The 49,425-nt window shown below is 47.8% G+C and carries 41 protein-coding genes (1 of these 41 cut by a window edge); 31 read left to right on the forward strand and 10 right to left on the reverse strand.

All coding sequences use genetic code 11. The features are described from left to right. The 3 genes in view from mmgD to prpB are tightly spaced (at most 25 nt apart) and all read left to right on the forward strand, a layout consistent with a single transcriptional unit that may run on beyond the window. Window positions 1–1,007: the 3' portion of a citrate synthase gene (gene mmgD / locus AC2CGA_RS14500; RefSeq protein ID WP_003153198.1), read on the forward strand. Its footprint begins 91 nt before the window's first position; the window shows 1,007 of its 1,098 coding nt (coding positions 92–1,098); its start codon lies off the left edge, out of view; its stop codon occupies window positions 1,005–1,007. Window positions 1,008–1,032: 25 nt separating this feature from the next. Further along, the gene (locus tag AC2CGA_RS14505; RefSeq protein WP_278269235.1) at window positions 1,033–2,460 is read left to right on the forward strand and encodes a bifunctional 2-methylcitrate dehydratase/aconitate hydratase; all 1,428 of its coding nucleotides are present in this window, start codon (window positions 1,033–1,035) and stop codon (window positions 2,458–2,460) included. A gap of 18 nt (window positions 2,461–2,478) precedes the next feature. After that, complete coding sequence (prpB, locus tag AC2CGA_RS14510) at window positions 2,479–3,384, forward strand: methylisocitrate lyase (protein WP_139885312.1); 906 nt, start codon at window positions 2,479–2,481, stop codon at window positions 3,382–3,384. A gap of 27 nt (window positions 3,385–3,411) precedes the next feature. Here the strand turns inward: prpB and AC2CGA_RS14515 are convergent, their stop codons facing one another. Continuing rightward, entirely contained in the window at window positions 3,412–3,654 is a 243-nt protein-coding gene (locus AC2CGA_RS14515) for a DUF2627 domain-containing protein (protein WP_007408378.1), read from the reverse strand. Between the two features lie 153 nt (window positions 3,655–3,807). Here AC2CGA_RS14515 and AC2CGA_RS14520 point away from each other — a divergent pair, with 153 nt between their 5' ends. The 8 genes from AC2CGA_RS14520 to AC2CGA_RS14555 all read left to right on the forward strand — a co-directional run bounded on the left by AC2CGA_RS14520 (window position 3,808) and on the right by AC2CGA_RS14555 (window position 13,840). Further along, window positions 3,808–5,877: a sigma-54 interaction domain-containing protein gene (locus AC2CGA_RS14520; protein ID WP_025852843.1), complete on the forward strand. Its 2,070-nt coding sequence runs from the start codon at window positions 3,808–3,810 to the stop codon at window positions 5,875–5,877. A 122-nt stretch (window positions 5,878–5,999) separates the two neighbouring features. After that, window positions 6,000–6,893 carry a phosphate butyryltransferase gene (gene yqiS, locus AC2CGA_RS14525; protein ID WP_003153207.1) on the forward strand — a complete coding sequence of 298 codons (894 nt, stop codon included), beginning with the start codon at window positions 6,000–6,002 and terminating at the stop codon, window positions 6,891–6,893. A 13-nt stretch (window positions 6,894–6,906) separates the two neighbouring features. After that, window positions 6,907–8,001, forward strand: coding sequence for a branched-chain amino acid dehydrogenase (bcd, locus tag AC2CGA_RS14530; RefSeq protein ID WP_003153209.1), 1,095 nt, complete (start codon window positions 6,907–6,909; stop codon window positions 7,999–8,001). 17 nt (window positions 8,002–8,018) lie between these two features. After that, window positions 8,019–9,134 (forward strand): butyrate kinase, encoded by a 1,116-nt coding sequence (gene buk / locus AC2CGA_RS14535; protein ID WP_088037403.1) that lies wholly within the window; start codon window positions 8,019–8,021, stop codon window positions 9,132–9,134. Then, the gene (gene lpdA, locus AC2CGA_RS14540) at window positions 9,124–10,545 is read left to right on the forward strand and encodes a dihydrolipoyl dehydrogenase (protein ID WP_139885311.1); all 1,422 of its coding nucleotides are present in this window, start codon (window positions 9,124–9,126) and stop codon (window positions 10,543–10,545) included. Before buk ends, lpdA begins: the two co-directional genes overlap by 11 nt. A 22-nt stretch (window positions 10,546–10,567) precedes the next feature. Beyond that, complete coding sequence (locus AC2CGA_RS14545) at window positions 10,568–11,560, forward strand: thiamine pyrophosphate-dependent dehydrogenase E1 component subunit alpha (protein WP_044053446.1); 993 nt, start codon at window positions 10,568–10,570, stop codon at window positions 11,558–11,560. A gap of 12 nt (window positions 11,561–11,572) precedes the next feature. Beyond that, entirely contained in the window at window positions 11,573–12,556 is a 984-nt protein-coding gene (bfmBAB, locus tag AC2CGA_RS14550; RefSeq protein ID WP_003153216.1) for a 3-methyl-2-oxobutanoate dehydrogenase subunit beta, read from the forward strand. Window positions 12,557–12,577: 21 nt separating this feature from the next. Next, a complete protein-coding gene (locus tag AC2CGA_RS14555; protein ID WP_017418110.1) occupies window positions 12,578–13,840 on the forward strand; it encodes a dihydrolipoamide acetyltransferase family protein in 1,263 nt (420 codons plus the stop codon). A gap of 43 nt (window positions 13,841–13,883) precedes the next feature. Here AC2CGA_RS14555 and AC2CGA_RS14560 read toward each other — a convergent pair whose 3' ends face one another. Further along, entirely contained in the window at window positions 13,884–14,780 is an 897-nt protein-coding gene (locus tag AC2CGA_RS14560; protein ID WP_058906173.1) for a YegS/Rv2252/BmrU family lipid kinase, read from the reverse strand. 179 nt (window positions 14,781–14,959) lie between these two features. Here AC2CGA_RS14560 and brxB point away from each other — a divergent pair, with 179 nt between their 5' ends. From brxB to AC2CGA_RS14590, 6 genes are all read left to right on the forward strand, one after another. Then, window positions 14,960–15,397 (forward strand): bacilliredoxin BrxB, encoded by a 438-nt coding sequence (brxB, locus tag AC2CGA_RS14565; RefSeq protein WP_003153223.1) that lies wholly within the window; start codon window positions 14,960–14,962, stop codon window positions 15,395–15,397. Window positions 15,398–15,641: 244 nt separating this feature from the next. After that, window positions 15,642–16,409: an arginine ABC transporter substrate-binding protein ArtP gene (gene artP, locus AC2CGA_RS14570; protein WP_003153224.1), complete on the forward strand. Its 768-nt coding sequence runs from the start codon at window positions 15,642–15,644 to the stop codon at window positions 16,407–16,409. A gap of 61 nt (window positions 16,410–16,470) precedes the next feature. Continuing rightward, window positions 16,471–17,130 carry an arginine ABC transporter permease ArtQ gene (gene artQ / locus AC2CGA_RS14575; protein ID WP_003153227.1) on the forward strand — a complete coding sequence of 220 codons (660 nt, stop codon included), beginning with the start codon at window positions 16,471–16,473 and terminating at the stop codon, window positions 17,128–17,130. Beyond that, the gene (gene artM / locus AC2CGA_RS14580) at window positions 17,123–17,845 is read left to right on the forward strand and encodes an arginine ABC transporter ATP-binding protein ArtM (protein WP_014305373.1); all 723 of its coding nucleotides are present in this window, start codon (window positions 17,123–17,125) and stop codon (window positions 17,843–17,845) included. The genes artQ and artM overlap by 8 nt, the downstream gene beginning before the upstream one ends. A 76-nt stretch (window positions 17,846–17,921) precedes the next feature. Beyond that, window positions 17,922–18,875 carry an aromatic acid exporter family protein gene (locus AC2CGA_RS14585; RefSeq protein WP_003153231.1) on the forward strand — a complete coding sequence of 318 codons (954 nt, stop codon included), beginning with the start codon at window positions 17,922–17,924 and terminating at the stop codon, window positions 18,873–18,875. A 69-nt stretch (window positions 18,876–18,944) separates the two neighbouring features. After that, complete coding sequence (locus AC2CGA_RS14590; RefSeq protein ID WP_014305372.1) at window positions 18,945–19,475, forward strand: L,D-transpeptidase; 531 nt, start codon at window positions 18,945–18,947, stop codon at window positions 19,473–19,475. A gap of 13 nt (window positions 19,476–19,488) precedes the next feature. On the opposite strand, the gene prli42 is transcribed toward AC2CGA_RS14590, so the two are convergent. After that, window positions 19,489–19,584, reverse strand: coding sequence for a stressosome-associated protein Prli42 (prli42, locus tag AC2CGA_RS14595; protein WP_021734205.1), 96 nt, complete (start codon window positions 19,582–19,584; stop codon window positions 19,489–19,491). Window positions 19,585–19,677: 93 nt separating this feature from the next. Between prli42 and mce the strand changes: the two genes are divergently transcribed. The 3 genes from mce to AC2CGA_RS14610 are packed head-to-tail and all read left to right on the forward strand — an operon-like array spanning window position 19,678 to window position 22,748. Continuing rightward, a complete protein-coding gene (gene mce / locus AC2CGA_RS14600) occupies window positions 19,678–20,106 on the forward strand; it encodes a methylmalonyl-CoA epimerase (protein ID WP_003153235.1) in 429 nt (142 codons plus the stop codon). After that, entirely contained in the window at window positions 20,093–21,616 is a 1,524-nt protein-coding gene (locus AC2CGA_RS14605; RefSeq protein WP_484480219.1) for an acyl-CoA carboxylase subunit beta, read from the forward strand. The genes mce and AC2CGA_RS14605 overlap by 14 nt, the downstream gene beginning before the upstream one ends. 16 nt (window positions 21,617–21,632) lie before the next feature. Continuing rightward, window positions 21,633–22,748: a tripeptidase T gene (locus tag AC2CGA_RS14610; RefSeq protein WP_003153237.1), complete on the forward strand. Its 1,116-nt coding sequence runs from the start codon at window positions 21,633–21,635 to the stop codon at window positions 22,746–22,748. Between the two features lie 113 nt (window positions 22,749–22,861). On the opposite strand, the gene AC2CGA_RS14615 is transcribed toward AC2CGA_RS14610, so the two are convergent. Both AC2CGA_RS14615 and AC2CGA_RS14620 read right to left on the reverse strand, forming a co-directional pair. Then, complete coding sequence (locus tag AC2CGA_RS14615; RefSeq protein WP_024085579.1) at window positions 22,862–23,698, reverse strand: membrane protein insertase YidC; 837 nt, start codon at window positions 23,696–23,698, stop codon at window positions 22,862–22,864. Between the two features lie 32 nt (window positions 23,699–23,730). Then, on the reverse strand, window positions 23,731–24,012 hold the full coding sequence (locus AC2CGA_RS14620) for a hypothetical protein (RefSeq protein ID WP_003153239.1): 282 nt from the start codon (window positions 24,010–24,012) through the stop codon (window positions 23,731–23,733). Window positions 24,013–24,087: 75 nt separating this feature from the next. Between AC2CGA_RS14620 and AC2CGA_RS14625 the strand changes: the two genes are divergently transcribed. Both AC2CGA_RS14625 and gndA read left to right on the forward strand, forming a co-directional pair. Next, complete coding sequence (locus tag AC2CGA_RS14625) at window positions 24,088–25,332, forward strand: DNA polymerase IV (protein ID WP_003153240.1); 1,245 nt, start codon at window positions 24,088–24,090, stop codon at window positions 25,330–25,332. Between the two features lie 108 nt (window positions 25,333–25,440). Next, window positions 25,441–26,850: an NADP-dependent phosphogluconate dehydrogenase gene (gene gndA / locus AC2CGA_RS14630; protein ID WP_003153241.1), complete on the forward strand. Its 1,410-nt coding sequence runs from the start codon at window positions 25,441–25,443 to the stop codon at window positions 26,848–26,850. Window positions 26,851–26,940: 90 nt separating this feature from the next. Here gndA and zwf read toward each other — a convergent pair whose 3' ends face one another. Then, window positions 26,941–28,410: a glucose-6-phosphate dehydrogenase gene (zwf, locus tag AC2CGA_RS14635; RefSeq protein WP_003153243.1), complete on the reverse strand. Its 1,470-nt coding sequence runs from the start codon at window positions 28,408–28,410 to the stop codon at window positions 26,941–26,943. Window positions 28,411–28,618: 208 nt separating this feature from the next. Here zwf and rnz point away from each other — a divergent pair, with 208 nt between their 5' ends. Continuing rightward, the gene (rnz, locus tag AC2CGA_RS14640; protein ID WP_024085577.1) at window positions 28,619–29,545 is read left to right on the forward strand and encodes a ribonuclease Z; all 927 of its coding nucleotides are present in this window, start codon (window positions 28,619–28,621) and stop codon (window positions 29,543–29,545) included. 77 nt (window positions 29,546–29,622) lie between these two features. Further along, on the forward strand, window positions 29,623–29,772 hold the full coding sequence (gene rpmG, locus AC2CGA_RS14645) for a 50S ribosomal protein L33 (RefSeq protein WP_003153246.1): 150 nt from the start codon (window positions 29,623–29,625) through the stop codon (window positions 29,770–29,772). Between the two features lie 49 nt (window positions 29,773–29,821). On the opposite strand, the gene AC2CGA_RS14650 is transcribed toward rpmG, so the two are convergent. From AC2CGA_RS14650 to AC2CGA_RS14660, 3 genes are all read right to left on the reverse strand, one after another. Next, a complete protein-coding gene (locus AC2CGA_RS14650) occupies window positions 29,822–30,595 on the reverse strand; it encodes an alpha/beta fold hydrolase (protein WP_025852822.1) in 774 nt (257 codons plus the stop codon). Between the two features lie 114 nt (window positions 30,596–30,709). Next, window positions 30,710–31,726 carry an NADPH dehydrogenase NamA gene (namA, locus tag AC2CGA_RS14655; protein WP_003153250.1) on the reverse strand — a complete coding sequence of 339 codons (1,017 nt, stop codon included), beginning with the start codon at window positions 31,724–31,726 and terminating at the stop codon, window positions 30,710–30,712. A gap of 139 nt (window positions 31,727–31,865) precedes the next feature. After that, entirely contained in the window at window positions 31,866–32,189 is a 324-nt protein-coding gene (locus AC2CGA_RS14660) for a GlpM family protein (RefSeq protein WP_003153252.1), read from the reverse strand. Between the two features lie 138 nt (window positions 32,190–32,327). Between AC2CGA_RS14660 and AC2CGA_RS14665 the strand changes: the two genes are divergently transcribed. Then, window positions 32,328–33,206 carry a LysR family transcriptional regulator gene (locus tag AC2CGA_RS14665; RefSeq protein WP_046341377.1) on the forward strand — a complete coding sequence of 293 codons (879 nt, stop codon included), beginning with the start codon at window positions 32,328–32,330 and terminating at the stop codon, window positions 33,204–33,206. A 336-nt stretch (window positions 33,207–33,542) separates the two neighbouring features. Here the strand turns inward: AC2CGA_RS14665 and loaP are convergent, their stop codons facing one another. After that, window positions 33,543–34,073 carry an antiterminator LoaP gene (gene loaP / locus AC2CGA_RS14670; RefSeq protein WP_003153257.1) on the reverse strand — a complete coding sequence of 177 codons (531 nt, stop codon included), beginning with the start codon at window positions 34,071–34,073 and terminating at the stop codon, window positions 33,543–33,545. 733 nt (window positions 34,074–34,806) lie between these two features. On the opposite strand from loaP, the gene fabD reads away from it, so the two are divergent. From fabD to AC2CGA_RS14700, 6 genes are all read left to right on the forward strand, one after another. Then, window positions 34,807–37,065, forward strand: coding sequence for an ACP S-malonyltransferase (gene fabD, locus AC2CGA_RS14675; RefSeq protein ID WP_139885308.1), 2,259 nt, complete (start codon window positions 34,807–34,809; stop codon window positions 37,063–37,065). 39 nt (window positions 37,066–37,104) lie between these two features. Next, window positions 37,105–38,085: an LnmK family bifunctional acyltransferase/decarboxylase gene (locus AC2CGA_RS14680; RefSeq protein ID WP_003153260.1), complete on the forward strand. Its 981-nt coding sequence runs from the start codon at window positions 37,105–37,107 to the stop codon at window positions 38,083–38,085. A gap of 24 nt (window positions 38,086–38,109) precedes the next feature. Then, window positions 38,110–38,382, forward strand: a complete 273-nt coding sequence (locus AC2CGA_RS14685; RefSeq protein ID WP_003153264.1) for an acyl carrier protein — start codon at window positions 38,110–38,112, stop codon at window positions 38,380–38,382. Beyond that, a complete protein-coding gene (locus AC2CGA_RS14690; RefSeq protein ID WP_003153266.1) occupies window positions 38,379–39,743 on the forward strand; it encodes a long-chain fatty acid--CoA ligase in 1,365 nt (454 codons plus the stop codon). The genes AC2CGA_RS14685 and AC2CGA_RS14690 overlap by 4 nt, the downstream gene beginning before the upstream one ends. Before the next feature lie 14 nt (window positions 39,744–39,757). Then, window positions 39,758–40,495, forward strand: coding sequence for an SDR family oxidoreductase (locus tag AC2CGA_RS14695; RefSeq protein WP_003153268.1), 738 nt, complete (start codon window positions 39,758–39,760; stop codon window positions 40,493–40,495). 39 nt (window positions 40,496–40,534) lie between these two features. Continuing rightward, window positions 40,535–49,425 (forward strand): SDR family NAD(P)-dependent oxidoreductase (locus AC2CGA_RS14700; RefSeq protein WP_484480220.1); only part of this gene is annotated, 8,891 nt, incomplete at its 3' end.

Below are 49,425 nucleotides of genomic sequence, written 5' to 3' on the forward strand. Positions count from 1 at the left end.
AAGGCCACGATCTGATTGAGCTTTCTAAAACGGCCGGCTATATGGACATTGTTCATCTCTTATTGGAAGACAGACTTCCTGATGCGAAAGAGAAGAAGGCGCTTGAAGAAGACGTTCGGCGCGGCGGACACCTTCCCGAGGAAATCTTGCGTATATGCCGTCTGCTGCCCGAACGTACTCACCCGATGGACGGACTGAGGACAGGTTTGTCCGCGCTTGGAGGCTTTGATAAGGATATTGATAACCGCACCTCTTCTGTAAATCGGCACCGTGTCCGCGGGCTGATAGGCAAAATGCCCAATCTGACCGTCAACAGCTATCGAGTCATCAACGGACTGGAGCCTTTAGCGCCTGTCGGAACCTTGTCGTACAGCGCAAACTTTTTATATATGATTACCGGAAAAACGCCGTCCTCCTTGGAAGAAGAAATATTCGACCGGTCGCTTCTTTTATACAGTGAGCATGAATTGCCGAACTCAACGTTTACGGCCCGTGTCATTGCTTCGACGCAATCGGATATTTACGGCGCTCTGACCGGAGCAGTCGCCTCGCTTAAGGGAAACCTTCACGGCGGAGCGAACGAAGCAGTTATGTACATGCTTGAGGAAGCGAAGGATACAGACGGGTTTACACAATTATTAACTCAAAAACTCGCAAACAAAGAAAAAATCATGGGCTTCGGCCACCGTGTCTACATGAAAAAAATGGACCCGAGGGCGCTCATGATGAAAGAAGCGTTGAAAAAACTGTCTGATCTTTCAGGTGATTTCCGTCTTTATCATATGTGTGAAGCAGGAGAAACCGTCATGCGGGAGAAAAAAGGCCTTTATCCGAACTTAGATTACTACGCAGCGCCGGTCTATTACATGCTCGGCATCCCGATCCCGCTGTATACGCCTATATTCTTCAGCGCACGGACGGTCGGGCTGTGCGCCCACGTCATTGAACAGCACAGCCGAAACCGGCTTTTCCGCCCGCGTGTCCGCTATACCGGAGCGCGTCTGTAAACAGATGAGAAAGGAAGATGAAAACATGACAGAACCCCGCCGAATGGACGCCGTAATCGAAGAGATTTCTGACTACGTGCTCCATCAGGAGATTGACAGTTCGGAAGCTTTCACTACGGCAGGACATGTGCTTCTTGATACGATAGGCTGCGGAATTTTGGCGCTCAGCTATCCCGAATGTACAAAGCTGCTCGGCCCGATTGTCCCGGGAACCTCCGTGCCCAACGGCAGCAGAGTCCCGGGCACGCCTTTTGTTTTAGACCCGGTCACGGCTGCCTTTAATATCGGCTGTATCAACAGGTGGCTCGATTATAATGATACGTGGCTTGCGGCCGAATGGGGGCATCCGTCTGACAATCTCGGAGGCATATTGGCTTGTGCGGATTATATATCCAGAGTGCGGATTTCAGAAGGGAAAGAACCGCTTACCGTGCGTGATGTGCTTTGCGCAATGATCAAAGCGCACGAAATTCAAGGAATTCTCGCTTTGGAAAACAGTTTAAACAGAGTCGGGCTTGACCATGTGCTGTTTGTGAAGGTGGCGACTGCGGCTGTTTGCGCACAAATGCTGGGCGGCTCAAGAGAGGAAATCAATAACGCCGTATCTCACGCTTGGATTGATAATTCAAGCCTCAGAACGTATCGTCATGCGCCGAACACCGGATCACGCAAATCATGGGCGGCCGGCGACGCGACGAGCAGAGGCGTATATTTGGCCCTTATGGCGCAAAAAGGTGAGATGGGGTACCCGATGGCTCTGACCGCATCTGGGTGGGGATTTCAAGACGTATTATTTAACCGGCAGGAAATGAAGCTTGCCCGCCCGCTTGGGTCCTATGTGATGGAGAATGTTTTGTTTAAAGTATCCTACCCGGCTGAATTCCACGCCCAGACAGCGGCGGAATGCGCGGTCCGGCTTCATCCGGAGGTGAAATACCGCATCGAAGACATTGACAGGATCACGATTATGACCCATGAGTCGGCTATCCGGATTATCGATAAAAAAGGGCCGCTTCACAATCCGGCTGACCGGGATCACTGCCTCCAGTATATTACGGCAATCGGGCTGCTTTTCGGAGATATCACGGCGGATCATTATGAAGAGGAAACGGCGTCTGACCCGCGAATTGATACATTGCGGAGCAAAATGGAGGTGACGGAACATAAAGCGTACTCAAAAGATTACTTAGACCCGAATAAGCGATCCATCTCAAATGCCGTACAGGTGCATTTTACAGACGGCACGGCTACGGGACGGATTGAATGTGAATATCCGCTCGGGCACCGGTTCCGCAGAAAAGAAGCTGTTCCGAAGATTCTTGCCAAGTTTTCAGCAAACATCAGCACTCATTTTTCATTGAAGCAGCAGCGGAAAATCGAAGAGGTCTGTAAAGATAGCGGCCGAATGCAGAAGCTTAGCGTTAGTGAATTTATGGACTTATTTCTCATATAAAATAGGAGGGTGACAAACATGACGTGGATCGTCAGCAAGCAGTCGTCTCAAGAGGAGCTTGCAGAGCGGTTCCGTGCGCTGATGGCAGCGCCGGATCTATTGCAGATTCCCGGCGCTCACGATGCGATGGCCGCTCTTATTGCCAAGAAAACGGGTTTTTCGGCTCTTTATTTATCAGGCGCGGCTTACACGGCGAGCAGAGGGCTGCCCGATTTAGGCATCATCACGTCGGCGGAAATGGCTGAACGGGTTAAAGATCTGGTCCGCTCGTCTGATCTGCCCGTCCTTGTCGATATTGACACGGGTTTCGGAGGCGTGCTGAATGCCGCCCGGACGGCGAAAGAAATGTATGAAGCGCGCGCGGCCGCCGTCCAAATGGAGGATCAGCGCCTGCCGAAAAAATGCGGACATCTGAATGGGAAGCAGCTCGTGCCGATTGAAGAAATGGCGCAAAAAATCCAAGCGGTCAAGCGGGCCGCGCCGACTCTTCTTGTTGTTGCGAGAACAGACGCCAGACAGCAGGAAGGGCTGGAGGGGGCATTAAAAAGGGCGTCCGCTTATATAAAAGCGGGTGCTGACGCTGTTTTTCCGGAAGCGCTCCAATCCGAAAGTGAATTCAGAGCGTTTTCCAAACAAATCAGTGTGCCGATTCTCGCAAATATGACTGAATTCGGACAAACGCCGTATTACAGTGCTGATGAATTTTCCGATATGGGCTGTCAGATGGTCATTTACCCGGTCACGTCACTCAGAACGGCTGCCAAGGCTTTTGAGCGTATTTTCCGCCTTCTGAAAGAAGAAGGCTCTCAAAAAGAGGGGCTTTCGGATATGCAGACGAGAAAAGAATTATATGAAACGATCGCTTACGATGACTATGAAGAACTGGATCATTCCATTGCCAAAACGATACTGCCGGACGACTGAAAAAGCCCTTTTTTGCAAGGGCTTTTTTTACAGCTTTTTTTTCCTGAACCGCGGGCTGACTTGATTGCGTTTCCGATCTCTGTACAAAATAAACCCGGCCAGAACATAAAGGCCGAACAAAAAAAACGCCAATCCGGCCGCCCCCTGAAGAAAAAGGGACGGAAACGGGGAAAACGCATGCCCGAATAATGCATCTCTCATCAGTTTAATGCCGAGCGCCGCGACAGCGCCGGGGAGGACCAGAATCAAAAGCGCAACAAGCCGGCTCATATTCAGAAAACCCCTTTACGATATGATTTCCTTTATTGTCCAATCGAAAAAATATTTTGTCAAGAGATCAAAACGTGGTAACATAGGGGTTGTGCAAATTATTGCAACGGGAAATACAGGTGTGCAAATTTTTTCATATAAAGGGGTATCGGGATGCAGAAGGTGCTGATTATAGGTGCTGGTAAAGGAGGCACGGCGCTCCTACAGATTTTGATGAAAACAAAACTGATCCGGATTATTGCGGTGGTTGATCAAGATCCGGAGGCGCAAGGGCTGCAAGAAGCCCGGAGATATGGAATTGCAACCTCATCAGATTGGAAACCCTACATAACTGAAGATATAGATATTATCATCCATACAACAGGCGATAAAGCGGTCATGGATGAGCTGCTCCATGAGAAAAAAGAACAAACCATCGTCATGCCGGGAAAATTGGCGTACATGGTGTTTCAGCTGATGGAGGAAAAACAGCAGCTTATCCAAATGCTGAAGTCGCAGACGTATAAGCATGACCGGATTTTTAATTCAACGCACGACGGCATGATTTTTATAGACGTCAACGAAACGATCATTTTATTTAATCAGATGGCAGAAAAAATGGTCGGCCGAAAACGGGAGGATGTCATCGGCCGCCAAATTAAAGATGTAGTGCCGAACACAAAGCTGCCGCGGATTCTGGAAACGAGAGAGCCGGAATATAACCAGAAGCAGCTTCTCGGCAAGCATCTGCAGATTGTCACGACAAGACTGCCGATCATTGATGAAGGCGGAAAACTTCTCGGCGCGTTATGCGTGTTTAAAGACATCACCGACGCAGTTGAACTGGCGGAAGAGGTCACGAACTTAAAACAAATCCGCACCATGCTTGAAGCGATTATTCAATCGTCAGACGAGGCCATTTCCGTCGTTGATGAAAACGGCATCGGAATGTTAATCAACAAAGCATATACAAAAATGACCGGGCTGTCAGAAAGCGAAGTCATCGGAAAACCCGCTTCCACCGATATCTCGGAAGGGGAAAGCATGCACCTGAAAGTATTGGGGACAAGGCGGCCCGTGCGGGGTGTGAGGATGAAGGTCGGCCCCAATAAAAAGGATGTCATCGTAAATGTTGCCCCCGTTATTGTGGACGGTATTTTAAAAGGCAGCGTCGGCGTCATCCACGACGTGTCAGAAATTAAAACGCTGACTGCTGAGCTGAATCGGGCGCGCCAGATCATCCGCACGCTTGAAGCGAAATACACGTTTGATGACATTATCGGCACGAGTGAACAAATGCTGGTCGCCCTTGAACAGGCGAAGCTCGGGGCGAAAACGCCGGCGACGATTCTGCTGCGGGGAGAATCCGGCACAGGGAAAGAACTTTTCGCCCACGCCATCCATAATGAAAGCGACCGAAAATACAATAAATTCATCCGGGTCAATTGTGCGGCCCTGTCTGAATCCCTGCTTGAATCCGAGCTTTTCGGCTATGAGGAAGGCGCGTTTACGGGCGCGAGGCGCGGGGGCAAAAAAGGACTTTTTGAGGAAGCGAATAACGGCAGCATTTTCTTAGATGAAATCGGAGAGCTGACCCAAAGCACCCAGGCAAAGCTGCTCAGAGTTCTGCAGGAAAAAGAAATTATCAGAGTCGGCGGCGCAAAAGCGATTTCTGTCAATGTCAGAATTATCGCAGCGACAAACGTCAACATCGAAAAGGCCATGGCGGAAGGCGCGTTCCGCGAAGACCTGTATTACCGGATTAACCGCTATCCGATCTCAATCCCGCCGCTTCGGCAGCGCAAAGAAGATATTGAAGCGCTGAGCATTCGGCTCATTGAAAAAATCAATCAGGATTACGGCCGCAATGTAAAGGGGCTCACGCCGAACGCGCTGCGAGCTTTATCAGCCTACAGCTGGCCGGGAAACGTACGGGAGCTTGAAAATGTTCTCGGACGGGCAATGATATTTTTAGAGCCGCATATGGAACGGATCGAACAGCAGCATCTGCCTGTTTTCGAATCAGAGCTGAATGACAAAAACGGCACCCAAAGTGATTTTCCGGATGTAGAAGGGGAAAAGCTGTCTCAGGCTGTTGAAAAATTTGAAGCGCACATCATTCAAAAAACGCTTGAAAAGCATAAATTCAACCGAACCAAAACGGCGAAAGCGCTTGGTGTCAGCATTCGGAATCTGTACTACAAAATGGACAAGTACGGCCTTGCAAATGACGGCATGCAATAAATTGCAGAGAAAGCGCAAACCGCTGCATGTTTTCTTGAAAAAAGCCGGAATAAACCCTTTCGCATATTTGGCACAGAACTTGCATTGTTAAAAGCGGATTCGCACAAGAAAGGTGGTACAAAATGAAGCTGAGAGACCTAGTTGAAAAAGCCGCGGCAAAAAACGCAAAAACCATTGCAGTGGCCCACGCAGCAGATAAAGAAGTGATCCACGCCGTCAAAATGGCGGCAGAACACTTGTCGGCACGATTTTTACTGACGGGTGACAGCGGAAAGCTGAAAGAGCTTCTGGCAAATGAGCCGAAGTTCAATGCTGACATCATCCACGCCGATTCACCAGAAGAATCTGCGGCAAAAGCAGTGCGCGCAGTGCGTGAACAAGAGGCGGACGTTTTAATGAAAGGGAATCTCCCGAGCTCAACTCTTCTGAAATCGGTTTTAAACCGCCAGGAAGGGCTTCGTTCAAAAAGGGTGTTATCACATGTAGCCGTTTTTGAAGTGCCGGACTATGACCGGCTGATGTATGTGACTGATTCAGCGCTGAACATTGCCCCGTCTCTTGAAGAACTCGGGCATATTCTGCAAAATGCGGTTCATGTCGCACATTCAGTAGGGAACCCTATGCCGAAAGCCGCAGTCCTTGCGGCTATTGAAACGGTTAATCCGAAAATGGAGGCGACGCTGAACGCGGCTGCGATCGTCCAGATGTGCAATAGAGGACAGATTACCGGCTGCATTGCGGACGGACCGCTTGCTTTGGATAATGCCGTATCCCAAGCGGCTGCGCTGCAAAAAGGGATTTCCGGAAGCGTAGCGGGCCAGGCGGATATTCTCTTGGTTCCTTCAATCGAGGCCGGAAATATGCTTTATAAGTCAATGATTTATTTTGCGAAAGCAAATGTTGCTGCCGTCATCGCCGGTGCAAAAGCGCCGATTGCATTAACGAGCAGAGCGGATACCGCAGAAAATAAACTGTATTCAATTGCGCTTGCGATTTGCGCATCACAAGAACAGTAGGAGGAACGAACCTATGGAAATTTTTAAATATATGGAGACTTATGATTACGAACAATTGGTATTCTGCCAAGATGAACAATCCGGATTAAAAGCGATCATCGCGATTCATGATACGACGCTCGGCCCTGCACTCGGCGGAACAAGAATGTGGACATATGACAGTGAAGAAGCGGCGATTGAAGATGCACTGAGACTCGCAAAAGGCATGACTTATAAAAATGCGGCTGCCGGTTTAAACTTAGGCGGCGGGAAAACCGTTATTATCGGAGACCCGCGCAAAGATAAAAATGAAGAAATGTTCCGCGCGTTCGGCCGCTACATCCAAGGCTTAAACGGAAGGTATATTACGGCGGAAGACGTCGGCACCACCGTTGAAGATATGGACATCATTCATGATGAAACAGACTATGTAACCGGAATTTCTCCGGCATTCGGTTCATCAGGAAATCCGTCTCCGGTTACGGCGTACGGCGTCTACAAAGGGATGAAAGCCGCAGCGAAAGCGGCGTTTGGCACTGATTCACTGGAAGGTAAAACAATTGCCGTGCAAGGCGTGGGAAATGTGGCTTACAATCTATGCCGCCACCTTCACGAAGAAGGCGCTTCTTTAATCGTAACCGATATCAATAAAGAATCTGTTAAACGTGCCGTTGAGGACTTCGGCGCCCGCGCCGTTGATCCCGGCGACATTTACTCACAGGCGTGCGATATTTATGCCCCGTGTGCTCTCGGCGCCGTCATTAACGATGACACGATTAAACAGCTGAAGGCGAAAGTCATTGCGGGGGCGGCCAATAACCAGCTGAAAGAAACACGTCACGGCGATACCATTCATGAAATGGGAATCGTGTACGCACCGGATTATGTCATCAATGCAGGCGGCGTCATCAATGTGGCCGATGAGCTTTACGGCTACAACGCTGAGCGTGCTTTGAAAAAGGTTGAGGGCATCTATGCAAACATTGAGCGGGTGCTCGATATTTCCGCGCGTGACGGCATTCCGACATACTTAGCGGCCGACCGTCTGGCTGAGGAACGAATTGAGCGCATGCGCCGTTCAAGAAGCCAGTTTCTGCAAAACGGCCAAAGTATATTAAGCAGACGATAGGAATTTGATCTGGAGGTATGAAAATGTTCGAACAGGAAAAACGCATTCTCATTCTGAATCCAGGCTCAACATCAACGAAAATCGGTGTCTTTCACAATGAACGCTGTATCTTTGAAAAGACGCTGCGGCATCCCGAAGAAGAGCTGAAAGCATTTAACGGCATTATCGACCAATACGAATTTCGAAAAATAAGCATTCTTGAGTCTTTGCACGAACAGGGCATCAACATTTCAAAGTTTGATGCCGTTTGTGCCAGGGGCGGCCTGCTCAGACCGATTGAGGGCGGCACATATGAAGTGAATGACGCCATGATCACTGATTTGAAAAACGGCTACAACGGCCAGCATGCTTCTAATCTGGGCGGAATTATTGCCAGGGAAATAGCAGACGGATTAAATATCCCCGCGTATATCGTCGATCCGGTCGTGGTGGATGAGATGACTCCGCTCGCTAAAGTATCAGGAATGCCTGAAATCAAGCGGAAAAGCATTTTTCATGCTTTGAACCAAAAAGCTGTTGCCCGTCATGCGGCGGCGTCCCTCGGCAAACGGTATGAACAGATGAAGATGATCGTCACTCATATGGGCGGCGGCATCACAGTCGGGATCCATGATTGCGGACGGGTGACGGATGTCAACAACGGGCTTCACGGAGAAGGGCCCTTCAGCCCGGAGCGTGCGGGAACCGTTCCTGCGGGTGATTTGGTGGAGATGTGTTTTTCCGGCAAGTATTCAAAAGCCGATATGATGAAAAAACTTGTCGGCACGGGCGGACTCTCCGGCTACCTGGGGACAACGGACGCGGTGAAGGTGGAAAAACGCATTCAGGCCGGAGATGAGCATGCGAGGCTCATTTATGACGCCATGGCTTATCAAGTAGCAAAAGAAATCGGGGCGGCAAGCGCCGTATTAAAAGGAAAAGTAGACATTATCGTCCTGACGGGCGGATTGGCGTACGGGAAAAGTTTCGTATCCGCCATCAGATCGTACATAGATTGGATTTCGGATGTACTGGTGTACCCGGGAGAAAATGAACTGCAATCTCTCGCGCAAGGCGCGCTTCGGGTTTTAGCCGGTGAGGAGCAGTCAAAGCAATATCAGATCGGCGAAGGAGTGAAAACAAATGGCGACTGAATATGATGTGGTCATTCTGGGCGGCGGCACAGGCGGTTATGTAGCCGCCATCAGAGCGGCCCAGCTCGGCTTAAAAACGGCCGTTGTAGAAAAAGAAAAGCTCGGCGGAACATGCCTGCATAAAGGATGTATCCCGAGTAAAGCGCTGTTAAGAAGCGCGGAAGTGTACCGAACCGCAAAGGAAGCGGCAGCATTCGGCATTGAAACGGAAGGTGTCTCCCTCCGCTTTGACAGCGTGCAAAAACGAAAGCAGGGAATCGTTGACCGGCTGGCCGGCGGTGTCGCCCACTTGATGAAAAAGGGGAAGATTGATGTATTCAACGGGTACGGACGTATGCTCGGCCCTTCCATCTTCTCACCTCTTCCCGGTACGGTTTCCGTCGAATACGCAAATGGTGAAGAAAACGACATGCTGATACCGAAACAATTGATTATCGCAACCGGTTCAAGGCCGAAAATGCTGCCGGGTTTAGAAGCAGACGGTACATATATTCTGACATCAGATGAAGCGCTTGAGCTTGAGCGTCTGCCCCAATCCATGATGATCGTCGGCGGCGGTGTCATCGGAATTGAATGGGCATCCATGCTGAACGATTTCGGCGTCAATATCACTGTGATTGAATATGCGGACCGCATTTTGCCGACTGAAGACCGTGATATTTCAAGCGAGATGGAAAAACTGTTAACGAAAAAAGGAATTAAGATTGTAACGGGTGCGAAAGTGCTTCCGGATACATTGGAAAAAGCGGATGGCGTTTCAATTGCCGCTGAAAAGAATGGAAAAAAAGAAACGTATCACGCCGAACAAATGCTTGTTTCCATCGGCCGCCAGCCGAACATTGAAGGGATCGGCCTTGAAAATACGGACATTGCAGCGGAAAACGGTTCTATCATAGTAAATGAAGCCGGACAGACGAAGGAATCGCATATTTATGCGATCGGTGATGTCGTCGGCGGTCTGCAGCTTGCGCATGTGGCCTCCCGTGAAGGCATCATTGCCGTTGAGCATATGGCGGGTCTTAATCCGGCTCCGCTTGATGCCGCTCTTGTGCCGAAATGCATTTATTCAAATCCGGAAGCGGCGAGTGTCGGGCTGACAGAAGAAGAAGCTGCCCGAAAAGGACATGAACTTAAGATCGGAAAGTTTCCGTTCATGGCGATCGGAAAGGCTCTTGTATACGGAGAAAGCGACGGCTTTGTCAAAATCGTCGCCGATCGGAATACAGATGATATTCTCGGTGTTCATATGATCGGCCCGCACGTCACCGATATGATCTCTGAAGCGGGGCTTGCCAAGGTGCTCGACGCGACGCCTTGGGAAATCGGCCAGTCCATACATCCGCATCCGTCGCTTTCAGAAGCGATTGGGGAAGCTGCGTTAGCCGCAGACGGAAACGCGATTCATTTTTAAAAGGAAAGAAGGAGGGGTTTGAATGACTACAAACCGCCATCAAGCATTAGGGCTTTCTGACGAAGAAGCCGTTGAAATGTATAGAACCATGCTGTTAGCCAGAAAAATCGACGAAAGAATGTGGCTCTTAAACCGCTCGGGCAAAATTCCGTTCGTTATTTCATGTCAAGGGCAGGAAGCGGCTCAAGTAGGCGCGGCCTATGCCCTAAACCGCGATACCGACTATGTGCTTCCGTACTACAGAGATATGGGGGTTGTGCTTGCATTCGGTATGACTGCTAAGGATTTGATGATGTCGGGTTTTGCGAAAGCGGCTGATCCGAACTCAGGCGGAAGGCAGATGCCGGGCCACTTCGGGCAAAAGGAAAACAGAATCGTAACGGGCTCATCCCCTGTGACGACGCAGGTTCCCCACGCGGTCGGAATCGCGCTTGCGGGACGCATGGATAAAAAGGATATCGTCTCTTTCGTTACCTTTGGAGAAGGATCTTCCAACCAGGGGGATTTTCACGAAGGGGCAAACTTTGCCGCCGTGTATAAATTGCCGGTCATTTTCATGTGTGAAAATAATAAGTATGCCATTTCCGTTCCGTATGACAAACAGGTGGCGTGCGAAAATATTTCCGACCGGGCGGCAGGCTACGGCATGCCGGGAGTCACAGTTGACGGAAACGACCTGCTGGAAGTTTACCGGGCCGTGAAAGAAGCGCGCGAACGGGCATCTAAAGGCGAAGGTCCTACATTAATAGAAACGGTTTCCTACCGGTTGACGCCGCATTCCAGTGATGACGACGACAGCAGCTACAGAGAACGCGAAGAAGTAGAAGAAGCAAAGAAACAGGATCCGCTTCTTTTATACAAAGCATACTTGCAAGAAGCCGGGCTTCTAGGTGAAGAAGAAGAAAAGGCCATGCTGGATGACATCATGGCTATCGTAAACGAAGCGACAGACGAAGCGGAGAAAGCGCCATACGCATCTCCTGAATCAACGCTTGATCACGTTTATGCGAAGTAGGGAGGAATACTTATGTCTGTAATGTCTTATATTGACAGTATTAATGCAGCTATGAAAGAAGAAATGGAAAGAGATCCGCGCGTTTTTGTCCTCGGGGAAGACGTCGGGAGAAAAGGCGGCGTATTTAAAGCCACGGCGGGTCTCTATGAACAGTTCGGAGAAGAGAGGGTGATGGATACGCCGCTTGCGGAATCAGCGATTGCGGGTGTCGGAATCGGCGCCGCGATGTACGGCATGCGCCCGATTGCCGAGATGCAGTTTGCCGATTTCATTCTGCCTGCGGTCAACCAAATCATTTCAGAAGCGGCCAAAATACGCTACCGTTCAAACAATGATTGGAGCTGTCCGATGGTCATCAGAGCGCCTTACGGGGGCGGCGTGCACGGCGCGTTGTATCATTCCCAATCTGTGGAGGCCATTTTTGCCAACCAGCCGGGTCTTAAAATTGTCATGCCTTCAACTCCTTATGACGCAAAAGGGCTGTTGAAAGCCGCAGTCCGTGACGAAGATCCCGTGCTGTTTTTCGAACATAAGAGGGCGTACCGCCTGATTAAAGGAGAAGTCCCTGCTGATGATTACGTCCTTCCGATCGGAAAGGCGGATGTAAAACGCGAAGGCAGCGACATTACTGTCATTACGTACGGATTATGCGTCCATTTCGCTCTGCAGGCTGCCGAGCGTCTTGAAAAAGACGGAATTTCCGCGCACGTATTAGACTTGCGTACGGTTTATCCGTTAGATAAAGAGGCTATCATTGAAGCCGCGTCTAAAACGGGAAAAGTATTGCTGATCACAGAAGATACGAAAGAAGGCGGCATTATGAGCGAGGTCGCCGCCATTATTTCTGAAAACTGCTTATTTGATTTAGACGCGCCGATCAAGCGGCTTGCAGGCCCTGATGTTCCGGCAATGCCTTATGCGCCGACAATGGAAAAATACTTCATGATGAATCCTGACAAAGCGGAAGCCGCGATGAGAGAATTAGCGGAGTTTTAAAGACGTAAGGAGGTTTTTGACATGGCGATTGAACAAATGGCTATGCCTCAGCTCGGAGAGAGCGTGACGGAAGGGACGATCAGCAAGTGGCTGGTGTCCCCCGGTGATCAAGTGAATAAATATGACCCCATCGCGGAGGTCATGACGGATAAAGTGAATGCGGAGGTGCCGTCTTCTTTTACCGGTACGATTACAGAACTTGTAGGAGAAGAAGGCCAGACTCTTACAGTCGGCGAGATCATCTGCAAAATTGAAACGGAAGAAACGGAAACCGAAGAGGCGCCGAAGCGGGAAGAAGAGCAGAATACCCCTTCAGACACCGATGCAAACCGTCAAGGTAAAGACCAGTCAAATAAAGCGCGTTATTCGCCGGCCGTGCTCAGATTAGCGGGAGAACACGGCATTCAGCTTGAAGAAGTTGAAGGAACGGGCGCAGGAGGAAGAATTACGCGAAAAGACATTCAAAAGATCATTGATTCGGGAATGCAGCAGAAGTCGGAAGCACCGGCGCCGGCTGCCGTTCAAACAACGCAACAAGCGCCGAAACAACAGCAAAAACAAGCGCCGGCGCCAGCTCTGTCAGCCGGTGATATTGAAATTCCGGTTACCGGCGTCAGAAAAGCCATCGCCGCCAATATGCATAAAAGCAAAACAGAAATTCCGCACGCCTGGACGATGATGGAAGTCGACGTCACGAACATGACGGCGTACAGAAACAGCATAAAAGACTCATTTAAACAAAAAGAAGGCTTCAATTTAACATTTTTCGCTTTCTTTGTAAAAGCGGCGGCGCAGGCTCTCAAAGAGTTCCCGCAGATGAACAGCATGTGGGCGGGAGACAAAATCGTCCAAAAGAAAGACATCAACATCTCCATTGCCGTTGCCACGGAAGATTCGCTGTTTGTTCCGGTTATTAAGCATGCTGATGAAAAAACGATTAAAGGCATAGCCAGAGAAATAACGGACCTTGCGAAAAAAGTGAGAAACGGAAAACTTACCGCGGAAGATATGCAGGGCGGCACATTTACCGTCAATAACACGGGATCTTTCGGGTCAGTTCAATCTATGGGCATTATCAACCATCCGCAGGCGGCGATTCTTCAGGTAGAATCTATCGTCAAACGTCCGGTTGTCATGAATAACGGGATGATCGCAGTGCGTGATATGGTTAATCTTTGCCTGTCTTTAGATCACAGAGTGCTCGACGGGCTCGTATGCGGCCGTTTCCTCGGACGCGTCAAAGAAATCTTAGAAAACATTGACGAAAATACTTCAGTCTATTAAAAAAACTCCTTTTGCCCGGGCGGCAAAAGGAGTTTTTTTATTTTCATTGTGAATCCTCGGGAACAAGCATAGTGAGATGATGTTTTTTCACTTCGATCGTACAAGGCGTTGTTCTGTATACCTCGCCATCTGTATCCGCGTCCATTTCACGTCCGGTTTCGATTTCAATCCTGGAGGCCTGAATATAGGACAGCTCCCCTTTGAAATCATCAAACGAACCCTGCTCCATCGTCATCAGCTCCCGCAACGCGGCAAGGCTTGTGTTGCGGCAGATTAACACATCGGCTAAGCCGTCCCGGAGGCTCGCATCAGGCAGGGGAACTCTGTTTGTCCCGATATAATGCCCGTTCATGACAAGCACCATTACGGCTTCGTCTTCTTTCACCTCGCCGTCAATTGTCAATTTGACAGGAAACGGGTTCGCGCTTGTCATCGTCCGCAAGGCGCTCGTGAAGTAGCTGATTTTACCAAGCCATGCTTTTTCAGTTTCATTGATATGGCTCGATGCTTCGGTGATCAATCCGATGCCCCAGAAGTTCAGAAAATAGCCGTCATCCGTTTTACAGACGTCAATCATCCGTTTATGTCCGGCCGCGAGCGCTTCAGCGGCCTTTTGAAGGTTTTGCGGGATGCCGAGCGCCCGTGAGAAATCGTTGCACGTTCCTCCCGGCAAAATGCCGACAGCGGGCCTGTTATCAAGCTTGCTGATGCTGTTGATGCATTGATGCACAGTGCCGTCTCCGCCTAAAATATATAAATGGTCAACTGAACTGTCGAGGTTTTCACAATACTGACGGGCATCGTCCTGATGTTTGGTCGGTTTAATCAAAAGTTCGTCAGCTGACTGGGCCAAAATGGGGACGACCGTGCCGAGCGTTTTATCAATCTGTTTTTGACCGGCGTTTCCGTTATAAATTAATACTGCTTTCCGTTGGCTCATACGACTGCTCCTTTATTTCAGACAATCTCTTTAACAAGTTTCCCGTTTTTAAAAGGTCATAAACTTACATCAGGTACATAAAAGGAACAAAAAACAATTTGGATATGAGCGGTGTCATTTGCCGATAGTGAGGTTCCTTGCTATCATAAGAAGAGATGATCAAAAAGGAGAGGTCCCAGTTGAATATGGATTTTAATTTATTTATGAATGATGTGGTGCGTCAAGCCCGCCAGGAAATCACGGCCGCCGGGTATACAGAGCTGAAAACCGCTGAGGAAGTGGACGAAGCGCTTTCGAAAAAAGGAACCACACTCGTCATGGTCAACTCTGTGTGCGGATGCGCAGGCGGTATTGCACGGCCTGCCGCATACCATTCTGTACATTACGATAAACGCCCGGATCAGCTTGTGACGGTATTTGCCGGACAGGATAAAGAAGCGACAGCCAAAGCGAGAGAATACTTTGAAGGCTATCCGCCGTCCTCTCCGTCATTTGCCATTTTAAAAGACGGGAAAATCATGAAAATGGTGGAACGCCATGAAATTGAAGGCCATGAGCCGATGGCCGTCGTCACAAAACTGCAGGAAGCATTTGAAGAATATTGTGAAGAAGTATAAGTGAAAGAAAAACCCCGGAGCCGAGCGCTTCCGGGGTTTTTTATATGGAATCTGTATAAATATAAATATTTATACACCGGCGTTCAGCTGTCACTAATCGGAAAAACAATGACTATAATAAACAGAGAAAGGAAAATATATTTTTCAAAAATAGTATTGCATCACAATTAAAAAGTGTTTAAAATACAAGTTAACGAATAAATATTCAATTTTAAGAGATCAGTAGATATGGGGGAAATGAATCATGAAGAAATGGCTGTTGGTATTAGCTGCCGCATGTATCACCTTTGCGCTGTCCGCCTGCGGATCAGGCAATTCAGGCTCAGAGGGCGGAAAGAATAAGCTGATTATGGGTACATCGGCTGACTATAAACCATTTGAATATAAAGACGGCGATCAGATCACCGGGTTTGACGTTGATCTGGCAAAAGCTCTGGGCAAAAAGACCGGCTATGACGTTGAGGTGCAGGACATGGACTTCAACAGCCTGATTACAGCCTTGAAGTCCAAGCAGGTAGATATGATTTTATCTGGAATGACACCTACGCCGGAACGGAAAAAGCAAGTTGATTTTTCTGATATTTATTATACTGCTAACAATATGATTGTTACGAAAAAGGGAAGTAGCATTAAATCCCTGAATGATCTGAAAGGCAAAACCGTCGGTGTTCAGCTCGGCTCCATTCAAGAGGAAAAAGGCAAGAAGCTCGCTTCGAAATACGGTTTTCAGCTCGAAGACCGCAACCGGATCTCAGACTTAACGGAAGAGATTAAATCCGGGCGTTTTGATGCCGCGATTATCGAAGACATCGTAGCACAAGGCTATTTCAGTTCAAATAACGATCTGCAGGGCTTTGCGTCAGCAGATGCGAAATCAGACGAATCGGGCTCCGCGATTGCGTTCCGCAAAGACAGTGATCTGACAGCGAAGTTTAACAAAGCGCTGAAAGAAATGGAGAAAAACGGAGAAATCGAAAAACTGAAGAAAAAATGGTTCACCAACGAGAAATAAAAGGAAGCTCAACTTTTCGTTGAGCTTTTTATCTTGAATAAAGACAAAGGAGATCACACGTATGAATTTGGATTTCTCAGCGACAATCCCCCAAATTCCTTTTATATTGGAAGGCCTTGCGGTCACATTAAAAATTGTGCTCGTTTCAGCGGTCATCGGTCTTGTATTAGGAATCGTGCTCAGCTTATTTAAAATCAGCACGATCAGTCCGCTGAAATGGATTGCGGATTTTTATACTTCGATATTCCGCGGCACGCCGCTTGTGCTGCAGCTGATGATCATCTATTTCGGTATGCCGCAGCTTCTCGGCTTTCAGATCGATCAATTTTGGGCGGCGGTCACCGCATTATCGCTCAATTCAGCCGCTTACGTCTCTGAAATTATCAGAGCGGGAATCAACGCAATTGACAAAGGACAAAAAGAGGCTGCCGTCGCTCTCGGCGTGCCGTACGGAAAAATGATGAAAGATCTGCTGCTGCCGCAGGCGTTTAAAAACATTTCTCCGGCTATTATTAACGAATTAATCACCTTGACGAAAGAATCGGCAATCGTCACGGTAATCGGTCTCGGCGATATTATGAGACGGGCCTACCAGTCCGGCGCCGCAACATACAACTATTTAGAACCTCTTATTGTGGCGGGCTTAATCTATTACGTGCTCGTTTTGATCTTAGCATTCATCGGAAAAGGCGTAGAAAGGAAGCTGAAAGCCAATGATTAAGGTCGACAACCTGTCAAAATCATTCGGGAAACATGAAGTACTGAAAAACATTTCAACACAGATCGAAGAAGGGGAAGTCGTCGCCGTCATCGGCCCTTCCGGTTCCGGCAAATCAACGTTTCTGCGCTGCTTAAATCTGCTGGAAACCCCGAGCGGCGGAACGATTGCCATTAAAGAAAACGAAATCACCGCAGCTAAAACGAATAAACTGAAAGTGCGGGAAAATATCGGCATGGTATTTCAGCATTTTCATCTGTTTCCTCATAAAACGGTGCTTGAAAATATCACATACGCGCCGGTCAGCGTGAAGAAAGAGTCTAAAAAGGATGCGGAGGAAAAGGCGTGCGCTCTCCTTGAAAAAGTCGGGCTGCTTGACAAACGGAACGACTATCCGAACCGTTTGTCAGGCGGACAGAAGCAGCGGGTCGCCATCGCGCGGGCGCTTGCCATGAATCCTGACATCATGCTGTTTGATGAACCGACCTCGGCTCTTGACCCGGAAATGGTCAAAGAAGTTCTTGAGGTGATGAAAGAGCTCGCGCAGACGGGCATGACAATGGTGATCGTAACGCACGAAATGGGATTTGCCAAAGAAGTCGCAGACCGCGTATTATTTATGGATGAAGGGACGATCGTGGAAGACGGTCAGCCGGAAGAATTTTTTCTTTCTCCGAAGTCAAAAAGAGCACAGGACTTTTTAGAAAAAATATTATAAAATATAACTGTAAGAAAAGAAGAAGAATGCTCTTCTTCTTTTTTTTGAGAAAGAAACAAACAGAATGGAGCAAGCAATGTTTAAAATCGGTTACCGGACACTAAAGACCGCACTTGGAACGGCGCTGGCCATTTATTTAGCCCAGCTGTTGCATCTGCAAAACTTCGCATCCGCAGGAATCATCACCATATTGTGCATCCAGATTACACAAAAGCGGTCGCTTCAGGCCTCGTGGGCCCGATTTGCCGCCTGTTTATTGGCGATCGTCTTTTCATATGTCTTTTTCGGACTGATCGGCTATTATCCGTTTGCGATCGGAATATTGCTGGTGCTGTTCATTCCGACTACAGTCGTTTTAAAAATAAATGAAGGGATCGTCACCAGCTCAGTAATCATTCTTCATTTATATATGTCCGGCGGCATTACGATGGCGTTTATCTGGAATGAGTTCCAGCTGATCACCGTAGGTATCGGCGTCGCGCTGTTAATGAATCTGTATATGCCGAGCCTCGACAGAAAACTCGCAGCGTACAGGAAAAAAATCGAGGACAACTTTTCCGTCATCTTCGCCGAAATCGAACGGTATTTGTTAACTGGTGAGCAAGATTGGACAGGGAAGGAAATACCGGAGACGCATCAGATGATTCAAGAGGCGAAAAACCTCGCCTATCGGGACGTGCAGAATCATATTTTGCGCCATGAAAATCTCTACTATCATTATTTTAAGATGAGGCAGAAACAATTTGAAATCATTGAACGGCTGCTGCCGAAGATTACCTCTATTTCAATAACGGTGGAGCAGGGAAAAATAATCGCCCATTTCATCCATGAATTAAGGGAAGCCATTCATCCCGGCAATACCGCTCATAAATTTTTAAAAAGACTTGCAGAAATGAGAACGGAATTTGAAGAAATGCCGCTCCCGGCAACGCGTGAGGAGTTTGAAGCGCGGGCGGCTTTGTTCCACCTCCTCGGTGAGATGGAACAATATCTCGTGATTAAAAGTTATTTCAAAGGCATCAAGCTGTAAAAAACATATGGATCAATCGCATGAGTCCTCCTTTCATTGGTCATTCTAATGAAAAAAGGAGGGGAGCCCATGCGATTTTTTTTATTGTCAGCCGTCCTGCTGCTGTCTCCGCTTTGGCCGCTTGGCGCGAACCCTTTGCCGGGTGACCCTTATATTATCGTCAATAAAGCCACAAATGCGCTTGCTGTTGTAAAGGATAACCGAATAGAAGGCATTTATCAGGTGGCGACGGGAAAAACGGATGATTTGACGCCTGAAGGAGAATTTACGGTAACGGTCAAAGCCGTCAATCCGTATTACCGGAAGAAAAATGTAGAGGGAGGCGCGCCGGAAAACCCGCTCGGCGTCCGCTGGATCGGTTTTGATGCGAAAGGCACCGACGGCAGAATATACGGCATTCACGGAACAAACAGAGAAGAGCTGATCGGGGGGTTTGTATCAAACGGCTGCATCCGTATGAAAAACCGGGATGTCATCCGTATTTTCCGGATTATCCCTCCCGGAACGAAAGTATTGATTACAAAAGAAAACCGCTCATTCGAGGACATTGCAATAGAGCGGAAAGCCCTCATAAAAAAGCAGGAAACCCCCTTGCAATGAGGCGCCTGCTTTTTTACTGCAAATACATCATAATGCCTGAGAGGAGGGTTGAAAGTATAAATACGCCCAAAATGACGATGACGGCGCTTTTCATAAATTTTTGAGACATTGTTTCACTCCTTAAGATTACTGTCTACCATTTTAACGTGTTTTGCTTATATGAACAAGCCATATCCTATGGAGGAAAGCAGGTGGCCGCGCTATGAAAAAACTTGATCATGTCGGCATTGCCGTCAGCTCTATTGAAGCCGCGAGAGGATTTTACGAACGGATGCTCGGGCTTACGTATATGGGAGACGAGCTGGTAAACGGCCAAAATGTGAGAGTTGCTTTTTTAGAAGCGGGAGGCACAAAGCTTGAGCTGATTGAGCCGCTGTCGGACGCGTCTCCCGTCAGCTCTTTTTTACAGAAAAGAGGCGAAGGGCTGCATCATTTGGCATTCCGCTGCGCCGATATGAAGGAAACGATCAAGGAGCTTGAATCATGCCGCATGACCTTGCTTCATCATGAACCGCAAAACGGAGCGGGCGGGAAGAAGATCGCATTTCTCTCTCCAAAAGAGGCGAACGGCGTCCTGATTGAGCTTTGTGAAACAATTGAAAAAGGAGAAACTCAAGATGAACATGAGTGATCATATCAGACACTTAAACGAAAGACGTTCCTTTTTAACAAACGGCGGCGGAGCGGAAAAAAATAAAAAACAGCACAAAAAAGGCAAGCTGACGGCAAGAGAAAGAATTGACTATCTATTGGACGAAGACAGTTTTTCAGAGCTGCAGCCGTTTGCCAAAAGCCGCACGCCCGGGTGCCAGAATGCTCCGGGAGACGGCGTTGTTACCGGATACGGCACAATTGACGGACGGCCCGTGTATTTGTTTGCCCATGACTTTACCGTACTCGGCGGGACGCTCGGCGAGACGCATGCGGAAAAAATCGCGGCGGTAATGGATCTGGCGGCGAAAAACAAAAACCCGATCATCGGGCTGAACGACTCAGGTGGTGCGAGAATTCAAGAGGGTGTGGTATCATTAAATGGATACGGTCATATCTTTAGGCGCAACGTCCTTTACTCGGGAGTGATTCCGCAAATTTCTGTCATTCTTGGGCCGTGTGCCGGCGGTGCTGTTTATTCACCCGCTTTGACGGATTTTGTGATTATGGCGGAACATACGTCGCACATGTTTATTACAGGTCCGAAAGTCATTGAACAGGTGACGGGTGAACAGATTGACGCGGAAAGTTTAGGCGGTGCGGGAATACATAATGTGATAAGCGGAAATGCCCACTATTCCGCACGAACGGAAAAAGAGGCACTTTCGGCTGTGAAAACCCTGCTTTCTTATCTCCCGCACGGCGGACAGACGGCACTACCCGTTAAAAAGGAAGACGCCAGACCGTTATTAAACACCCTCGTTCCCGCGGACAGTTTGAAACCTTACGATGTGTTACAGGTAATAAAAGAGCTGGCGGATGACGGAACGTTTTTTGACATTCAGCCGTATTTTGCCAAAAACATTGCTGTCGGTTTTCTGAAACTCGGACGGCGTACAGTCGGTGTTGTCGCAAACCAGCCGAAACACTTGGCGGGGAGCCTCACGATTGATGCCGCTGACAAAGCGTCGAGATTCATCCGTTTTTGCGACGCGTTTCATATTCCGCTATTGACGATCGCTGATGTTCCGGGATTTCTTCCGGGCCTTCAGCAGGAACATGCGGGAATCATCCGTCACGGAGCAAAATTGCTGTATGCTTTTGCCGAAGCGGCGGTGCCGAAAGTGACGCTCATCATCAGAAAAGCTTACGGAGGCGCTTATGTCGCCATGAATTCGAAAGGGCTCGGAGCAGATCTTGTATTCGCCTGGCCCAATGCGGAAATCGCCGTGATGGGAGCGGAAGGCGCGGCGTCGATTTTATACAGCAGAGACATACAGGCTTCTGGGGACCCGGAGAAAACGAAGCGCGAAAAAAAAGCCATATACGAAAAGGAAAACGCCGGTCCGTATAAAGCGGCTGCCTGCGGTATGGTGGATGATATCATCCGGCCGGAAGACTCGAGGAAAAAATTGATTCAGGCATTTGACATGCTTGCGCATAAGGAAGAGGAAAGACCGAAAAAAAAGCACGGTAATATACCGCTTTAAACGGAGGGAACTGAAAATGGTAAACGAAAAACGTCTGCTTGAAGAATTTCTTGAACTCGTTCAAATTGATTCAGAGACAAAACATGAAGCGGAAATCAGCAAGGTGCTCAAACAAAAATTCACTGATTTAGGATTGAGCGTAAAAGAAGATGATACAAAAGAAGTGACGGGGCATGGAGCCGGCAACTTAATCTGTACGTTAAAGGGCACAAAAGATGCGGATACGATTTATTTTACATCCCACATGGACACGGTTGTTCCGGGCAAAGGCGTTAAGCCGATTGTGGAAGACGGCTATGTAAAATCCGACGGCACGACGATTCTCGGCGCTGATGATAAGACGGGTCTTGCCGCAATGTTTGAAGCCATTAAAGTGCTGAAAGAACAAAACATCGAGCACGGCACCATTGAATTCATTATCACGGCCGGAGAAGAATCGGGATTAGTCGGGGCAAAAGCAATGGATCGTTCAGACATTACCGCGAAATACGGTTTTGCGCTTGATTCAGACGGAAAAGTCGGCAACATTATTGTAGCCGCGCCGACACAAGCGAAAGTGAGAGCAACCATTTTCGGGAAAACGGCTCATGCGGGAGTAGAACCGGAAAAAGGCATCTCCGCGATTACAATCGCATCAAAAGCAATCTCTAAAATGCCGCTCGGCCGTATTGATAAAGAAACAACGGCTAATATCGGCCGTTTCGAAGGCGGCACGCAAACCAATATCGTCTGCGACCAGGTTGATATTCTGGCTGAAGCGCGTTCATTAGTGCCTGAAAAAATGGAAGCGCAAGTGCAGAAAATGAAAGAAGCTTTCGAATCTGCTGCAGCTGAGATGGGAGGCCGCGCGGAAGTGGACATCGCGGTCATGTATCCGGGTTTCAAATATCAGGACGGCGATCAGGTTGTGGAAGTCGCGAAAAAAGCGGCGGCAAAAATCGGCCGTCCGAGCGAACTTCAGACAAGCGGCGGCGGAAGTGACGCAAACGTCATTGCCGGCCACGGCATTCCGACAGTCAACCTGTCAGTAGGCTATGAACAAATCCATACGAAAAATGAAAAAATGCCGATTGAAGAGCTCGTCAAAACGGCAGAAATGGTCGTTGCCATTATCGAAACAGCGGCCAACTAAAAACGAAGCACCCAGTTGATTGGGTGCTTTTTTCATTCTTCATGATATTAGGCTTAAAGCTTTGCAGATACAAGAAAAAACCCTGCCGGATAGGTTCCGGCAGGGTTTCAGTATTATGATTTGGCGGGCTCCGCCTGAGCCGCAGCCTGTTTCTTTTTATGATGCGTCTGCTGTAAAAGTACGTTCTGCACTGTCAAAAACAGTCCGCTTGTAAACCAGTAAAGCGGCAGCGCAGCCGGTACGTTAAGCGAAAAAACGGTCATCATGACAGGGAAAATAAAGACCATGATTTTTGCTGACTGCATCGCGGCCGGATTTTGAGCAGCCGGTGAATATTTCTCGTTTAATTTTTGGGAAATATAAGCCTGTAAGAAATACATGGCCCCCGCGCACAGTGATACAAGAATATCAGAATGCCCTAAGCTGAACCACAGAAATGAGTGTGAAGCAATTTCCGGCGTTGAGCGGATGGCGTAATAAAAACCGATCAAAATCGGGAATTGCACCAGCATCGGAAGACATCCCATTGCCATCGGATTCAGATTGTGCTCACGGTAAAGCTTCATCATTTCCATTTGCAGTTCTTTTTGTTTTTCCGCATCTTTCGTTTGTTTCATTTTAGCCTGAATGCTGTCGACCTGCGGTTTGATCACAGCCATTTTTTCCTGGAACACCCGCTGTTTCTTAAATTGGTTCACAAACAAAGGCAATACAACGATCCGGACGATAATCGTCACCAGAATAATCGACAGTCCGTACTCACCGTGGAACAGGCCCGCCACCCCTTTTAAAAGTGCCGAAAACGGCTCGATCAGGTAATCGTGGAAAAAACCGATATTCCCGAGGCCTCCCGTCTGAGTCTGAGATGTCGCCGCAAAAGCCGAGCGGCCTGTGCACAGTACGATAAAAAATAATCCCAATACGATCCACTTTTGATATGTTTTAGACAATTATGTTTCCTCCTTTATATCTTCACTTGCCGTTATAAAAGGAGGAAGCTGACATCTTCATCATCATTCGCCGGTGAATTCATGCGGATGACTTTACGTATCCAAGTTGTAATGCGATGATATATAATAATAAGAAAGTCTGTTCGGTTCAGCTGAACGACTGCTTGATGTTCATCTATTCGTTTCGTTCTCCAATGCTCGCCTGCGCGGCGCTCACGCAAAAGAAAAGCGATGCCGATCGCGGTCAGAGCGGGAAGAATAATTGTGAAAAAATCGACTAAAAATAAAAAGTCATTCATTGACTCAAGAATCATTTTATCACATCCATTCAGCTCTTATTTTACTACATATATATAAGGTTGTCTATGAAAGGAAAGGAGGCGCCGGGAGTGGCCGGAAAAGGGAGAATTATATTTCATATCGATATGAACAGTTTTTATGCCTCCGTAGAAATGGCGTATGATCCGTCTTTAAGAGGAAAACCTATCGCCGTTGCCGGAAACGTGAAGGAACGGAAAGGAATCATCGTCACCTGCAGCTACGAAGCGAGAGCGCGGGGCGTAAAGACCACCATGCCGGTGTGGCGGGCAAAACGCCTCTGTCCGGAACTCATCGTCGTGCCTCCGAATTTTGACCGCTATCGGAGTTCGTCAAAAGAAATGTTCAGCATTCTGAGGGAGTATACGGATTTAGTCGAGCCTGTTTCTATTGATGAAGGATACATGGATATTACGGACACACCGCACAGACACAGGGCGTATGAGACAGCCGCAGACATTCAGGCGAGACTGCAAAAAGAGCTTTTGCTCCCGTCAAGCATCGGCATCGCCCCGAATAAATTTCTCGCTAAAATGGCGTCTGACATGAAAAAACCGCTCGGCATCACCATTTTAAGAAAAAGAGAGCTGCCGGACGTCTTATGGCCTCTTCCGATAGAAGAGATGCACGGTATAGGAACGAAAACTGCGGAAAAAATAAAAACGCTCGGCATCAAAACGATCGGTGATTTGGCAAAAGGAGATGAACATGCGCTGAAAACGCTTCTCGGCATAAACGGCCCGAGGCTGAAGGATAAAGCGAACGGCATCCATCCTGCAGAAGTCAATCCCGAGCGGATTTATGAATTTAAAAGCGTCGGCAACTCATCCACCCTGTCGCATGATTCGGCTGACTGGGATGAATTAACGGGCGTGTTTGACCGGCTTGCGCTGTCTGTGAGCGAACGGCTCCAGCGTAAGGAGGTCATGGCCTGCCGGCTGTTCATCATGATTCGGTATGCGGATTGGAAAACGGTCACAAGAAGCATGACCCTCAGCAATCCGGCTGATCAGAAAAAAGACATCATGGAAGCGGCGATGGAACTGTTTGACAAGCACTGGAACCAAAACCCGGTAAGGCTTCTCGGCATCACCGGGACGGAACTGGTTGAAAAACAGCAGGCGTATAAACAGCTTGATCTGTTTTCATTCAAGGAGGACGCAAAGGATGAGCCGATTTTTCAGATGATGAACGAGCTGAATGAAAAGTACGGCCAAAACCTGATCAGAAAAGGCGCCGTTATAAAAAAAGAAGAAAGCAAAACAAGGGGCACGAGCTTTAACAGAGACTTTTTTCAGGATGAAAAGAAAAGGTGAATAACTTGAAAAAAGGGGTTATGTATGATAATTTCTTTAGTATAAATATCATTTTATTTTAATTTAAATTTTAAAATGGTTAAACGTTTGAAGAAGGGACGTTAGAATATGTCAAAACAACAAATCGGAGTTATCGGTCTTGCGGTAATGGGTAAAAATCTGGCTCTTAACATCGAAAGCCGGGGATTTTCTGTGTCTGTATACAACAGATCAAGCAGCAAAACGGAAGAGTTTTTAGAAGAGGCAAAAGGTAAAAATGTTGTCGGTACATACAGCATTGAGGAGTTTGTCCAGTCTCTTGAAACACCCCGTAAAATTTTATTAATGGTTAAAGCGGGAACTGCAACGGATGCGACGATTCAATCTCTTCTTCCTCATCTGGAAAAAGACGATATTTTGATTGACGGCGGAAATACATACTATAAAGATACACAGCGCCGGAACAAAGAGCTTGCCGAAAGCGGCATTCACTTTATCGGAACGGGTGTATCAGGCGGTGAAGAGGGAGCGCTGAAAGGGCCTTCTATTATGCCGGGCGGCCAAAAGGAAGCGCACGAACTCGTAAAACCGATTTTAGAAGCCATTTCTGCTAAAGTGGACGGGGAAGCTTGTACGACATACATCGGCCCGGACGGAGCGGGGCACTATGTGAAAATGGTGCACAACGGTATCGAATACGGTGATATGCAGCTGATCTCTGAGTCATATTTCATTTTGAAACAGGTGCTCGGATTGTCTGCCGAAGAGCTTCACGAAGTATTCGCTGAGTGGAACAAAGGAGAGCTTGACAGCTATCTGATCGAAATCACGGCTGATATTTTCACTAAAAAAGATGAAGAAACGGGCAAACCGCTAGTTGACGTCATCCTTGATAAAGCAGGCCAAAAAGGAACGGGTAAATGGACAAGCCAAAGCGCTCTTGACTTAGGCGTGCCGCTTCCGATTATCACTGAATCTGTTTTTGCGCGTTTCATTTCCGCAATGAAAGAAGAGCGTGTGAAAGCAAGCGGCCTTCTGTCCGGACCAGACGTTAAGCCGGTCACTGAAAATAAAGAAGAGCTGATTGAAGCGGTCAGAAAAGCGCTCTTCATGAGTAAAATCTGTTCTTACGCACAAGGCTTCGCTCAAATGAAAGCCGCGTCTGAAGAATATAACTGGGATCTGAAATACGGTGAAATCGCGATGATCTTCCGCGGCGGCTGTATCATCCGCGCGGCGTTCCTGCAAAAGATCAAAGACGCATATGACCGTGAACCGGAGCTTGACAACCTGCTGTTAGACAGCTACTTCAAAAACATTGCAGAAAGCTACCAAGGCGCTCTTCGCCAAGTGATTTCACTTGCCGTAGCCCAAGGCGTGCCGGTACCTTCGTTCTCAAGCGCACTTGCGTATTACGACAGCTACCGTACGGCAGTGCTTCCTGCAAACTTGATTCAAGCGCAGCGTGATTACTTCGGCGCGCATACGTATGAACGCACAGATAAAGAAGGCATTTTCCATACTGAATGGATGAAGTAATGAAGAAGCCCCCGCATTGATTGCGGGGGCTTTTCTGATATTAAAAACCGCGGGCCGTCATGAACGGCGCCGCGGTTTTTAAATTTTTTCTTATATATTCCACCAGTGGAGACCGTCTTTTTCAAGAAGATCGTCCGAAGCTTTCGGTCCCATTGACCCTGCTTCATAATTCGGAGAAAGGGTTTTGTCGGCTGCCCACGTTTCGGAAATCGCATCGACGAAATTCCAGGAAAGCGCCACTTCGTCCCAATGGGCAAAGTTTGTCGCATCACCGAGCAGACAGTCATGGATTAATTTTTCATAGGCTTCCGGTGTGTTCATTTCATCACTGCAGTTGCTGCAGTAGTCCAGCTTAATCGGCTGAGCATGAGCGGCTCCGCCTAATTTTTTAGCGTTCAGATATAGTGTGATGCCTTCATCCGGCTGAATATGGATGACAAGCAGGTTCGGATTTACATTCGTTTCATTGCCGTAATAAAGGTTCATCGGAATGTCTTTAAATTGAACGACGATTTTCGTTGATTTTTCTTTCATCCGTTTCCCTGTTCGGATATAAAACGGAACGCCGGCCCAGCGGAAGTTATCGATTAACAGCTTTCCGGACACGAATGTTTCCGTATTGGAATCCGGTGCTACATTATGCTCATCTGTATAGCTCGGTACAGAGTTTCCGTCAATCGTTCCCGCTTGGTATTGTCCGCGGACGAAGTAGTCACTCACTTCGTTTGGAGCGACAGGGCGGAGAGCTCTCAGCACCTTCACTTTTTCGCTGCGGATTTCTTCCGTGTTCAGTTTAATCGGCGGTTCCATCGCCAAGAGAGCGACCATTTGCAAAATATGGTTTTGGACCATATCACGGAGTGCGCCTGATTTTTCATAATATCTCGCGCGGTCTTCAACGCCGAGATCCTCGCTTGACGTAATCTGGATGTTTGAGATGTAGCGGTTATTCCACAGCGGCTCAAACAGCGCATTCGCAAACCGGATGACTTCGATATTTTGAACCATTTGTTTGCCTAAATAATGGTCGATCCGGTAAATTTGATCTTCCGTGAAAGCTTCGCGTATTTCTTTGTTAAGCTCTTTCGCACTCGGCAGGTCATGGCCGAACGGTTTTTCAATGACGAGACGGGACCAGCCATTTGTCGCTGTGACACCTTCGTTTTTAAGTGATTTTGCGATCGTGCCGAAAAACTCAGGAGCCATCGCCAAGTAAAACATTCTGTTGTTCGGGATTTCATATGTATGTTCAAGCTGATCAAGCAGGACATTCAGCTCCTGATAGGAACCCGGATTCGTTACATCAAACGGATGGTAATAAAAATGAGATGTGAAATCGTCTATGTCTTTTTGCCCGGCAGAAGAAACAGACGTTTTAACCGTTTCCCGGAGGTCCTCGTTTGACCAAGGTCTTCTTCCAACACCTACAACTGCAAACTCTTCACCAATTTGACCATTTTTATATAAACGGTGAATGGATGGGTAAAGTTTTCGTTTTGCCAAATCCCCTGTGGCACCAAATATTACAATTACTGCTTTTGGTTTGTCGTTTGTTTTCACTTAGAGTACCTCACTTTATCTGAAGCATGGTTTAAAACCCCGCATATTTCCTTCATTTTAAATCTAAAATTCATTGAAAGCAAACATTTCAGCCTGTTTTTTGCGGTTTGCGGAAAAAAATTAATCAGGCCGGAGAAGGCCCGGGTGAATTCACATTTTCAGTCTGATCCTGTATCCTTAGTAGTACAAAGATCTAGGAGGAAGCATTGTGGAATTATTATTTTTAGGGACGGGGGCCGGCATGCCGGCAAAGACGAGAAACGTAACGTCCGTCGCGCTGAAGCTTCTTGAAGAAAGGCGTTCCGTATGGCTGTTTGATTGCGGAGAAGCCACTCAGCATCAGATATTACATACAACAATCAAACCGAGGAAAATAGAAAAGATTTTCATCACCCACCTTCATGGCGACCATGTTTACGGTCTTCCGGGTCTGTTGGGGAGCCGTTCATTTCAGGGCGGTGAAGAAGAGCTGACGATTTACGGGCCAAAAGGCATTAAAGCCTTTATCGAAACAAGCCTGAACGTGACGGCGACTCATCTGACGTATCCTCTTACCGTACATGAAATCGAAGAGGGGACGGTTTTTGAAGATGAGCACTTCATTGTTACCGCAGCATCCGTCATTCACGGTGTGGAAGCGTTCGGCTACCGGGTTCAGGAAAAGGATATTCCCGGCGCATTGCAGGCCGGCAGATTGAAAGAAATGAATATCCCGCCCGGACCTGTCTATCAGAAACTCAAAAAAGGCGAAACGGTCACACTTGACGATGGCAGAATCATTAATGGGCGGGAGTTTCTGGAATCCCCGAAAAAAGGGAGAATCGTCGCTTTTTCCGGGGATACGAGGGCATCAGAGCGGGTAACGGAGCTTGCGCGCAATGCGGATGTGCTTGTTCATGAAGCGACGTTTGCCAAGGAAGATGCAAAGCTCGCACATAATTATTATCACGCGACGACAGAACAGGCTGCGCAAACGGCAAAAAAAGCAGGCGCCAAACAGCTGATCTTAACTCATATCAGCGCAAGGTATCAGGGAGAATCGCCGATAGAGCGTCTCGAACATGAGGCGAAAGCGGTATTTGAAAACAGTAAGATCGCATTTGACTTCATGGAGGTCACTGTGGAGCGGTCTTAAAAAATAGACGCTTGACATTTTTTTCTGATGATATATAATAAAACGTAATAATTACGATTAAAAAAAGGGTGAAAATGATGCGTGTGAATGTTACATTGGCCTGTACAGAGACAGGGGACAGAAATTATATCACGACGAAGAACAAACGGACGAATCCGGACCGGTTAGAAATGAAAAAGTATTCACCCCGGTTGAAAAAGTATACTTTGCATCGTGAGACCAAATAGATCACGATAACAAAAGCCATTGTGCCGTTGCACAATGGCTTTTGTTTTATCAGTTTACCGCCTGATAGGCAGGAGCATTCATTTGCTGGCGCACCGCGCACCAAACATCATAAATGGCAAGGTGGACGATGTGCGGTTCATCGTGGTGAATGGCATGAGAACTGTTTTTGGCCTGAATCCATCCGCTTTGATAAGAGACATCAAGCATGCTTCTGTGCAGTTTCACCCATTGTTCATGAGCGTGCTTTAAGCGCTCATCCCGCTCTCCCGATGATAAAATCAACAGCGGCATATCGCCGAAATGAATCTGCTGATGCTGGATCTGCCTAAGGCTCGTTAAAAATTCTGCGTGTGATCCTTCCAATTTGAACTGTTTCAAATAGGCGGCCTTCATTTCTTCAGGAAGAAGCGGAAGCACTTTCGTCTCCTGATCCTCAGAAACCGGATCAAGCAGCACCATCCCGAGAATATCCCGGCGGTTCCGGCTCGCCCAAAGTCTGCTGATAATCGTGCCGTATGAATGCGAGACGACAAGGTAAGGAGGCTTGACGCCGGCCTTCAGAAGAAGAGCGCTTAATTCCTGTACCATATGGTCCGCCGTTCTCTTGTTTCGGCTTCGTCCGCTTTTGCCGATTCCGGCTCTGTCATATGTGAAAACCCCAAATTCTTCATCTATGTCAGCGAGTAATGATGTCCATGTTTCAGAAGAAGTGCCGTAGCCGGCTTCAAAGACGATCGTCACTTCGCCGGCGCCTTTACGGTGTTTCGTATAAAACGGACACCCGTCAATCAGATATGTCCTTTCCATCCATGCTGCTTTCATTGGAGTCATCTCCTCTAATTGGTTCTATAGGGAAGACGGAGAAGCTTCGGCAATCGTTTCTCGAAAAATAAAAAAAGAGACAGCCGGGATCGAAAAACTCCGGCTGTCACTTCATCACCATGCTCTGTCGTATTGGACCGGTGACGGTATTTCAGTATTCAGCTGCTTCGCTGCACTCCTTGCAAAGTGCGGATCGCGGAGAAGTTCTCTCGCGACAAAAATAAGGTCAGCGCGGTTGTTTTGCAGAATTTCTTCGGCCATTGTTCCCGTCGTTATCAAACCGACGGCGCCTGTTGCGATTTCGGCCTGTTCACGGATTTTCTCCGCGAAGCTCACTTGGTAGCCGGGGAAGACGTTAATATCAGCTTGAACGAGTGCGCCTGAGCTGCAATCAATGAGGTCGACTCCCTGTTCTTTCATCCACTTCGCAAAACCGATATGATCCGCAATGTCCAGCCCTTTGTCTGTATAATCCGATGCAGAAATACGGACAAATAACGGGCCGTCCCAGACTTCCTTGACGGCTTCAATGGTCTCGCCTAAGAAGCGGTAGCGATTTTCATGTGAGCCTCCGTATTCGTCTGTACGGTGATTGGACAGAGGGGACAAAAATTCGTGCATTAAGTAGCCGTGTGCGGCATGAAGTTCAATGATGTCAAAGCCGGCTTCTTTCGCGCGCGCCGCTGCCTGTTTGAATTCCTGAATGGTTTCTTTAATTTGTTCTGTCGTCATTTCAGCCGGTGTTTTGGACTGCTCATCGAACGGAATGGCTGACGGAGCGTAAATGTCTCCCTCAAGCTCAGCTTTACGTCCGGCGTGCGCAAGCTGAATGCCGATTTTAGATCCTTGCGCTTTCACTTGTTCCGTCAGTTTGGCAAAACCTTCGATATGATCATCGCTCCAGATGCCCAAATCCTGATCGGAAATGCGCCCCTGAGGATTAACGGCTGTCGCTTCCACGATAATCAGGCCGACCTGTCCGATTGCACGCGATATGTAGTGCGCCATATGAAAAGGCTGCAGTTTTCCGTCCTTCTCATGTGAGGAATACATACACATCGGTGCCATAACAATACGGTTTTTGATCGTTACATCTTTAACGGTCCATGGTGTGAATAATTTTCTCGCCATTTATTTCGCCTCCCGGAATGTTTTTAGACATTGATTATAACAACTCATGATCATTCAGTCATATAAACTGCTCACAACTGAACAGATCGTTCTTATTGTTCTGGACGGGCATTTTTTTATACGCAGCGTGGCCGTATCTTCATAACAGGCATTTACAGCCGATCATATAGCAAATATAGATGAGAAACGCACCGATGACTGCGTGGCCTCCTTTGATCCAGTTTGTCAGGATGAAAATACTGCTGATGAAGATCACTGCGCCGAAGGCACCGAATATTCCGTTTTTTTGAGCGGCTCTGAAATCGTCGGGGCTCATATTTTTCAGCTGCAAGTGAATATTCAGTAACGTCATGATCGGCAGCAATGTGATAACGCCTGATAAAAATAAGTATTTCGACTTGCTTAAATACGCGGCGGCCACCATAACGGTGCCGCCGATAAAAAATTGAATGAGAAAACTCATGCTGAAACGCTCACCTTCTGTTTGTTATCAAGTATAATGATGGAGACATTGCCATTTTATTTTTGATTGATGTATAAGTAAACTAAATATAACTAATGCATTGGATAATAAAGAATGATATCTGGGAGATGAAGCCGGTTGGATTTAAAGAAGCATTTAGCCTTTATTAAAACGGTAGAAAGCGGCAGCCTGACCCAAGCCGCTGCCATATTGAATTACACACAGCCGAACATCAGCCAAATGATCAGTAAATTAGAGGAAGAGTACGGTTTTCCGCTTTTGATCAGACAGCGGCATGGAGTGAGGCCCACCGCAAATGGCTTGAAAGTGTTACATATTATGAAGGAAATTCAAAAAAACTATGAAAAACTGTCTCAAACCGTTGATAATATTAATGGGTTAGAAAGAGGGGAAGTCCGGCTCGGCACTGTTACGAGCGTGGCGGTAAAATGGCTGCCGAAAATTTTGAGGGAATTTAATGAGCTGTATCCTTCTATTAAGGTGCATTTATTTGATGGAAATTCTACTGAGCTGGAACAATGGCTGAAAGATGACCGGATTGATGCGGCGATTGGGACATCCCACAGCGAGAAGTGGCATTTTTACCCGTTGGCCGAGGACCCGATTGTAGCGGTGATGAGCCCGCAGCATGAATTGGCGCAATATGAAACGGTTCCGTTACATGTCATGGAGTCCGTCAAATGTATCGTGCCTTATCCGGAGACACATTTTGATGTGCTGAAAGTGTTAAAGGAAGAAAAGATCACTCCGCGGGTCGCTTATCAAATCAGAGGGGATGAAGCGATTATTGCAATGGTGCGGAATAATCTGGGGATTAGCATCTTGCCGCAGCTTTTGGTGAATGATGGTGATGTGCTCATCAAACGGTTCGACCGGTATGTCTCCAGGCAGCTCGGCATTTTGACAGCTCATGCAAAGGAGACGCAGACACCTTCTGTCCAGAAACTGATTCAATGCATACAAGAATGGGTTGCGGTCCATCAGGCTTCTGCCTGAAGAAGCCTGATATGCGTTTAAGCCGGTTCAGGATAATAGACCAGCAATAAATATGTCATTGGTTCCGAGGAATGAAAATAACTGTGCGGCATCGCCCGAAGTCAGCACATGCTTTTCGTCATGAAGCTCAACCGTCAATTCACCGCTCTTGATTAAAATGATTCCTCTAAATGTGATTTTGTCTCATAGGCGCAGCCCGGCTTCAGGTCAACTATGCCTTGAAAACAAAAATTTGACCGTGACGGTGGTGAGCGGGGTTATTTTGATGTCGGGCTTTCGTCTGTTTATATAAAAAGGGCATCAACGGCACATGCTGTTGATGCTTTTTTTGAAATGCTAGGGTTTGGAGAGCACTTCAATTCCGACGTTGACCATTTTGTCCAGCCCCATAAAAGACAGGCAGATTTTGGCGCGTCTTTTTCTTTTATCGATTTTTTTAATAATGCCTTCCATTCCTTTAAGAGGCCCTGAGGCAACGGTTACTTTTGAATTTTCAATATAGACTTTTGAATAATCTACAGTGTCTCCTTCTCCGATCAGCCTGATAATAGGGAGGATTTCTTCATCCTTAATTGTCGTGAAATAGGTTTTGCGCTCTTTGGAATAATATGCTCCGTTATTCACGATTCTGCATGAAATGGGGAGTTCTTTGATTTTATGAAATGTCCGCTCTGTCATCTTTGTTTTAAACAGAACATATCCCGGAAACATCTTTTTGAGTGCCTCGTATTTAATTCCGGCTTTTCGTTCTGTGACTTTTTTCTTGGGTATGATTGAGTAGAGAGCCTGCTCATCAAACTGCAGACGCAGAAATTTTTGAACTGCTTCTTCTTTTCCCGACTCTACAAAAAGTGCGTACCATTTCATGACTGGATCCTCCTTAGAATAATAAGAAATTATTATACAAAGAAAGTATTTAATGGATAGTATTTAAAGTGATTAAAAATTTTTCTAATTCGTCTTTTTTTTACATAATATATGAAAATGAAAAATAAGTATAGACCCAATTGACAGAGAGGCGATGAATTTTCTTTGACATGAAAAGGGTTCAGGGAATTATCTGACATTTATCCCGAAACAATTATGCCGACTGTCCACCGAATATAAAACTGTGGAATAAATGTCAGAAAATAACGAAATAAAGCCTTGACATTATTATCTATAAATTGATATTATTCTCTTTAAATAGCAACTATTTGTTAAATTTATTAAATTAAAGTAAAGCACCTATTAAATTTCAATCGCTGTTTCGGCACGTTGAAGAGGAAATAGGGATTATAAAAATGATTGCAGTGTATATATCTACATATACATGATAAGGGAGAAGTGTGCCGTCATGGCTGTTTTCGGGCATATTGGCACTGCAGCTTGTCATGCGAAACATTCAGTAAACAAGCAAGATGTTTTAATATAAATTATGTTAGAAAAGGAAAACACAATGCGTTTGCGATTTTTAAACCTGTGCTGAATCGCAAACGCGTTTGTGTTTTTATTTTTATGGCGGTGTTTACACCAGTCAATATATGAAATAAGAGACGTTTTTGTATGGAGAACCACATGTGATGTACAAAATTGGCGATGGGGAAAGGATGAGGATAAGATGCTTACGTTTGTGTTCCCGGGGCAGGGTTCTCAATTTAAAGGAATGGGAGCTGGGCTGTTTGATGAATTTCAAGATCTGACACGTCAGGCTGATGACATATTAGGCTACTCTATAGAAGAATTGTGCCTGGAGGATCCGAATCATCAGCTGGGGAAAACGCAATTTACCCAGCCGGCGTTATATACGGTAAGTGCACTCAGTTATTTAAAGAAGATTAAAGAGTCCGGCAGAGAGCCCGATTACGCCGCAGGGCACAGTTTAGGAGAATATAATGCGTTATTTGCGGCCGGCTGCTTTGATTTTAAGACCGGTTTGCAGCTTGTGAAAAAAAGAGGGGAGCTCATGAGCAAGGCAGCTCCCGGAGGCATGGCGGCGGTTTTGGGGTTTACGGCTGAACAAGTAAAAGAGGTTCTATCCGATTATCATCTGACCGGCATTGATATCGCTAACCACAATTCACCTTCGCAAATTGTGATCGCCGGAACGAAACAAGACATTGAAAAAGCGGGCCCCGCCTTTGAAAAAGCCGGCGTGAGAATGTATCTTCCTTTAAATGTGAGCGGCGCCTTCCATTCCCGCTATATGAAAGATGCTGAAAAAGAGTTCGCGGATTATTTAGAAGAAACGGCGTTTTTGCCTCTTCGTTTTCCGGTGATCTCAAATCTTCATGCCGCACCTTATAAGAATGATGAAATCAAAACAAATCTGATTTTGCAAATGACCAATCAGGTAAAGTGGACGGACACGATACGCCGTCTGATGGGACTTGAAAATAATGAAATTGCAGAAGTCGGGCCCGGGGAAGTGCTGACAAAACTGACGCGGCAGATTAAAAAAGATGCCGTCCCATTACCAATGCCGAAAGAAGAGTCTGATACTGCTGATGTTAAAGCATCGGCAGCTGATTCCCAAAAAACGGCGGGAATGAGATTAGGGAACGAAGATTTTAAAAAAGATTATAACATCCAATATGCTTACATGACGGGCTCCATGTACAGGGGAATTGCTTCGGAACAGATGGTCATTAAAGCGGCAAAAGCGGGAATGCTGGGCTTTTTCGGAACGGGCGGATTGAGTATCGAACGGATCGGACAGGCCATCGGAACCATCCGGTCTGCACTGCGGCAAGGGGAAACATTCGGAATGAATCTTCTTCATCATATGATGTCACCTGACAAGGAAGTCAGAATGATAGATTTATATTTGAAAAACGGCATACATCTTATTGAAGCATCGGCATTTATGGGCATAACCCCGGCTCTCGTGATATACAGGGCAAAGGGATTAAGCAGGAATCATGACGGATCGGTGTCAGTCCAAAACAGAATCATCGCGAAAGTATCCCGGCCTGAAGTCGCTGAGGCCTTTCTGAATCCGGCTCCGGCTCATGTGCTGGAAAGACTTGTGTCTGACAATCGGCTGACAGCCGGGGAAGCGGCGCTTGCAAAAGAAATTCCGATGGCTGATGACATTTGCGTTGAAGCGGATTCAGGAGGGCATACCGACCAAGGGATTCCGTATACATTAATGCCTGCCATGATCAGACTCAGAGACCGCATGATGGAGAAGCACGGTTATGTGAAAAAAGTAAGAATCGGCGCAGCGGGCGGCATCGGCACTCCGGAAGCGGCTGCTGCCGCGTTTCTGCTCGGCGCCGAATTTATCGGAACCGGTTCTATTAATCAATGCACGGTCGAAGCCGGGACAAGTGATTCAGTGAAAGATCTGCTTCAGGAAGCGAACGTGCAGGATACGTCATACGCTCCCGCGGGAGATATGTTTGAAGCGGGAGCAAGGGTGCAGGTGCTGAAAAAAGGCCTGTTTTTCCCGGCAAGAGCCAATAAACTCTTTGACTTGTACAGACAATACAATTCTTTAGATGAAATAGATGAAAAAACGAAAACATTAATTGAAGATAAGTATTTCCAGCGCAGTTTTGAGGAAGTGTATGAGCAGTTGAAACGTGATAAATCTCCTGAACAGATCGCCAAAGCCGAACAGAATCCGAAACACAAAATGGCGATGGTATTTAAATGGTATTTTTCCCATACGACGAGGCTCGCTCTGGAAGGAAAAAGCGAAAGTAAAATAGATTACCAAATTCATTGCGGCCCTGCGCTCGGCGCGTTTAATCAATGGGTGAAAGGAACCCCTCTTGAAAATTGGAGAAACAGGCATGTCGACTTGATCGGCAAACAGCTCATGGAAGAAACAGCCGGCCTTCTTGCGCAAAGGCTGGTATCGATTACAGGCTGAGTATGACCAGACATTACATTTTTTCTGCGGAGGACTACCATGCTGATTGAAAATCATGAATTAACGATGAGCCATGTCGGATTAGGGAATTTGAATGAGTACGCGCTGCTGCTGTTATTCGGCAATGCACACAGTCACCATTTAACGGACGGAACGGGATTCCGGCCTGATCAGATGGCCGATCACCAAGGGCTGATTTTGTATCCGGCTTATTTTATGACACATCTCAAAGTTCCTTCAGATAAGCCTCTTGATCAGTACCGATTATGGGACGAGGTTTCCGTCGGAGTCGATATCTCCCGGTTTGGAGAAACCATATTAGAATCTGATTATTTGTTCGGGCCGAAAGGAGCGGTCAGCTCTGATAAAAGCGAGTGGGACCGGGGACGGTTTCCTTCTATGAAAGCCAATAGTTTAATTGTCGTTGACGTCACACAAACAGAAGGTTCGACGCGCAAAGTCTCAGCGCCGAAGGCTGAATGTATTGCGGAACTTTCTAAGCTAGCCAAGCCGCCTTACGCGCTGATGCGGTCAAAGAAAGTCAGAACGGACGCTTTCGGTATGAAGCCGGGAAACCTCAAAACAGCGGACCCCGTTTCATATCGGGTTCCTGTTGATCAGGATGCTGCGCCGGGGCATGCCATGGTGTTTGCGAAATTCAGCAAGATAATGGATGCGGCGGAATTTGAATGGATGACGCGCCGGTCGAAGCCGGGTTTTCCGGTTTCAATCGCGCGGCATTTATTTTTGCTTGAAAGAGAGACGTATTATTACGGAAATTGTTTTGCAGATGAAGAGCTTGATATTTATATGACGGGACACATTGAAGAATGCGATCCCGACTTTCACGGTGAGTCCCTCGGTATGATCTCAGTGGCGAAAATCAGCTATCAGATTGAAGTCTATATGAAAAGGAATCATACATTGCTGGCCATTTCCAAGGTGGATAAGCTGCTGGCGGTGCCGACCTCTTCACAAGATCATATTCCGGATTATAAACGGGTCATCAGAAGTTTATAAAATGAAGAATGGAGCTGAAAGCAAATGGAACAAACCAAGGAAATGAAGCAGATCATCGCTCAAATTATTCAGGATATTCAAGAACAGCAGTCATATCGGGCCGTCGAAGCGGGAGATGATGTGAGAGTCATAGAGGATCTGGGCTTCTCATCACTGGATATCGCTCAATTAGTCGCACAGATGGAGATGGAAACCGGAGTGGATCCTTTTTCCCAAGGAGAAACGATTTCCAGCATTACAACCGTCGGCAGCATTTGTGATATTTATCAAAAATACATGGACAGTGCTCAATCATGAAAACAGAAAGCAGGGGAGATATCAGCTGGGTGACTGATAAGCTTAGGGAAACGCAGGACAGTGAGTTTCTCATTTTTAAAGGGCAGACTTTTACGTATGATGATTTGCTGACACGAATCAGCTTTTTTCAGAAAGAACTTGAACAAAACGGAATACGTGAAGGAGAATGTGTGGCGCTTATCGGGGATTATTCCCCGAACGCCATTTTTTTGCTGATGGCGCTTTTGTTAAACCGAAATATCGTTGTCCCTCTCAGCAATGAATCAAGGGAAAAGCATCTCGATATGTTTGAAGACGCGAAAGTGAATCAAATCATTGAAATAAATGAAAATGACAGCTGGACGCTTCGTGAAGGTTCTGAAAGCGCCTCTCACCCTCTGCTTGATGACCTGCGCGAGAAAGGGGAGTCAGGCATTATTATTTTCACATCGGGAACCTCCGGCAAAAGCAAAGCATCCGTGTTAAGCGCCGGCCGGCTGCTTGAAAAATACAAAACGGCGAAGAGAAAACCGCTGCGTACGCTCATTTTTCTGAAATTGGATCATATAGGCGGCATTAATACGCTGTTTGCGATTCTGTTTAACGGGGGAACGATCGTCACATCAGACAGCAGAACGCCGGAGTCCGTTTATCAGGCGGTCGACAAATATGCTGTCCAAGTGCTCCCCGCCACCCCTACTTTTTTAAACATGCTGCTGATGTCCAAGGCGGATGCCGGCTATAACCTGTCTTCACTCCAGCTGATCACTTACGGCACAGAACCGATGCCCCAATCAACGCTGCGCGGCATTCACCGGCTGTTTCCGGATGTACGGCTGAAACAAACATACGGATTAACTGAACTGGGTATATTCTCAACGAAATCAAAAGACAGCCAATCCACTTGGATGAAAGTAGGCGGTGCCGGAACAGAGACCAAAATTACCGGAGGCACGCTTTGGGTCCGTTCTGAGTCGGCGATGCTCGGCTATTTAAACGCACCCTCACCTTTCGATGAAGACGGCTGGTACGACACCGGTGACCAGGTGGAAACAGACGGCGAATATATAAGAATTCTCGGAAGAAAGAGTGAAATCATTAATGTGGGCGGAGAGAAAGTGTTTCCGGCAGAGGTGGAAAGCGTCTTTCTGGAGATACCGAATGTCCGGGATGTTCTCATAACGGGCCGAAAAAATCCGATTACGGGCGAGATTGTCGCGGCAGAGGCCGTACTTGAAAAAGAGGAAGATATCAAATCTTTCAGAAAGCGGGCCGTAGCTCATTGCAGACAGAAGCTGCAGCCATATCAGATACCGCAGATCATCTCTGTTACAGATCGGAAACTGTCTAATGACCGATTTAAAAAAATAAGAAACGTGTAAAACAGGAGGCAAATATGAATAACGGAAAAGTAGCGGTCGTCAGCGGAGGTAGCCGGGGGCTCGGAAAAGCGATTGTACAGGCGCTTTTGGATGAGAATTACAAAGTAGCCGCTTTCAGCCGCAGTGAATCTGATTTTATTAACACATTGAGAGAGAGTGAAAAGTACCGTGACCGCTTTTATTGGGAAGCGGCGGATGCGGCGGATGATGCCGCCATGAAACAGTTTGTTCTTCAAGTATACCGCAAGTTTTCCAGAATAGACGGCTTGGTCAATAACGCCGGTTTGAACCTTGATCAGCTGCTGCCCCTGACCAATGATGAAGACATTGACCGCATCCTCAATCTGAATATCGGTTCAGTCATCAAGCTGACCCGAAACGTTTCCCGGGTCATGCTGAAACAAAATTCCGGATCAATCGTTAACATAAGCTCCATTATCGGTTCAAGAGGATTTAAAGGCACTTCAGTCTACAGCGCATCCAAAGCGGCTCTTGACGGCTTGACGCGAAGCCTGGCCAGGGAGCTCGGGTCCAAAGGAATCCGTGTCAATTCACTTGCGCCCGGTTTTGTGGACACCGATATGACGAAAAATATGCCGGAAAAACAAAAATCGCAGATTATCAGAAGGACGCCGATGGGGCGTTTAGGCGAAACAGACGATATGACCGGACTCGTTCGTTTTCTGCTTTCTCCTGAATCGTCCTTTATGACCGGACAGACAATGGCAATAGACGGCGGATTAACTTGTTAAAGCACAGAAAAATTCTTTTGTACAAGGGATGGTATCCTCATGAAATGTATTAACGAATTTTTAAGAACGGTAATAGCGGAAAAGCTGGGTGCCGAGGTGACCGAAGCAGAAGATAAAACCGCTTTTTTTACTCTTGGCGTGACGTCTCTCATCAGTGAAGAAATCATGACCATATTGCATAAAGAATTTACCGGCCTTTCTGAAACGCTGCTGTTTGAATATCCGAACATTGAGAAATTGAGTGAGTATTTAAGTGCGCAGAAACGAAATCCCGAAAGCGTTCTTGAATTCAAAGAAACGGAGCCTGATACGGGAAGCCGGCAGGAAGAAGAAGTGCTTCCTGTACAGGCGGCTGAAAAGGTGCCTGAACCGGGAACGGACAGGAGTTCTGATATTGCGGTTATCGGAATGAGCGGGATGTTTCCGAAAGCGGAAAACCAGCATGATTTTTGGGACAATTTAATGGAAAATAAAGATTGTGTCTCCGAAATCCCTGAGGACAGATGGGACAGCTCTTATTACTCGGAAGAGAAAACGGCAGAATACGCGTCATACAGTAAATGGGGAGGTTTTATTGATCGTCCGGATCGATTTGACCCGCTGTTTTTTTCTGTTTCCCCGTGGGAAGCTGATTTAATGGACCCTCAGCAAAAATTGTATGTTACGTGCTGCTGGGAAGCGATGGAGGATGCCGGTTACGGGAACCCGGCGGCGAGGCCGACGGATCAAATCGGTGTATTCGCCGGAGTGACCTGGAATGAATATTCATTAATTGCACACGAAGAAGGTTTCCTCAAAGATCAGTATAAAGGCCCCGGCTCCTTATATTGGGGCATTCCGAACCGGGTTTCTTATTTTCTTGATCTCCATGGGCCGAGCATCGCTGTTGATACGGCGTGTTCTTCATCGCTTGTCGCCGTCCATCAGGCTTGTCAGGCCATTATGTCGGGCGACTGTGAAATGGCGCTTGCCGGAGGCGTCAACCTCAGCTTACATCCGCAAAAATACATGTTTTTAAGCCAATCGCATTTTCTGTCTTCTGAAGGAAAATGCCGCAGCTTCGGTGAAGGCGGAGACGGTTACGTGCCCGGTGAAGGCGCGGGAGCCGTTTTGTTAAAACCATTGAAAAAAGCGATTGCGGACAACGACCACATCTACGGTGTCATTAAGGGGTCCGCCACTAATCACGGCGGCAAAACGACCGGGTATACGGTGCCGAATCCGGAAGCGCACCGGGACCTGATTTTATCCGCTATAAACAGAGCCGCGGTAAGTCCGGCGGATATCAGCTACATTGAAGCTCACGGTACCGGCACGGCACTCGGCGATCCGATTGAGATACGCGGTCTGTCTATGGCATTTGAGAAACAGACCGATGAGAAAAATGACTGCGGAATCGGCTCGGTGAAATCCAATATCGGACATTTGGAAGCGGCTGCAGGGATCGCCGGTTTAATCAAGGTGCTTTTAAGCATGAAACATGAAACGCTTCCCGCCAGTCTGCACGCCGAGGAACTGAACCGCAAGATTTCTTTTTCTGATTCGCCATTTTATGTCGTCCGAAACAATCGGCCGTGGCCGGCTGAAGGAGATAAACCGAGAATCGCCGCAATCAGTTCATTCGGCGCAGGAGGCTCTAATGCCCATCTGATCGTAGGTGCTTATCAGCCAAAACGGCAAGCGGACGGGAATACTGAGCAAAAACCGCATGCCGTCGTACTAAGCGCACATTCCGAACAGCAGCTGAAAGAATATGCCGGAAAATTGAGCTCCTTTCTTGCCCGATTGGAAAACTCGCCTTCTGCCGGCGGATACAGCCTGGAAAATATCGCTGCCACCCTATTGTCAGGCAGAGAGCCTTTCTCCTTCCGGCTTGCTGTCATTGCGTCATCCCTTCCCGAGCTGAAACAGCGATTGGACGGCTTTGTGAGCGGTCACAGCGGCGGCAGGCATATTTACTTCGGAAAAGCGTCAACCGGGCGGCCGGACGTTTCAGGCCAACCCGTTTCAGATCCTGAAAAATTTGCCGCGCTGTGGGTCAAAGGCCTTCAAGGTTTCAAAAAGCCGGAGACGCCGTATCAGAAAGTTCCGCTTCCTACGTATCCGTTTTTAAAGGAAACGTCCTGGCTGACCGACCAAAAAAAGCGGTATACGAAAAAGCCCCAATCTATCAAAAGGCGTGAAGCGCTGCATCCGCTGCTTGATGAGAATGTTTCATCCGCCCGGAAAGGGACGTTTCAAAAGATATTTTCCAAGGATGAATATTTCTTTAAAGATCATTTAGTGAACGAAAAATATGTGCTCCCCGGAGTCTGTCATCTTGAAATGGCGGCATACGGCGCGGCATTGTGGGGAGAACGCCCGGCCGTCTCTCTTCAAAATGTGTGGTATATGGAGCCGATTGTGACAGGGACAGACGCAAGATCCGTCATGATAGAGTTTGAAGCGGAAAAAGAGCGTATAAGCTATGTCATTAAGGAAAAAGGAGCGGACGGCACTCTCTTTTCGCAAGGAGAAGTGATTTGTAAAGAAAATGGAGCGTCGTTTGAGGCCCCGGTCTTTCAGCTTCCGGCGCCATTTGCGCAGAGAACGGAGCCGAAAGACATCTATCACTCGTTCTCTGAGGCGGGAATCGTGCAAAAAGACAGTTTTCAGGTCATCCGCGAATTCTCTTATACAGAAAGGAAAGCACTGGCCAAATTAACGCTCCCGTCACACTTGGAAGCGGATTTTAAACAGTACATCCTGCATCCGTCCTTACTGGATGGCGCTGTTCAAACTGCAATGGCGCATGTGCTGCAATTTCAAAAAGAGCCTGCGCTTATCGTACCGTTTTCCTTCGGAGAAATACAGCTGCTTAAACCGTTAGCGAAAACCGTATTTGTGCATGCGGAGGTAAAAGCGGCCTCCGTTCACCAATTTGATCTGCATATTTGTGATGAGCGCGGCGTGCTGCTGGCGGCAGTGAAAGATTTTATCATAAAAGAGGTGCAGGAAAGCGCCGGGTTTAACCAAAAAGCCGGCGTCATGCCGAAGAAAAGCCGTGAAACGGAATTGCTTATGACACCGGTTTGGAACACCGTCACCATTCCGGAAACCGGCATGTCTTTCATGCGTGAAGAAAAAATAATCGTCATCGGGGGCGGGCCGGATTTTCAGCAGGCTTTGAAAGAGATGTATTCCGATGTCCGTTTTCCGGACATCACTTCTTTGGACAGCGCGGAACAAATGGCTGAAACACTGAAAGCGCAAGGCTCTTTTCAACACATGATATGGGCGGCGCCGGATCATCCGATTCCATCCGTTTATGATGCGGATACGGCCGACGGACAGGAGCACGGGGTCATGCAGCTTTTCCGGCTGGTAAAATCGCTTCTGCTTCTGAATTTTGACACGGAACAACTATCATTGACAATCTGCACGTTTCAAGCACAGCCGATTCATGAACATGATGAGGTCAATCCGAGTCATGCAAGCATACACGGATTAGCGGGATCGCTCGCAAAAGAATACAGCAATTGGAGCATCCGGCTTCTTGATTTGGAATCTCAAAGGGGAGACCGGCATCTTCCCGATATCTTCTCTTTACCGGCGGACCCCGAGGGAAATCCGTGGGTCTTTCGTGCAGGTCAGTGGCACCGCCAGCAATTGGCCGTCTGCCAGCCTCATGCAGGTGAGCCTTCATTATACCGGCACGGCGGGGTTTATGTGATTGTCGGCGGAGCAGGCGGAATAGGAGAAGTATGGACTGAATATATGATTCAGACCTATCAGGCGAAAATTGTCTGGATCGGGAGACGGAAAAAAGATACACAGATTGAAAGAAAGCTGAAAAGACTTGCGGCTTTAGGTCCCGCACCGCAATATTTCAGCGCGGATGCTGCGGATTATGATTCTCTCAAGCGGGCGTATGACACCATTGTGAAGGAACATGGAAAGGTGCGCGGAATCATTCATTCCGCCATCGTGTTATCAGACCGGAGTTTTGCCAATATGGAAGAGGACCAGTTCCGCGCTTCACTTTCTGCAAAAACTGATGTCAGCTTGCAGATTGCCCGGGTAGCTGAAGGGGAACCGCTGGATTTCTTGCTGTTTTTCTCTTCGATGATGTCGTTTCAAAAAGCGCCGGGACAGAGCAATTATGCCGCCGGGTGCACGTTTAAAGACGCTTTTGCTAAGCGGATCTCACAAAAAGCGCCGTATGCCGTAAAGGTTGTCAATTGGGGCTTTTGGGGAAGTGTCGGCGTTGTCGCTTCAGAACAATACCGGAAACGGATGGAGCGGGACGGAATCGCTTCTATCGAGGCGCCCGAAGCGATGAAAACGCTGGAAACCCTGCTTTCGGGACCTTATGACCAGCTGGCGCTGATCAAAACGACAGATCCGGTTTTTATGAAAGATGATCTGAAAGAACAAGTAACGGTTTATCCGGAAAAGATTCCTTCCGCACTCGGACAATTAGCGGTTAACATCACGCAGAATGACGAAGCTGAGCGGGTAAAAGCATCAAATGTCATGAGCTGCATGAGAGAGATGGAATCCCTCATTGAAAAAATACTTGTATCAACCCTTTATGAGATGGGCGCAAGGCTTGATGAGACTTTGCCGTTATTTCAATCGGCTGCCGGCATAACGGAACAATACAGCAGATGGCTGAAAGAGAGCTTTGTCTTCCTGACTGAATTAGCGCTTGCTCCGGAAAAAACGGATCTAGGGGAGGTGTGGGAGGAATGGGAGCGGAAAAAAGAGACTTGGCTGCGCCGGAAAGACATGAGGGCGCATGTCAGATTGGCAGAAGAGACATTGCGTGTGCTTCCAGACATTTTAACCGGTAAGCTTCCGGCAACGGAAGTGATGTTCCCTGACTCCTCCTTCCGTCTTGTGGAAGGCATTTACCGCAATAATATCATTTCTGATTTTTTCAATGACAAGCTTGCTGACACATTGATTGCAGTTTTGCGGGAGCGTCTGGAAAAAGACCCGCAGGCGAAAATCCGCATTTTAGAAATCGGAGCCGGAACGGGCGGGACGAGCGCCGCGGTCATGAGAAAATTGAAACCGTATGAAGCGCATATTGCCGAATATTGTTTCACGGATATTTCTAAAGCATTTCTTTTACATGCAGAAGACATATTCGGTCCGGAATATCCTTATGTCACTTATAAAATATTCAACGCTGAGCAGCCGGTATCAACAGAAGCGCCGGACATCGGCACGTATGACGCAGTGATCGCGACCAATGTGCTTCATGCGACAAAAAATATCCGCTCTGCGCTGCGCCATGCGAAAGCAATGCTGCAAAAAAACGGCCAGCTGTTTATAAATGAGATCAACAGCCGCACCGTATTCAACCATGTGACGTTCGGCCTTCTTGAAGGCTGGTGGCTGTATGAGGATCATGATTTACGGATTCCGGGCTGTCCGGGAGTTGAGCCGGCCGGCTGGTCGGAAGCGCTTTCACTTGAAGGGTTCGTCCATCCTCTGTTTCCGGCTGAAGCCGCACACGACTTAGGCCAGCAGATTATAGCGGCTGAAAGTGACGGAACGGTCAGGCTTGCCCTCCCGCAGGCATCAGAAGAAAAACCGGAGCGCCGTCCGTATGACGCAGATGGTCTTTCGGATGATACATTGCATTTCAGCTTGAGAGAAAAAAGCGTTGAACTGATGAAGAAGGTAATCGGTGAAGCGCTTAAAGTGCCGGCGCATCGTCTTTTATCCCATGAACCTTTAACCGCATACGGATTGGATTCCATACTGGTCGTCAGACTGACCAACGCGTTAAAAGACGTCTTCGGTTCTGTCAGCAGCACTTTGTTTTTTGAATATCAAACCATTGATGAGCTTGCTGATTACTTTCTGTCTTCCCGTAAAGAAGCGCTCGAGCGGCAATTCGGGAATGGACGGGCTCATTCCGAAAACGCCGGACGGATGCAGGCTCCCGCAGAAAGCGCCGCGCCGATTCCAAACGTAAGGGAACGGGGCATCACATATCTGACGGAATTAATAGGAAAAACGCTGAAGATTCCGAGCGGGAGAATGGATCCGTCGGTTTCATTAACCGCATACGGTTTGGATTCTATTCTGGTCGTCAGGCTCACAAATGCTTTTCGTAACGTGTTTGACCAAATGACCAGCACCCTCTTTTTTGAATATCAGACGATAGAAGAAATCGCGGATTACCTTCTTCTTTCTCAGCGGGGAGCATTTATGAAAGCGATGGGTGTGCGTGAGGAGCAGCTGTCTGATCACACAGATAACCTGAATGTAATTCCTCAAAACGAGGAAGAAAGCAGGACAAACGGAGATCCCTATATCCAGGATATCGCTGTCATCGGTCTGTCAGGCCGGTATCCGGGCGCCGATCACGTTGATGAGCTGTGGGAAAATGTAAAAGCCGGCAGGCATTCTATTACAGAAGTGCCGAAAGATCGCTGGGACTGGAAAACGTTTTATAACGAGGAACGCGGAAAATGGGGGTCCATTTATTCAAAATGGGGCGGTTTCCTCGATGACATTGATAAATTTGATCCGCTGTTTTTCCGTATATCTCCCGCGGAAGCTGAAAGGATGGACCCGCAGGAAAGGTTGTTTCTGCAGACTGCTTATTCAAGCATTGAAGATGCGGGGTACACCCCGGCCACGCTTTGTGACAGCCGGAAAATCGGAGTCTTTGTCGGTGTGATGAACAGCAATTACCCGACAGTTCCCAGCGACTGGTCTATCGCAAACAGAGTATCGTTTTTGTTCAATTTTCAAGGGCCGAGTATGGCTGTGGATACAGCCTGTTCTTCTTCTTTAACAGCTGTCCATCTCGCTGCAGAAAGCCTGCGGAGCGGAATGAGTGAAACAGCGATTGCCGGCGGAGTCAATCTTATCGTTGATCCGGCTCACTATGAGCGGCTGTCCGCTTTTTCAATGCTGTCTCCCGGTGATAAATGCAAATCTTTCGGAGACAGGGCGGACGGTTTTGTTGACGGTGAAGGAGTAGGGGCGATTGTGTTAAAGCCGCTTGCTCAAGCGGAGAAAGACGGCGATCATATTTACGGCGTTATCAAAGGAAGCATGCTGAACGCAGCAGGCAGGACAAACGCTTATATGGTGCCGAATCCGAAAGCGCAGTTTGATCTGATCGCAGAGACGTTGAAACGGACAGACATTCACCCGAGAACGGTCAGTTACTTGGAAGCCCACGGAACGGGCACTGCGCTCGGTGATCCGATTGAAATCGACGGGTTAACGAAAGCTTTTCGCCTGACAACAGAAGACCGGCAGTTTTGTTCCATCGGTTCAATTAAATCAAATATCGGACATTTAGAAAGCGCTGCCGGGATTGCGGGAATCACCAAACTGCTTCTCCAATTGAAACATAAGAGGATTGCCCCTTCATTGCATGCGGCGGAATTGAATCCGAATATTGAGTTTGAGCACACTCCGTTTTTCGTACAGCAAAAAGAAACGGAATGGAAACGACCTGTCTTGAATATCACGGGTGAAATGAAGGAATATCCGAGAATTGCCGGTATTTCCTCTTTTGGAGCAGGAGGGGCAAACGCGCATATCATCATTCAGGAATATGTGCCGTCTGACAGCCTGAAACCAAGGGAAAACGCGTCTGTTTCTCCGCAAAAACCGGCTGTTATTATTTTATCAGCGCGAAATGAGCAGCAATTGACAGAGCGCGCCCGCCAGCTTCTGGATGATGTCATAAGAAAAAAACGTTCTGACGGGGATTTGGCCAAAATCGCTTACACGCTTCAGGCGGGAAGAGAACCGATGGCTGAGCGGCTTGCATTTACGGCCGAGTCGATAGAAGAACTGAAAATGAAGCTTATGAGTTTCTCAAACGATCATATCGAACATGCTCATATCTGGCGGGGCAGGACAGCCAAACATCATTCATTGGCGGCTTCGCTCACTTCTGATGAAGATATGGCGCTTACCATAAATGCCTGGCTGAAAAAAGGGAAATACGGAAAGCTGCTTGACCTTTGGGTTAAAGGACTTGACGTCGATTGGTCAGCTCTTTATCAGCGCAACCCGGGCCGCATCAGTCTCCCGGCTTATCCTTTTGCCAAAGACCGATATTGGGTCACAAAAGCTGATGTGTCACTTGACAAAACAGGATCAGCGGAAAGTGAGAAAGCAGCCAGACTTCACCCGCTGCTCCACGCGAATACATCGACCTTTACCGCCCAGCGCTTTACTTCTGTTTTTTCAGGGCGTGAACCGTTTTTTGCTGATCACATCGTCAATGGAAAACCGGTGCTTCCGGGCGCGGCTGCTTTAGAAATGGCCCGGGCCGCCGTTACACTTGCTGCTGAGGGCTTGCCGGGCGGGAAAGCGGGTGTCCGGCTCAAACAGATCGTTTGGCTCCGTCCGGTGACGGCGCTTTCTGAAGGCGTGACGCTTCATGTAAAGCTTCAGCCGGAAGAAAACGGAGACATCGCTTTTGAAGCGTATGCCGAAGGAGAAGAGCCGCTTGTCTTTTTCCAGGGAAAGGCCGTGCTCGAAGAGACGGAGCGTGCTCCTGTACTCGATGTGGAGGCGGTTCAGGCGCGCTGCGGCGGCCGGCGCATGTCAAAGGCTGAGTGTTATGAAGCATTCGACAGCCTCGGCATCACCTACGGACCGTCTCATCAGGCGCTTGACGCCGTCTATGCCGGAAGCGGAGAAGTGCTCGCGAAGCTCACTCTTCCGCCGTCCGCCCGCGAAGAAAAGGAGCCGTTCATCCTGCATCCGAGCATGCTGGACGCCGCCCTTCAGGCTTCTATCGGTCTCGTGCTCTCAGACGGTTCCGCGTCCGGACGGCCGTTTCTGCCGTTTGCCCTCCGGGATATGCAGGTGTTTTCTGCGTGCCGGGAGACGATGTGGGCGGTGCTTTCCTCAGCGGACGGCGCCTATCATATTGAGCTGTGTGATGAAAACGGCGA

The sequence above is a fragment of the Bacillus sp. SYZHCR11 genome (genome assembly GCF_057196865.1).

Excerpts from the sequence above, each read along its gene's own strand:
- AC2CGA_RS14555 (WP_017418110.1), top strand. The coding sequence starts at position 12,578 with ATGGCGATTGAACAAATGGCTATGCCTCAGCTCGGAGAGAGCGTGACG.
- buk (WP_088037403.1), top strand. The coding sequence starts at position 8,019 with ATGAAAATGTTCGAACAGGAAAAACGCATTCTCATTCTGAATCCAGGC.
- AC2CGA_RS14660 (WP_003153252.1), bottom strand. The coding sequence starts at position 32,189 with ATGAGTTTTCTCATTCAATTTTTTATCGGCGGCACCGTTATGGTGGCC.
- fabD (WP_139885308.1), top strand. The coding sequence starts at position 34,807 with ATGCTTACGTTTGTGTTCCCGGGGCAGGGTTCTCAATTTAAAGGAATG.
- AC2CGA_RS14620 (WP_003153239.1), bottom strand. The coding sequence starts at position 24,012 with ATGATTCTTGAGTCAATGAATGACTTTTTATTTTTAGTCGATTTTTTC.
- AC2CGA_RS14545 (WP_044053446.1), top strand. The coding sequence starts at position 10,568 with ATGACTACAAACCGCCATCAAGCATTAGGGCTTTCTGACGAAGAAGCC.
- yqiS (WP_003153207.1), top strand. The coding sequence starts at position 6,000 with ATGAAGCTGAGAGACCTAGTTGAAAAAGCCGCGGCAAAAAACGCAAAA.
- rpmG (WP_003153246.1), top strand. The coding sequence starts at position 29,623 with ATGCGTGTGAATGTTACATTGGCCTGTACAGAGACAGGGGACAGAAAT.
- artP (WP_003153224.1), top strand. The coding sequence starts at position 15,642 with ATGAAGAAATGGCTGTTGGTATTAGCTGCCGCATGTATCACCTTTGCG.
- AC2CGA_RS14650 (WP_025852822.1), bottom strand. The coding sequence starts at position 30,595 with ATGAAAGCAGCATGGATGGAAAGGACATATCTGATTGACGGGTGTCCG.
- AC2CGA_RS14695 (WP_003153268.1), top strand. The coding sequence starts at position 39,758 with ATGAATAACGGAAAAGTAGCGGTCGTCAGCGGAGGTAGCCGGGGGCTC.
- loaP (WP_003153257.1), bottom strand. The coding sequence starts at position 34,073 with ATGAAATGGTACGCACTTTTTGTAGAGTCGGGAAAAGAAGAAGCAGTT.
- AC2CGA_RS14505 (WP_278269235.1), top strand. The coding sequence starts at position 1,033 with ATGACAGAACCCCGCCGAATGGACGCCGTAATCGAAGAGATTTCTGAC.
- gndA (WP_003153241.1), top strand. The coding sequence starts at position 25,441 with ATGTCAAAACAACAAATCGGAGTTATCGGTCTTGCGGTAATGGGTAAA.
- AC2CGA_RS14515 (WP_007408378.1), bottom strand. The coding sequence starts at position 3,654 with ATGAGCCGGCTTGTTGCGCTTTTGATTCTGGTCCTCCCCGGCGCTGTC.
- namA (WP_003153250.1), bottom strand. The coding sequence starts at position 31,726 with ATGGCGAGAAAATTATTCACACCATGGACCGTTAAAGATGTAACGATC.
- AC2CGA_RS14690 (WP_003153266.1), top strand. The coding sequence starts at position 38,379 with ATGAAAACAGAAAGCAGGGGAGATATCAGCTGGGTGACTGATAAGCTT.
- AC2CGA_RS14520 (WP_025852843.1), top strand. The coding sequence starts at position 3,808 with ATGCAGAAGGTGCTGATTATAGGTGCTGGTAAAGGAGGCACGGCGCTC.
- AC2CGA_RS14585 (WP_003153231.1), top strand. The coding sequence starts at position 17,922 with ATGTTTAAAATCGGTTACCGGACACTAAAGACCGCACTTGGAACGGCG.
- AC2CGA_RS14560 (WP_058906173.1), bottom strand. The coding sequence starts at position 14,780 with ATGAGCCAACGGAAAGCAGTATTAATTTATAACGGAAACGCCGGTCAA.
- bcd (WP_003153209.1), top strand. The coding sequence starts at position 6,907 with ATGGAAATTTTTAAATATATGGAGACTTATGATTACGAACAATTGGTA.
- lpdA (WP_139885311.1), top strand. The coding sequence starts at position 9,124 with ATGGCGACTGAATATGATGTGGTCATTCTGGGCGGCGGCACAGGCGGT.
- AC2CGA_RS14680 (WP_003153260.1), top strand. The coding sequence starts at position 37,105 with ATGCTGATTGAAAATCATGAATTAACGATGAGCCATGTCGGATTAGGG.
- bfmBAB (WP_003153216.1), top strand. The coding sequence starts at position 11,573 with ATGTCTGTAATGTCTTATATTGACAGTATTAATGCAGCTATGAAAGAA.
- AC2CGA_RS14685 (WP_003153264.1), top strand. The coding sequence starts at position 38,110 with ATGGAACAAACCAAGGAAATGAAGCAGATCATCGCTCAAATTATTCAG.
- prli42 (WP_021734205.1), bottom strand. The coding sequence starts at position 19,584 with ATGTCTCAAAAATTTATGAAAAGCGCCGTCATCGTCATTTTGGGCGTA.
- artM (WP_014305373.1), top strand. The coding sequence starts at position 17,123 with ATGATTAAGGTCGACAACCTGTCAAAATCATTCGGGAAACATGAAGTA.
- AC2CGA_RS14590 (WP_014305372.1), top strand. The coding sequence starts at position 18,945 with ATGCGATTTTTTTTATTGTCAGCCGTCCTGCTGCTGTCTCCGCTTTGG.
- AC2CGA_RS14610 (WP_003153237.1), top strand. The coding sequence starts at position 21,633 with ATGGTAAACGAAAAACGTCTGCTTGAAGAATTTCTTGAACTCGTTCAA.
- AC2CGA_RS14605 (WP_484480219.1), top strand. The coding sequence starts at position 20,093 with ATGAACATGAGTGATCATATCAGACACTTAAACGAAAGACGTTCCTTT.
- mce (WP_003153235.1), top strand. The coding sequence starts at position 19,678 with ATGAAAAAACTTGATCATGTCGGCATTGCCGTCAGCTCTATTGAAGCC.
- artQ (WP_003153227.1), top strand. The coding sequence starts at position 16,471 with ATGAATTTGGATTTCTCAGCGACAATCCCCCAAATTCCTTTTATATTG.
- prpB (WP_139885312.1), top strand. The coding sequence starts at position 2,479 with ATGACGTGGATCGTCAGCAAGCAGTCGTCTCAAGAGGAGCTTGCAGAG.